This is a genomic window from Actinophytocola sp. (assembly GCF_036555685.1).
Classification (GTDB): Bacteria; Actinomycetota; Actinomycetes; order Mycobacteriales; family Pseudonocardiaceae; genus Actinophytocola.
Genome location: NZ_DATBKY010000206.1, coordinates 1 through 40,381, shown reverse-complemented (window position 1 = coordinate 40,381; position 40,381 = coordinate 1). Strand labels below are relative to the sequence as shown.

Here is a 40,381-nt window from a genome sequence, read left to right as displayed (position 1 = left end):
TTGGACTCGCGGGGTCTGGACGTTGGACTCGCGGGGTCTGGACGTTGGACTCGCGAGGTCAGTCCAGGTCGTCGTGGCGCATCAGGCGGCGGCCGGCCTCGACGATGGAGCCGGACAGCGACGGGTAGACCGAGAACGTGTGCGTCAGGTGCTCGACGGTGAGCTGGTTCTGCACCGCGAGCGCGATCGGCAGGATCAGCTCGCTCGCAGTCGGGGCCACCACGACGCCGCCGATCACCACGCCGGTCGCCGGGCGGCAGAACAGCTTCACGAAGCCGCGGTGCAGGCCCTCCATCTTCGCGCGCGCGTTGGTGGCGAGCGGCAGCATGATCGTGCGGGCGGGCACCTCGCCGGAGTCGATGGCCTGCTGGCTGATGCCGACCGTGGCGATCTCCGGGTGCGTGAACACGTTGGCCGCCACGGTCTTCAGCTTGATCGGCGCGACGCCCTCGCCGAGCGCGTGCCACATCGCGATGCGGCCCTGCATGGCGGCGACCGACGCGAGCATCAGCAGCCCGGTGCAGTCGCCCGCCGCGTAGACGCCCGGCACGCTCGTGCGCGACACCCGGTCCACCGAGACGAACCCGCCCTGGCCGGGGCCGATGCCGACCTTGTCGAGCCCGATGTCGGTCGTGTTGGGCACGGAGCCGACGGTCATCAGCGCGTGGCTGGCCTCGACGGTCTGCCCGCCGCGCAGGTGCACGAGCACGCCCTTGCGGGTGCGCTCGACCCGCTCGGCACGCGCGTGCTTGATCACCTCGGTGCCACGCGCGGCGTAGACGTCCTCGAGCACGGCGGCGGCGTCCGCGTCCTCGTGCGGCAGGACCCGGTCGCGGCTGGAGATCAGCGTGACACGCACGCCCATCTCGGTGTAGGCGGAGACGAACTCCGCACCGGTGACGCCGGACCCGACCACGACGAGGTGCTCGGGCAGCTCGGGCAGGTCGTAGATCTGGCGCCAGTCGAGGATGCGCTCGCCGTCGGGCTCGGCGCCGGGCAGCACGCGCGGAGTGGCGCCGGTGGCGATCAGCACGACGTCGGCGTCGAGCACCTCGGTCTCGCCGGCGTGGCTCGTCGCCGCGATCCGGTGCGCGGCGAGGCCGGTGCGGTCGTCGCAGAACCGGGCGCTGCCGTTGATGACCCGGACGCCCTCGCGCTGTACGCGGTTGCGCACGTCGGCGGACTGCGCGAGCGCGAGCCCTTTCACCCGGCCGTGGACCACCGGCAGGTCGACCGGCGGCAGCCGGCTGCCCGTGCGGATGCCCAGCTCGTCGGCGTTGTGGAAGGCCGAGCGCGCGCCGGCGGAGGCGATGAACGTCTTGGACGGCACGCAGTCGTAGAGCACGCACGCGCCGCCGAGCCCGTCCCGTTCGACGACCGTGACGTCGGCCCCGTGCTGGGCGGCGACGAGCGCGGCCTCATACCCCGCCGGGCCCCCGCCCATGATCACGATCCGGGTCACCCGGAGCTCCCCTCATAGTCCTGAACCCTCGGGGGCAACGGTACGCGGGGCGGTTTGGGCGAACACGCCCAGCGCCATGGCGCAGGCACGTGATCCGAGGTATCGCTACGCTGTCGGTCGTGCCGCTCTACGCCGCGTACGGGTCCAACATGGATCCCGCCCAGATGATGGAGCGAGCCCCGCACTCGCCGATGGCGGGGACCGGCTGGCTCGTCGGCTGGCGGCTGACGTTCGGCGGCGAGGACATAGGCTGGGAGGGTGCCCTCGCGACGATCGTCGAGGAGCCGGGTTCGCAGGTGTTCGTGGTGCTCTACGACGTGACCCCCGAGGACGAGGCACGGCTCGACCGCTGGGAGGGCTCGGAGCTGGGGCTGCACTCGAAGATCCGCCTGCGGGTGCAGACGCTGGAGGGGTCCGTCCTGGCGTGGCTGTACGTGCTGGACGCGTACGAGGGCGGGCTGCCCTCGGCGCGGTACCTGGGCGTCGTCTCCGACGCGGCGGAGTCGGCCGGCGCCCCGGCGGACTACGTGGCCGACCTCCGAATCCGCCCCTGCCACGGCATCGGCCCGTAGTCCCCGACCGGCCGCGCACCCGCCGACCACGTCCGCCCAACGCCTCGCCAACCGCCGCCGACCGAGCCGATGCGTTAGCAAACGCCCGCGCGCAGACCTGCCCGCCATCGCCTGGGGGACCCCTGGTCTCACCCTATCGGCGAGGGCCGACGGAAACGGGCCGGCGAGCATGACCTGTGGACAACTCGCTGCCTGTGGACAACCCACCAACGGCCCTTGATGAACAGCGCCGGCGCGCGGGATAGTGAGCCGCATGGGTGCCCGGCCTGAGTGTCCTTACAGTCCGAGCGGGCGCCATCAACCCGAGGCCAGCGACCCCAGGCGCTGCGCGTTCTGCGGGGCCGCCCTGTGAGCCGCCGCCAAGGGGCCAAGCAGCTCCCGCGCTCCGGGCACGGCGACGCGCTCTGCAAGCACATCAGCGCCGGCAGCTGCACCTGGTGGTGCTCCTACCGCCGCTTCGCCAAGGTCTGCCTCGCCCTCGTCGCCGTCGTCGGCGGGTTCGGGGCGCTCAGCTTCTTCCTCGACAAGACCGGCGGCGTGACCCGGCTCGTCGACGCCGGCATCGCGGTCGGCGGCTACATCGTGTTCGTGTTCGTCCTCATCGCCGTCGCCAACCGGCGCGACGGCGGCGACCACTACTGAGCGAACGAAGAAGCTAGTGTCCCGCCAGCGCGGCCAAGGCGGTGTGCGTCAGCACCCGGACCCCGGACAACAGCGCCCGCTCGTCCAGGTGGAACGTCGGCTGGTGCAGGTCCGGCATCTGGCCGTCACCCGACCACACGCCCAGCCGCGCGAACGAGCCCGGGATGTGCTCCAGGTACCAGCCGAAGTCCTCGCCACCGGACGACTGCTTCGTCGACGTCACCGCCTGCTCGCCCAGCGCCGCCTCGACCCCGGCGCGCAGCACCGCCGTCGACTCCTCGTCGTTCACCACCGGCGGCACGCCCCGGCGGTGCTCGAGCTCGAACCCGACACCGGTCGGCGCCAGCAGCGACTCGACCAGGCCCGCGACGAGCGGCTCCAGGTCGGCCCACACCTCGTGGTCGCCGGTCCGCAGCGTGCCGCGCAGCACGCCGTCCTGCGGCACCGCGTTCGGCGCCTCGCCCGCGTGCACCGCGCCCCACACCAGCACCGTGCCCGAGCGCGGGTCGATCCGCCGGGACAGCAGCGCCGGCAAGCCGGTGATCACGGTGCCCAGCGCGTGCACCAGGTCGGCGGTCAGGTGCGGGCGCGAGGTGTGCCCGCCGGGCGAGGTCAGCCGCAGCTCCAGCAGGTCCGTGGCCGACGTGATCGCGCCGACCCGGGTCCCGACGTTGCCGACCTGCACGCGCGGATCGCAGTGCAGGCCGTAGATCGACTCGACGCCGTCCAGCCCGCCCGCGGCGATCACGTCCAGCGCGCCGCCCGGCATGACCTCCTCGGCCGGCTGGAACACCAGCCGCACGCGGCCGGGCAGCTCGGGCGCGGACGCGAGCGCCAGGCCCGCGGCCGCCAGCATCACGGTGTGCGCGTCGTGGCCGCACGCGTGCGCCGCGCCGGGCACGGTCGAGGCGTACGGGAGGCCGGTGAGCTCGGTCAGCGGCAGCGCGTCCATGTCGGCGCGCAGCGCCACGCAGCGCTCGCCGGTGCCGACGTCACAGATGAGGCCCGTGCCGCTGTCGAAGAGCTTGGGCCGCAGCCCGCCGGCTGACAGCAGGCCGGCGATCAGCTCGGTCGTGGCGAACTCGCGCCGGGAGAGCTCCGGGTGCGCGTGGATGTGCCGGTACCAGGCGAGGACGTCCACCGCGTTGCGCCCGAGCCAGTCGTCGAGCCACGCAGGGCCGCGCCCCGCACCAAGGTCCTCCACACTGGGCATACTGACGCCCTTGTCGGTCAGAAGCACACCGGCCCCGTCGCCTGAGTTCACATCGTCGCGGTCCCGCGACATTCCGGACCGCGAATCGAGCACTGTCACGCGGCAATCCTGCACCATCGGCTGTGGAGGATCGCACGAGGTTAGCTGGTCGACCGGTCAGCCGGTCCGGCTCGTGCGCCGAGCGGTGTATGCGCTTCAGCCTGGCTAAACGATCACAATCGACCAACGACCGTCAGCCCCCGCTGCCTGCGCCCTGCTGCTTCTTCCTGCGCTTGCTGCGGATGCTGCGCCCCCAGATGACGATGCCGACCAGCACGACCGACGCCACGCCCATGACCAGCTTGCGCTTCGATTCCTGCTGGTCGTTCTCGGTCTCCGGCTGGAGCTTGGGACCGGACGGCGCGGTCGCGCCGGGCGAGGAGGGTGCCGGCTTGGTCGTCGTCGGCTGCTGCGCGACGACCTGGTCGTCGGCGGACACGTCGGCGGACACGTCGCTGGACAGATCGCTGAGCACGGCGGGCGTGGCCGGCTCGGCCGAGGCGACCGCGGGGGCGGCCGGCAGTGCCGACAACAGACCCAGCAGGGCGACGATCACGAGCCGGGGAGCGCTCCGCATGCGCTCAACTCTAGTCAGCGCCCGGTGAGTCGGCGAACACCTCCAGTATCCGCTCGGCCGCGAGCGTGGGGGTCAGCTCGCCGTCGGCGACCTCCCGTTCCAGGTCAGGGGCGAGCGCGCGGACCCCGGGGTGCTCCTGCAGCCGGGTGAGCAGCGTGTCGCGGACCATGGTCCACGTCCAGTCGACCTGCTGGCGCCGCCGCTTGTCCGCCAGCTCACCGGACTCCGAGAGCGTGCGGTGGTGGCGCGCCACCTGCTCCCACACCGTGTCCAGGCCCGCGCCGGTGAGCCCGCTGCAGGTCAGCACGGGCGGCGTCCACCGGGTCTCCGCCGTGCGCAGCAGCCGCAGCGCGCCGGCGAGCTCCCGCGCGGCCTTGCGCGCCGGCACCTCGTGCTCGCCGTCCGCCTTGTTCACCGCGATCACGTCGGCGAGCTCGAGCACGCCCTTCTTGATGCCCTGCAGCTGGTCGCCGGTGCGCGCGAGCGTGAGCAGCAGGAAGCAGTCGACCATGTTCGCCACAGCGATCTCCGACTGCCCGACGCCGACGGTCTCCACGAGCACCACGTCGTAGCCGGCCGCCTCCATCAGCACGATCGTCTCCCGGGTCGCCCGGGTGACGCCGCCCAGCGTGCCGGACGTGGGCGACGGGCGGATGAACGCGGCCGGGTCGACCGCGAGGCGCGCCATCCGCGTCTTGTCCCCGAGGATCGAGCCGCCGGTGCGCGACGAGGACGGGTCGACCGCGAGCACCGCGACCCGGTGGCCCGACTCGGTCAGCATCGAGCCGAGCGCGTCGATGAACGTCGACTTGCCCGCGCCCGGCACGCCGGTGATGCCGACCCGGTGCGCCCCGCCCGCGTGCGGCAGCAGCTCGACGAGCAGCTGCTGGGCGAGCGCGCGGTGGTCGGGCCGGCGCGACTCGACGAGCGTGATCGCCTTCGACAGCCTGCCGCGGTCCCCGGCACGGACTCCCTCGGCGTAAGCGGAGACGTCGATCTCGCGGGTCACGTGATGGGGTGCCCGTGCGCCTCGGCGAGCTTGCGGAGCAGGTCGCCCGCCGCTTCGGCGATCACCGTGCCGGGACCGAAGATCGCGGCCGCGCCCGCGGCGTGCAGCTCGTCGTGGTCCGCGGGCGGGATCACGCCGCCGACCACGATCATGATGTCGTCCCGGCCGAGCGCGGCCAGCTCGTCGCGCAGCGCCGGCACGAGCGTGAGGTGCCCGGCCGCGAGCGAGTTGACGCCCACGATGTGCACGTCGGCCTCGACCGCCTGGCGCGCGACCTCGGCCGGCGTCTGGAACAGCGGGCCCACGTCCACGTCGAACCCGAGGTCGGCGAAGGCCGTGGCGATCACCTTCTGGCCGCGGTCGTGTCCGTCCTGGCCCATCTTCGCGACGAGGATGCGCGGCCGGCGTCCCTCGGCGTCGGCGAACGCGTTCACCACCGCGCGCGCGTCGTCCACACTGGACACAGCGCCGACCTCCTCGGAGTAGACGCCGGAGATCGTACGGATCTGCGCGGAGTGGCGGCCCCAGACCTTCCCGAGCGCGTCGGAGATCTCGCCGACCGTGGCCTTCGCGCGGGCCGCGTCGATGGCGAGCGCGAGCAGGTTGTCGCCACCGGCGGAGTCGGCCGCGGCCGCGCGGGACAACGCGGCCAGCGACGAGTCGACCGCGCCCTGGTCGCGCTCCTCCCGCAGCCGGCGCAGCTTCTCCACCTGCTGCGCGCGCACGCCCGCGTTGTCGACCTTGAGCACCTCGATGTGCTCGTCCGCGTCGGCGAGCCGGTACTTGTTGACCCCGATCACCGGCTGGCGGCCGGAGTCGATGCGAGCCTGCGTGCGCGCGGCCGCCTCCTCGATGCGCATCTTCGGGATGCCGGCGTCGATCGCGCGCGCCATGCCGCCCGCGGACTCGATCTCGCCGATGTGCTCCCACGCGCGCCGCGCGAGGTCGTGGGTGAGCCGCTCGACGAACGCGCTGCCGCCCCACGGGTCGATCACCCGCGTGGTGTTGGACTCCTGCTGCAGCAGCAGCTGGGTGTTGCGCGCGATGCGGGCGGAGAAGTCGGTCGGCAGCGCGAGCGCCTCGTCGAGCGCGTTGGTGTGCAGCGACTGCGTGTGCCCCTGGGTCGCGGCCATCGCCTCGACGCACGTGCGGATCACGTTGTTGTAGACGTCCTGGGCGGTCAGCGACCAGCCCGACGTCTGGCAGTGCGTGCGCAGCGACAGCGACTTGTCCGACTTCGGCTCGAACTGCCTGACGAGCTTGGCCCACAGCAGCCGCGCCGCGCGCAGCTTGGCGACCTCCATGAAGAAGTTCATCCCGATGGCCCAGAAGAACGACAGCCGCGGCGCGAACGAGTCCACCGGCAGGCCGGCGTCGATGCCGGCACGGATGTACTCGACGCCGTCCGCGAGCGTGTACGCGAGCTCCAGGTCGGCGGTCGCCCCCGCCTCCTGCATGTGGTAGCCGGAGATCGAGATGGAGTTGAACTTCGGCATGTGCCGCGAGGTGTGCGCGAAGATGTCGGAGATGATCCGCATCGACGGCTGCGGCGGGTAGATGTAGGTGTTGCGGACCATGAACTCCTTGAGGATGTCGTTCTGGATGGTCCCGGCGAGCTTGTCCTGACCCACGCCCTGTTCCTCGGCCGCGACCACGAACAGCGCGAGGATCGGCAGCACCGCGCCGTTCATCGTCATCGACACCGACATCCTGTCCAGCGGGATGCCGTCGAAGAGCCGGCGCATGTCGTAGATCGAGTCGATGGCCACCCCGGCCATGCCGACGTCGCCCGCCACCCGCGGGTGGTCGGAGTCGTAGCCGCGGTGCGTGGCGAGGTCGAAGGCGACCGACAGTCCTTTCTGGCCGGCCGCGATGTTGCGCCGGTAGAAGGCGTTGGACTCCTCGGCGGTGGAGAACCCGGCGTACTGGCGGATCGTCCACGGCTGGTTGACGTACATCGTCGGGTACGGACCGCGCAGGTACGGGACGATGCCCGGGTAGGTGGCGAGGAAGTCGAGCCCGGCGGTGTCCTCGTTGGTGTACAAGGGTTTCAGGACGATGCCCTCGGGGGTCTCCGTGGCGAGCGCGTCGGCCGCCTTGCCGGTGGCCTCCTGCAGCGCGGCGTGCCAGTCGGCGGCCGGCGGGCTCTCGGGCTCGCCCAGCTCGACGTCGGAGAAGTCGGGGATCATGAGCCCTCCAGCTTCGACTCGAACGGCTCCGCGTAGCGCACCCTCGGCAGGCCGCCGCCCGGCACGGGCGGCGCGGGTTTGCGGTTCAGCGGTTTCTCGTCCTCGTTCGGGAACACGGTCACGCCGGTGATCGACTCCTCGCCGGCGGCGAACCGCGCGGTGCGGGCCGTCCGGGTGGCGGCGATCTTCTCGTCCACCAGCCCGCTGTCGAACGCCCGGACGAGCCCGCCCGCGCGCTCGATCTCGGTGAACACCGCCCAGCCGGCGCGCGCGAGCTCGTCGGTGTGCCGCTCGACGTACCAGGAGCCGCCCGCCGGGTCGATCACACCGGCCACTTTGGACTCCTCGACCAGGATCGAGTGGGTGTTGCGGGCGATGCGCCGGGCGAAGGCGTCGGGCAGGCCGATCGCGGAGTCGAACGGCAGCACGGTCACCGCGTCCGCCCCGCCGACACCGGCGGCGAAGCAGGCGACCGTGGTGCGCAGCATGTTCACCCAGGGGTCGCGGCGGGTCATCATCGTCGACGAGGTGACCGCGTGCTGGGGCGCGCTGCGCACGCTCGCCCCGCAGACCTCGGTGACGCGCGCCCACAACCGGCGCGCGGCGCGGAGCTTCGCGATCGTGGCGAACTGGTCGGCGGTGGCGGCGAAGCGGAACTCGAGCCGGCGGGCGGCCTCGTCGACCGCCAGCCCGGCGCCGGTCAGCGCGCGGAGGTAGGCCACGCCGGTGGCGATCGCGCAGCCGAGTTCCTGGCCGTCCGACGAGCCGGCCTCGTGGTAGGGCAGGGCGTCGGCGACGATCGCGCGCAGGTTCGGGTGGCCCTGGGCGCGGCGGGCCACCTCGACCGCGACGTCCAGGTCGGCCGGCTCGCCGGTGCGGGCGCGCAGGCCGAGCGGGTCGGCGCCCAGGTTGCCCCGGACCTCGCTGTCCGCCACGCCCTTGTCGGCGTGCACGGCGAGCAGCGTGTCGGCGGCGGCCACCGCGTCGCGGCCGGCGTCGAGGGTGACCGGGGCGAGGTCGACGTAGACGTCCGCGAGCACGTCGGCGAGCACGTCGCCCGGCAGCCCGCCGGCGCCCACGACGAGCCACAGCGACGTCCCGCCGTGCTCCAGGTCGGCGAGGATCGCGCGGCTCGTGGTCGCCGGGTCCGGGTCGGCGTGACGCTGGCGGACGTCCCATCCGGCGAGCACCCGGCCGTCCGGGGCGCCACCGCGCACGAACGGCGGCAGGCCCGGGAAGCCGGCCTCCGGCGCGGGATCGTCGGCCGTGTAGAGCGGCCGCACGGCGAACCCGTCGTAGGTCTGGCTCGCGAGCGCCGCCTCCACCTCGTCCGGGGCGATGTCGGGGTCCACGCCGGACTTCCGCAACACGCCCCGGACCAGCTCGCGCCACTGGTCCCTGGTGGCCGCCGGGAAATCGGCAGCCAGGCTCAACCGCTCCGCCGAGGTCATACCCCGCAATGCTACGGATGTTGCCGGTCCGCGCCGGGCGGTGTGGTGAATGCCGCAGAATGGGCGCCGTGTCCAGCCCGCCGACCGACAGCCCGGCAGAACTGCCGCCGGACCGGCTCGTCGCCGGCCGGTACCGGCTGCGCCGCCGCCTCGGCCAGGGCTCGATGGGCACCGTGTGGGAGGCCTACGACGAGTTCCTGCGCCGCCCGGTCGCGGTGAAGGAGGTCCTGCTGCCGCCGGGAATTCCGGACGCGGAGGCCGACGAGCTGCGCGAGCGGACGCTGCGGGAGGCCCGCGCGATCGCCGCGCTGTCGCACCCGAACGTGATCACGCTGCACGACGTCGCGCGCGAGAACCGCGAGCCGTTCGTGGTCACCGAGTACATGGCGGCGCACAGCCTGGCCGAGCTGCTGCGTGCGCTCGGCCCGCTGCGCCCCACCGCCTCGGCCGCGATCGCCGACGCGGTCGCCGCCGGGCTCGCCGCCGCGCACCAGGTTGGCATCACGCACCGGGACGTCAAGCCGGGCAACGTCCTCGTCGGCACGACGCCCGCGACCAACGGCACGGTGAAGCTGACCGACTTCGGCATCGCCCGCAATGTCTCCGAGCGCACGATGACCCGTACCGGGATCATGCTGGGCTCCCCCGCGTACATCGCGCCGGAGGTCGCCGCCGGGCGCGAGGTGACGCCGGCCGCCGACCTGTGGGGCCTCGGCGCCACGCTCTACGCGATGCTCGAGGGCAACCCGCCCTACGACCTCGACGGCACCGTGCTGGAGATCGTGAACCTCGTCGTGCACGGCGAGGTGCCCCGGCCGTCGTCGGAGGGCCCGCTGGCGGAGATCGTCCAGGCGCTGCTGGTGAAGGAGCCGGCCGACCGGATGTCGCTCGCGGAGGCGCGCAACCGTTTGCGCCCGCTGCTCCCGCCGCCCGGTTCGCCGCTGCTGACCGGCGAGGACCTGGCCGCGCTGTCCGATCCGGACCAGCAGCCGACGAAGCTCACCCCGAAGCCGAAGCCGACCGCGCCACCCCTGCCGCCCCCGCCCGCGGCCCCCGACGTGCCCCAGCTCGCGCCGGCGCCGGGCCCGCTGCCGTTCGACGCGACGGCCCGCCGCCCGCTGCCCCGGCGGCGGCGCCGCGGCCGGGTCGCCTCCGCGCTGCTGCTGGTGATCGCGGCGGTGCTGTTCTTCGCCGCGGCCGGCGGCGGCTTCGCGCTCGCGCGGGTGGTCGGCGGCGAGCCGCTGCTGCCGCCGGCGCGGACGGCCGGCACCACGCCGTCGGTCCCACCCGAGACGGGCGCGCCGGACCTGGTGACGCAGAAGGGCGACGCGGCGACGGTGAACGGCGTGCAGGGCGGCGGCTACTCGATCGTCGTGCCGCGCGGGTGGGTGCGGTTCGTCGAGGAGCGCGCGACCGGCGATCTCCGCAGCACGCGGATCTACTACGTGTCCGCCGACGGCCGCCAGCTGCTCACCGTCGAGCGGTTCGACGACTACCTCCCAGACCGCACCATCGACGACTACGTGGACTCCCTCGCCGACGACGAGAACCAGACGTACGCGCTGGCGAACCGCACGCAGACGAGGCCGCTGGCCGGCGGCGAGCAGGGCGAGCAGCTGACCTACCGGACGAAGACGAACGCGGCGAACCTGGCGCCCGGCGCCGGCGACCTGAACCGGGTGACGTTCGCGAACGTGCTGTCGCTGGGCCGCGACCTGTGGGTGGTCGCGGTGACCGTGCCGGTCGACCAGGAGGACACCGGGCGCGAACAGCTGTTCGCCCGGATCGCGAAGACGTTCCGGGTCACCGGCTGACCTCCGGCTACAGTCGGCGCCGTGACAGACGACTTCGCCACGCTCGCCGACGACGCCGCGGCCGCGCTGGCCGGCCGCACCGGGGTGGACAAGCACGACGTGGCCGTGGTGCTCGGCTCCGGCTGGCGGCCCGCCGCCGACGAGCTCGGTACCGCGGACGCCGAGATCCCGATGGCCGACCTGCCCGGGTTCGCCGCGCCGACCGTCGCCGGGCACGGCGGCACGATCCGCTCGCTGCGGGTCGGCGACCGGCGGGTGCTGATCCTGCTCGGCCGCACGCACTTCTACGAGGGCCGCGGCGTCGGCTCCGTGGTCCACGGCGTGCGGACGGTCGCCGCCGCCGGCTGCCGCACGATCGTGCTCACCAACGCGGCGGGCTGCCTGCGCGACGGCATCCCGGTCGGCTCGCCGGTGCTGATCAGCGACCACCTCAACCTGACGGCCACCTCGCCGCTTCAGGGTGCGCAGTTCGTCGACCTGACCGACCTGTACTCGCCGCGGCTGCGGGGGCTCGCGAAGGAGATCGACCCGACGCTGGTCGAGGGCGTGTACGCGGGCCTGACCGGGCCGCACTTCGAGACGCCGGCGGAGATCCGGATGCTGCGCACGATGGGCGCGGACCTGGTCGGCATGTCGACGGTCCTGGAGGCGATCGCCGCACGCGCGGCCGGGCTGGAGGTGTTCGGCCTGTCGCTGGTGACGAACCTGGCGGCCGGTGTCACCGGCGAGCCGCTGAACCACGAGGAGGTCCTCGAGGCCGGCCGGGCGGCGGCCGGGCGGATGGGCCGGCTGCTCCAGTCGCTCGTGGCGCGTTCATGAGCCTCTCGTCCACCTTGCGCGACGAGGCCTTCCGGTGGATGGCCGACGATCCGGACCCCGAGACGAAGGCGGAGCTGCAACGCGTCGTCGCGAACGCCATGGGCGGCGTGTCCGGGGCGGCCGACGACCTGGCGGACCGGATGAACGGCACGCTCACGTTCGGTACCGCCGGCCTGCGCGGCCCGGTCCGCGCGGGGTCCAACGGGATGAACCGCGCGGTCGTCATCCGGGCCACGGCCGGGCTCGCGGAGTGGTTGCGGCACAAGGGACACGCGGGCGGGACGGTCGTCGTCGGCCGCGACGCGCGGTACGGCTCGTCGGACTTCGCCGAGGCCGCGGCCGGCGTGCTCACCGCGGCCGGCTTCACGGTGCTGACGATGCCCGGCCCGTTGCCGACGCCGATCACGGCGTTCCTGGTGCGGTCGCTCGGCACGGTGGCGGGCATCCAGATCACGGCGTCGCACAACCCGCCCGCGGACAACGGGTACAAGGTCTACACGGGAGTCGGCGAGCCGGTGGGTTCGCAGATCGTGCCGCCGGACGACCGGCTGATCGAGGCGGCCATCCGCGGCGTGCCGGCGGCGCGGACGGTGCCGCTCGCCGACGGGGCGATGCCGGTGGGCGACGCCTTGGTGGACTCCTATCTCGAACACGTGGCCTCGCTGCCCCGCGGGGTCGCGCGGGAGCTGCGCGTGGTGCTGACCCCGATGCACGGCGTCGGCGGCTCGACGGTGCTGGACGCGTTGCGGCGCGCGGGTTTCCCGGACGTCACGCTGGTCCCGGAGCAGGCGGCGCCGGACCCGGACTTCCCGACGGTCGACTTCCCCAACCCGGAGGAGCCCGGCGCGGCGGACCTGCTGCTGGGCTTCGCCGAGTCGTCGGACGCCGACCTCGCGATCGCGCTGGACCCGGACGCGGACCGCTGCGCGCTGGGCGCCCGCTTCGCCGACGGGTGGCGCATGCTCCGCGGCGACGAGACGGGCGCGCTGCTCGGCGCGCACGTGTTGTCCACTTTGGATCGTGCGGCGCACCCGGACCCGCTGGTGGCGTCGACGATCGTGTCGTCGTCGCTGCTGGGTCACATCGCGGCGGCGCACGGGGCCCGGCACGCGGAGACGCTGACGGGGTTCAAGTGGCTGGTGCGCGCCGGTTCGGGTCTGGTGTTCGCGTACGAGGAGGCGCTGGGCCTGTGCGTCGACCCGGCGTCGGTGGCGGACAAGGACGGCATCTCGGCGTCCGTCCTGGCCTGCGACCTGGCGGCGACGCTGAAGGCCGCGGGCCGGGGCGTGCCCGCCGCGCTGGACGACCTGGCCGTGGCGCACGGCGTGCACCTGACCGACCAGCTGTCGCTGCGCTTCACGGACACGTCGGCGATCACCCCCATGGTGACCGCGCTGCGCTCGTCCCCGCCGGCCTCGCTGGGCGGGGTGGAGGTCACGCAGGACAACCCGGCCCCGGACATCGTCCGCCTGCGCGCGGACGGCCTGCGCGTGGTGATCCGCCCGTCGGGCACGGAGCCGAAGGTGAAGGCGTACCTGGAGGTCGTGGAGCCGGTCGCCGCACCGGAGGCGCTGGAAGCCGCTCGCACCAAGGCGACGGAGCGCATGACCGCCCTGCGCGACGAGGTGGCCACACTCCTCAAGGCCTAGGCTCGCCGCGCGGATCGGCTACGCGCCGCGCGAGTTGCGCCGGGCCAGGTCTACCCGCGATGCTGCGCCGGTGGCCCGGTTGCTGATCGTGCATCACACGCCCTCGCCCAACGTGCAGGCCATGTTCGAGGCCGTGGTGGCCGGGGCGACGACCGACGAGATCGAGGGCGTCGAAGTCGTGCGGCGGCCCGCGCTCGCCGCCACCGTGCCCGATGCGCTCGACGCGGACGGGTACATCCTCGGCACGCCGGCCAACCTCGGGATGATGTCCGGCGCCCTCAAGGTCTTCTTCGACCTCGCCTACTACCCCTGCCTCGACGCCACCCGCGGCCGGCCCTTCGGCCTCTACGTCCACGGCAACAACGACACCACCGGCGCCATCCGTGGCATCGAGTCCGTCACCACCGGGCTGGGCTGGGCCAAGGCCACCGACACGGTCACGGTCACCGGCGAGCCGCGCAAGGACGACCTGCAGCGCTGCTGGGAGCTCGGCGCCACGGTCGCCGCGACGCTGATGGGCTGACCGTGCACAACGCTGCTCCCGCTGTGCAGCCGCGTTCGTGCGCGAAGGTTACCGGCCGGTAGGACGGGTGGGTAATCACGAACCCGAGACGGGATGAGGGATATCCACATGCGCACGAGGACCAAGCTGACAGCGGCGATCGGCGTCGCGCTGACGGCCGTCCTGGCCGGGGGCCTGGTGACCACGATGTCCGCCGCCACCGAGGCGGCGAGCACCGCGGCCGGCGTCAAGCGCGACATCGCGCTGATCCTCGACTACACGGTCAAGAAGTCCTGCCCGGTCTACCCGAACTACCCCAAGGCCGGCGTCAAGGGGAACAACATCAACTGGACGATCTCCACGACCGACATCGTGGGCTGGCGCTACAACGTCAACAGCACCTGGTCGATGATCAGCGACAAGAAGTACCGCAACACCGGACACGTCTGGTGGGGCTTCGTGCACCGCGACTGCATCGGCACCTCGGTCGGCGGCGAGCACTTCCCGACGCCGACCAGCCACTACCCCGCCGGCAAGGCCGCGCCGACCCGGGTGCTGCAGGGCCGCAGCGCGCAGGCGAAGGACCACTACCGATCGGTCGACTTCCGGGTGTCCGCCGGGCACGTCGTCAACGACCACGCCCGCATCGACAGCTTCGGCACGCTGCGCGACGCGGCCAACCGGTTCGTGATCGGCAACGTCTTCCCGAAGTGGCACGTGCACAAGACCAACCAGCAGTCACACGGCTGGGTCAAGGTCTACGTGCCCAACGCGAAGCGCTGGGGCTGGGTGCAGAACACGCACTTCTGACGAGGACGGGCCGCGGCCACGAATTCGGTGGCCGCGGCCCGCTCACGCCCTGCCGAGACGCTGGACGCGGATCGCGAGCCGGCGGGTGCTCACGCGGACGCCTCCTCCATGACCGGGGCCTTCGCGTCCAGGTCGCGCTCGCACTGCTCGTAGTTGGCGATCTTGTAGTTGAGCACGTCCAGGCAGCTGTTCAGCTCGGCGATCCGCTCGAGCACCTCCGCGCGCTGCTCGATCAGGATCTGCTTGCGCCGGGTGGCGCTGGCGTTGCCCTGGTGGCGCAGCCGGGCGTACTCGCGCATCATCCGGATCGGCATGCCGGTCGTGCGCAGCCTGGTCAGGAACTCGAGCCAGGCCAGGTCCTCGTCGGTGTAGGCCCGCCGGCCGCCGGAGTCGCGGGCGGGCGGGTCGATCAGCTGGATGCGTTCGTAGTAACGGAGGGTGTCGATCGACAGCCCACTGCGATGGGCCGCCTCGGCGATCGCATAAGTCACGTCTTCGACGTTAGAAGCTGGAGCGCACTCCAGGTCAAGCCGATAAGGCTAGAGATCGTTCTCCTTGGGGAGCGCCCACGCCTCCAGGCGCTCGGCCATCTCCGGCACCCCGACATTGCCGCGGCCGACCTCGCGGACCAGCTCGAGCGCCTCGTCCTCGTCGGCGTCGATCCACCAGCCGTTCATGTCGCACAAGGTCACCGCGGCCACCCAGCCGAGGCGCCAGTTGCCCTCGGCGAGCGGGCGGGTGGTGACGATGGACTCGAGTAACGCGGATGCCTTGAGCCACAACGTGTCGTAGGCCTGCACGCCCAGGACGGTGGCGCGCGGCCGGTGGGCGGCGGCGTCGAGCAGGCCGAGGTCGCGCACCACGAGGTCGCCGCCGGTGACGGCAGCGGCCAGCACGAGCAGGTCGCTGGCGTCCAGGTACACGATCACCGGGTGATCATGCCATCAGCCACCGACGGTTTTCAGGCGGTTCCGATCCTGTTCAGCAGGCCCTGGTAGCGCGGCAGCACGCGGCTGAGCACCTCGGCCAGCTGTTGTTCCTTCTGCAGCCGTGCCCATCGGTCGGCGAGCGCGAGCCGCATGATCTCCTGCTTCGACCGGCCTTCCGCCGCGGCCAGCTCCGCGAGGCGCGAGTTCTCCTCGTCGGACAGCCTCAGAGTCATCGCCATACGATCCAAGGTACCACCGTGATACCACTCCGGACGAGCGTCAGACTGCCCCGTACTGGCGGTCACCCGCGTCCCCCAATCCCGGGACGATGTACCCGGAGTCGTTGAGTCGCTCGTCCACGCTTGCGGTGACGAGCCGGACCGGCAGCCCGGACTTCTCCAGGTGCCGGATGCCTTCGGGCGCGGCGAGCGCGCAGACGGCGGTCACGTCGGTCGCGCCGCGGTCGGTGAGCAGGCGGATCGTGTACTCCATCGAGCCGCCCGTGGCGAGCATCGGATCGAGCACGAACACGGGCCGCCCGGCGAGGGTGGCGGGCAGCGACTCCATGTACGGCGTCGGCTCGAGGGTCTCCTCGTTGCGCGCGAGGCCGACGAATCCCATCTGCGCGTCGGGGATCAGCTTGTGCGCCTGGTCGGCCATGCCCAGCCCGGCCCGGAGCACGGGGACCAGCAGCGGCGGGTTGGCGAGCCAGAAGCCCTCGGTGCGGGCGACCGGGGTGTGGATGCGCTCGGTGCGCACCGGGGCGTCGCGCATGGCCTCGTAGATGAGCATCACGGTGAGCTCGTGCAGGGCGGCGCGGAACGTGGCGTTGTCCGTGCGGGCGTCCCGCATGACGGTCAGCCGCGCCTTGGCCAGCGGGTGGTCGACGGTGCGCACATCCATGAGGCGACACGGTAACCGACACAATGGGGATGTCACCGGCGTCCGGACCGTGTCCCGCGGACCCGCTCACGCGCGATAGCCTCACCTTCGTGAGTGACCTGCCTGCCGTGCCAGACCCGCGGGAAATGCGGGTGTCCAACGCCGACCGCGAGCGCGTCGCGAAGGTACTGAACGACTCGATGGCCGAGGGCCGGCTGACCGTCAACGAGCTCGAGGAGCGGCTCGACAAGGTCTACGCCGCCAAGACCTTCGGCGACCTGGAGCCACTCACCCGCGACCTGCCAGCCGGCAACCAGGCCCGCGCGGCCGCCTACCCCCAGCCCGCGCCCTCGCGGGTCAACCGCGTCGGCGGCCGCGGCACGTCCGCTACCGCGATCGCGATCATGTCCGGCACCGACCGCAAGGGCGTGTGGACCGTCCCGCCGACCTTCACGACGGTGGCGCTGATGGGCGGCGTGGAGATCGACCTGACCGACGCCCGGTTCGAGGACGCGGAGACGACCATCCAGGCCTTCGCGATGATGGGCGGCATCGACATCTACGTGCCCGAAGACATCACGATCCAGGTCAACGGCACGGGCTTCATGGGGGCCTTCGAGAACCACGCGCAGGACCAGGCCCAGCCCCGCCCCGGCGCGCCGCTGGTGCGGATCACCGGCCTGGCCCTGATGGGCGGCGTGGACGTCAAGCGCCGCAAGCCGCGCAAGCAGAAGAACAAGCCCAAGGAGATCGAGGAGTAGCCCTGGTTCTCCCCGGTCCCTCGGTTTTGTCGGTGCCGCCTGGCATGCTCCGCTCGACAGGACGAACCTGAGGGGAACCGATGGACGCCAACGCCCGCCCGGTCGCCGACGAGCGCGACGGGCTGCTCACCTACCTCGCCCAGCAGCGGCGGGTGCTCAAGGCCGCCGCGTTCGGCCTCACTCCCGAGCAGCTGCGCGCGACGCCGAGCGCCAGCGCGCTGTCGGTCGGCGGCCTGGTCAAGCACGTCGCCTTCACCGAGCGCGGCTGGGCGGACACCATCGCCCGCAAGCCGCGGGCGGCCTCCGTCGAGGACTACGGTGCCGAGTTCGTGCTCACGCCCGAGGACACGCTCGAGTCGCTGATCGCGGCCTACGACGAGGTCGCGGCGCACACCGAGGAGGTCGTCGCGGGCGTCGCGGACCTCGGCGAGCCGGTGCCGGTACCCGACGAGCCGTGGTTCCCCGAGGACATCTCGGAGTGGTCGGTCCGCTGGGTCCTGCTGCACATGATCGAGGAGACCGCACGGCACGCGGGCCATGCCGACATCGTCCGCGAGTCGATCGACGGCGCCACCGCGTTCGAGCTGCTGGCCGCGACCGAGGGGTGGGAACCAACCCCCTGGCTGAAGCCCTGGGAGCCCACCCCTTCCGCTTAGACTCGATCGCATGGCAGCACCCTCACCGGCGAGTACGGGGCTACCCCCCGAGCTCACCGACGCGACCCGCGACGAGACCTCGCTTCGTCGTTTCCTCCATGGCCTCCCCGGCGTCGACCAGGTCGGTGTCGAGCAGCGCGCGGCCGGCCTCGCCACCCGCAGCATCAAGAAGGCGGCGAAGCTGTGGGCCATCGACACCGCCGTCCGCATGGTCGACCTGACCACGCTGGAGGGGGCGGACACGGCGGGCAAGGTCCGCTCGCTGTGCGCCAAGGCGCGCAGACCCGACCCGGAACGCCCCGAGGTGCCGCCGGTCGCCGCCGTCTGCGTGTACCCGGACATGGTCGCCACCGCGGTCGAGGCGCTGCGCGGCAGCGGCATCCACGTGGCCAGCGTCGCCACGGCGTTCCCGAGCGGCCGGTCCAGCATCCAGGTCAAGATCGCGGACACGGAGCTGGCCGTCGCGGACGGGGCGAGCGAGGTCGACATGGTGATCGACCGCGGCGCGTTCCTCTCCGGGCACTACGGCCGGGTGTTCGACGAGATCGTCACCGTCAAGCACGCCTGCGGGAACGCGCACCTCAAGGTCATCCTGGAGACCGGGGAGCTCGCCACGTACGACAACGTGCGCCGTGCGTCGTGGCTCGCGATGCTCGCGGGCGCGGACTTCATCAAGACGTCCACCGGCAAGGTGTCGCCCGCGGCCACCCTGCCGGTCACGCACGTGATGCTGCAGGCCGTCCGCGACTGGCACACCTCGACCGGCACCCGGATCGGCGTGAAGCCCGCCGGCGGCATCCGCACGACCAAGGACGCCATCCGCTACCTCGTCGCCGTGCGCGAGGTGGCCGGGCCGGAATGGCTCACCCCGGAGAAGTTCCGCTTCGGCGCCTCCAGCCTGCTCAACGACCTGCTGATGCAGCGCCGCGCCCAACTCGAGGGCCACTACAGCGGCCCGGACTACGTGACGGTGGACTGATGAAGACAAGTGACTCTCGCGGCCGCCGACCGCACCCAGGGGGAACGGGACGCAACCCAGCCACAAGTACGTGCCGAACAGGTCGGCATCAGCCCGAGGCGACCACAAGGGTTTATTCCGGGGAGGCGGAACAGTGATGTGGGAGTACGCGCCCGCGCCCGAGAACCGGGACATCGCGAACCTCAAGCCCAGCTACCGGATGTACCTCGACGGCGAGTTCGTCGAGGGTGGCGGCGAGCCGCTGAAGACCGTCAACCCGGCCACCGAGGAGGTGCTGGCCGAGGTGTCCACGGCCGCACCCTCCGATGTGGACCGGGCGGTCAAGGCGGCGCGGCGGGCCCACGAGCGGGTGTGGGGCCGCATGCCGGGCGCCGAGCGGGCGAAGTACATCTTCCGGATCGCGCGGATGATCGCCGAGCGGTCCCGCGAGCTCGCCGTGCTGGAGAGCCTGGACAACGGCAAGCCGATCAAGGAGTCCCGCGACGTGGACGTGCCGACCGCGTCCGCCCACTTCTTCTACCACGCGGGCTGGGCGGACAAGCTCGGCTACGCCGGGCTCGGACCGGACCCGCGCCCGCTCGGCGTGGCCGGCCAGGTCATCCCGTGGAACTTCCCGCTGCTGATGGCCGCGTGGAAGCTCGCCCCGGCGCTCGCCTGCGGCAACACGGTCGTGCTCAAGCCGGCGGAGACCACGCCGCTCACCGCGCTCGTGCTGGCCGAGATCATCCAGCAGGCCGAGCTGCCGCCGGGCGTGGTCAACATCCTGCCCGGTGCCGGCGACGTGGGCGCCGAGCTCGTCAACCACCCGGGCGTCGACAAGGTCGCCTTCACCGGCTCGACCGACGTCGGCAAGCTGATCCAGCGCTCGCTCGCCGGGTCGGGCAAGAAGCTGACGCTGGAGCTGGGCGGCAAGGCGGCCAACGTGGTGTTCGACGACGCGCCGCTCGACCAGGCCGTCGAGGGCATCGTCAACGGCATCTTCTTCAACCAGGGCCACGTGTGCTGTGCCGGCTCGCGGCTGCTCGTGCAGGAGTCGGTGGCCGACGAGCTGCTGGACAAGCTGCGCACCCGGGTGTCGACGCTGCGCCTCGGCGACCCGCTGGACAAGAACACCGACGTCGGCGCCATCAACTCCCGCGAGCAGCTCAACAAGATCAACGAGCTGGTGTCCTCGGGCGAGGCGGAGGGCGCCACGCGATGGACGAGCCCGTGCCCGTTGCCGGACAAGGGTTTCTTCTTCGCGCCGACCGTGTTCGCCGACGTCAGCCAGGCCATGCGGATCGCCCGCGAGGAGATCTTCGGCCCGGTGCTGTCGGTGCTCACGTTCCGCACCCCGGACGAGGCCGTGGCCAAGGCGAACAACACCCCGTACGGCCTGTCGGCGGGCATCTGGACTGACAAGGGCAGCAGGATTCTCTGGATGGCCAACAAGCTGCGTGCCGGCGTGGTGTGGGCCAACACGTTCAACCGGTTCGACCCGACCGCGCCGTTCGGCGGCTACCAGGAGTCCGGCTTCGGCCGGGAGGGTGGCCGCACGGGACTGGAGGCCTACCTCGATGTCTGAGCGTCTGTCCGTCGCCAAGACCTACAAGCTGTACATCGGCGGCGCGTTCCCGCGCTCGGAGTCCGGCCGCTCGTACCAGGTCCGCGACTCGAAGAGCGCGTTCCTGGCCAACGCCGCGCAGGCGTCGCGCAAGGACGTGCGCGAGGCGGTCGTGGCCGCCCGCAAGGCGTTCGGCGGCTGGGCCAGGGCCACGGCGTACAACCGCGGCCAGGTGCTGTACCGGGTGGCGGAGCTGCTGGAGGGCCGGCGCGAGCAGTTCGTCACGGAGGTGGCCGCGAGCGAGGGCGTCCCGCTCAAGCGCGCTCAGTCCATCGTGGACGGTGCGATCGACCGGTGGGTCTGGTACGCGGGCTGGACGGACAAGATCGCCACGGTCCTCGGTGCGTCCAATCCGGTGGCCGGCCCGTACTTCTCGTTCTCCGTACCCGAGCCGACGGGTGTGGTCGGCGTGCTGGCCCCGCAGTCGTCGTCGCTGCTGGGCCTGGTGAGCGTGGTGGCCCCGGTGATCGCCACGGGCAACACGGCCGTCGTGGTCGGGAGCCAGGACCGCCCGCTGCCGGCTATCACGCTGTCCGAGGTGCTCGCGACGTCCGACGTCCCGGGCGGCGTGGTCAACATCCTCACCGGCCGCACGGCGGAGCTGGCCCCGTGGCTCGCCTCCCACGCGGACGTCAACGCCCTGGACCTCGCCGGCGCGCCGGAGTCGATGACCGCCGAGCTGGAGAAGTCCGCCGCGAACACGGTGAAGCGGGTGCTGCGCGCCAAGCCGGCCGAGCCGGACTGGGCGGCGGCCCAGGACATCTCCCGGCTGCGCGCGTTCCTGGAGACGAAGACCGTCTGGCATCCGATGGGAGTGTGAAACCACGCACTCGAGCTGCTGTCCGGCCGAGCGTTCCAGGTCCGCCGCGACGAGCGGTTGCGCCGGACGGCTCAGGAAACGACCGTGGAAGGGGTGCGAACGGTGGCGCGAAGTGTGGCTCCGGCCCCGCCGATGAGCTCGCATGGTTCGACCCGTCGTCGCTACGCTCCGACCGGTGATCCATCACGATGTCGCCACCACGTAGAGTGCCGACGTTCTGTGTGCCGATGGATTGCGTGACCAGGAGGTCCAGCAATGTCCCAGGACATCGTCTCGATCGAGCTCGGCCTGCCCCAGGGCGACCTCGTCACGCTGTGGGCACCCCGCTGGCGGGAGGACGGTGAGGAGTGGGAGGCGTTCCTCGGCCACGAGGACGACCTGTACGCCTTCCCCGACGCCGCGCACCTCGCCGCGTTCGTGCGCACGGTGGACGAGCACGACCTGGCCGACCATCCCGCGTGGGACGTGGTGCCCGAGCTGTCCGTGCCCGAGCTGCTGCCCGACGAGTCGCACACCTACGACCTCGTCGGCGTGCCGGAGCTCGCCGCGGAGGACCCGGACCAGTGGACGATCGGCGAGCTCGCCGACATCGTGTCGATCGTCCGCTCGCTCGCCGACGTGTGCGAGCTCGACGAGGTGCACGACGTGCTGAGCTCCGCGGCCGGCTTCGCCGTGCTCGAGCAGGGCACGTTCCCGTTCACCGGCCGCGAGGGCCAGAAGCTGTGGAACGACCTCTCGGAGACCATCTCCGAGCGGTGGGACGAGGTCCTCGACGCCATCGACGACGTGGTGATCGTGCCCGAGGTCGACAAGGCGACCCTCGACCAGACCACGGACGAGCTGGCCGCGTACCAGGCCGAGTCCGAGGAGGCCGAGAACGCGCTCGACAGCGAGGACGCCGAGGACCTGGACGCCGACGCCGACGCCGACGTCGACGCCGCCGAGTCCGAAAAGGACACCGAGGCCGACGACGAGGAGGACGAGGACGCCGAGGACGAGGAGCCGGTCGGCTTCTGGGGTGAGGTCGGCATCGATCCCATCAAGATCATCACGGCCGAGGGCGAGTACTACACGCTGCGCTGCTACCTCGACGACGAGCCGATCTTCCTCGGCACCGACGGCACGATCGTGGTGACGAAGTCGCCGCGCGCGCTCGCCAAGCACATCGCCCAGCACGGCAACGAGGACAACGACCTCGCCGAGGTGTCGACGTGGGCGGACGTCTCGACCAAGGCCACGGACGGCCGCCTGGACATCGAGGTCGAGACCGACAACACCTACGTGCTGAACGGCCTGTCCGACGACATCGCCGAGGGTCCGGACGCGGTCGACCCGGTGCAGCTGGACCTCGCCGTCGAGCTGCTGCGGGACGCGGCGGACTGGGCGGACGACAAGAGCGTCGCCGAGGCCCTCTCGCAGTCGGAGAGCCTCGGTTGGCTCGTGTCGTTCATCCTCTCGCCGGACCCGACCCGCCTAGCGCCCAGCCCGCCGTTCGACGCCGAGCAGTCGGCGTGGACGCGGCTGGTCGAGGCGTTCGAGAACCGGCTGGACCTCAAGTAGTCAGCAGGGCCGCGTAGCCGGGCTTGATGACGTCGTTGATGATCGCGAGGCGCTCGTCGAAGCCGATGAACGCCGACTTCATCGCGTTGATCGTGAACCACCGCAGGTCCGCCCAGCCGTAGCCGAAGGCATCCACGAGCGCGGACATCTCGCTCGAGGGCGTGCAGCCGGACATCAGCCGGTTGTCGGTGTTGACCGTGACGCGGAAGCGCAGCTTCGTGAGCAGCCCGATCGGATGCTCGGCGATCGACGGTGCGGCGCCGGTCTGGATGTTGGACGACGGGCACATCTCCAGCGGGATCCGGCGGTCCCGCACGTAGCTCGCCAACCGTCCCAAGTGGATGGTGCCGTCCTCGTCCACCTTGATGTCGTCGACGATCCGCACGCCGTGGCCGAGGCGCTCGGCACCGCAGTGCTGGATCGCCTCCCAGATCGAGGGCAGGCCGAACGCCTCGCCGGCGTGGATCGTGAAGTGCGCGTTCTGCTGGCGCAGGTACTCGAACGCGTCGAGGTTGCGGGTGGGCGGGAAACCCGCCTCCGGCCCGGCGATGTCGAAGCCGACGACGCCGGTGTCGCGGTGGCGCACCGCGAGCTCGGCGATCTCCAGCGAGCGCGCGTTCTGGCGCATCGCGCACAGCAGCGTGCCGATCCGGATCCGCCTGCCCCGCTCGAGCGCGCGCCGCTCGCCGAGCCGGAAGCCCTCCTGCACGGCCTCGACGATCTCGTCGAGGCTCAAGCCGTGCTCGCAGAACAGTTCCGGCGCGTAGCGCACCTCGGCGTAGACGACGCCGTCCTCGGCGAGGTCCTCGGCGCACTCGGCCGCGACCCGCACGAGCGCGTCGGTGTTCTGCATGACGCCGCACGTGTGCGCGAACGTCTCGAGGTAGCGCACGAGCGAGCCGGAGTCGGCGGCGTTGCGGAACCACTGGTCGAGCTCGGCGGCGTCGCTCGTGGGCAGGTCGCGATAGCCGGCCGCCTCGGCCAGCTCGACGACCGTGGCGGCGCGAAGACCACCATCCAGGTGATCATGAAGGAGAACTTTGGGGGCGGTGCGGACAGCCTCCGGGGTCACCGGAACGGGGTTCGTCGTCGACATGACGCAACGGTACTCAACGGGGGTAGTCATCCAATCGGGTAAGCATGGGGCGACGTAAAGTCATGCCTGGTCCCGGCATTTGTCCTACGACCCTCGACCGATCGGCCCAACTGGGCCTGCCGCGAACTAACGGGTGGTGTATGGACGCGTTCTGGGAGTGGCTAGGCTCCTCCGCGTCGGCCCTGCCCCTCCCCACGACGAAGGTCACCTCCGTGAACGAGAACAACAACTCGACGGTGTCGTTCGACCGGATGCGCAACATGCTCGTGCGCGCGGCCGAGATCCGTGAGAGCGAACAGCAGCAGATCTTCGACACACTGGATGAGATTCACGCCAGGCTGTCGCCACTGGAGTCCATCGGGTCGGTGCGCAAGCGGCTGTCCGAGATGCCGGACCGCACCGAGCTCGGCACGCTGTCCCAGCGCGTCGAGGACGCGATGGCCAAGCTCGAGGCCCAGGACGGCGCCATCGCGGCGCTGACGCGGGCGGTCGAGGGGATCGTGGACAAGCTCGCCACGCCCTTCGCGCAGCTCGACGGGCGGCTGGACGGGGTGGCCGGCCGGTTCGAGGGCGTCGCGGGCCGGATGGACGGGCTCGAGGACAAGCTCGCCTCGATCCACCGCCGCATCGACGAGCTGTCCGCGCACATCGACAAGCACCTCGACAAGCAGGACGGCAAGCTCGACGCGCTGCCCGGCAACGTCCACGGCCCGGTGCGCGAGCGCATCGAGCAGGCGGAGAACGCGCTGCGCGGCCACGTCGACGCGACGAAGGACGCGGTGAGCCAGTCGGTGTCCGACGCGTCGGCGACAGTGCAGGCGAAGCTGACCGAGACCGCGAACGCCTTGCACAACAACATCGACGAGAAGGCCACGGGCGTGCGCGGCGCGGTCGACGAGGCGCGCAAGTCGGTGCAGGACGCCGTCGAGGACACCAAGACGACGGTCGACGGCACGGCGCGCCTGGAGACGCTGGCCGAGCGCCTGGAGCACGTGACGGGCCGCCTTGACGACATGACGAAGCGCCTGGACGCGGTCGAGGACGGCTTCGCCGAGAAGATCGGCTCGATGGGCTCGGCCATCCGGGACAGCCTGACGAAGGTCGAGGGCACGCTCGGCAAGCAGCCGGACAACGACCAGCTGGCGTCCATGGTGCGCAAGAGCAACGAGGAGTCGGAGCGGCGCATCGGCGGCCACCTCGACGAGGCCATGGCCACCTTCGCGGAGCTCATGATGGGCGGTGGCCCCCAGCCGCGGCCGCCGGCCACCCTCCCGCGCCAGACGGCCCGCCGCCGCAACGGCAAGACCCAGAAGCCGCGCACCGAGGAGACCGAGGAAACCTCGAGCTGACTCCGGTTCAACGCAACGGCCCGCCGCCGTCGTGGCGGCCGTTGCGGGCTTTGCGTCGCCACAGCCCGGAAAACCCGGGAGCGCGGCACGTGCTGTGGACAGGCGGGCTCAGCGGTTGCCGTGGATCGTTTCGATGATCAGAGGTGGCCGGTCGGGGACGGAGTCCGCGACGTCCACGGCGCCCTCCAAGGCCGCGAGCGCACCGGCAACCGCGTCCGGGGTGTCCGTCCGCAGCTCGAACAGCGGGTCGCCCGCCGAGACCGGCTCGCCGGGCTTGGCCAGGCACAGCACGCCCGCCGCGGACTGGACCGGGTCCTCCTTGCGTGCCCGGCCCGCGCCCAGCCGCCACGCGGCCACGCCCACCGCCCGCGCGTCCAGCCGCGCCACCACGCCCGAACGCGGCGCGCGGACGGCGGGCTCCAGGTGCCTCGGCGTCGGCAGCGGCGCGAACGGGTCACCGCCCTGGGCGGAGATCATCGCCTGCCAGGTCTCGTACGCCTGCCCCGACGCCAGCACCGCCGCCGGGTCGGCCGAGACACCCGCCAGCGTCAGCATCTCCCGGGCCAGCGCCACGGTCAGCTCGACCACGTCCGCCGGGCCGCCGCCCTGCAGCACGTCGACCGACTCGGCCACCTCGACGGCGTTGCCGACCGCGCGCCCGAGCGGCGTCGACATGTCGGTCAGCAACGCCGTCGTCCGCAGGCCGTGCTCGTCGCCGATCGACACCAGTGCCCGGGCCAGCTCCCGCGCGGCGGCGAGATCGGGCATGAACGCCCCCGAGCCGACCTTCACGTCGAGCACGAGCGCGCCCGCGCCCTCGGCGATCTTCTTCGACATGATCGACGACGCGATCAGCGGCACGCACTCCACTGTCGCCGTCACGTCCCGCAGCGCGTAGAGCTTGCGGTCCGCGGGCGCCAGGCCGGACGTGGGCGCGCACACGACCGCCCCGATCGACGCCAGCTGCGCGCCGATCTCCGCCGACGACAGCGACGCGCGCCAGCCGGGGATCGACTCCAGCTTGTCCAGCGTGCCGCCCGTGTGCCCGAGGCCGCGCCCCGACAGCTGCGGCACCGCCGCACCGCACGCGGCGACCAGTGGGGCCAGCGGCAGCGTGATCTTGTCGCCGACGCCGCCGGTGGAGTGCTTGTCGACCGTCGGGCGGCCGGCGGGCCACGAGAGCCGCTCGCCGGAGTCGATCATCGCCCGGGTCCAGCGCGCGGTCTCCGCCGCGGTCATGCCGCGCAGGAAGATCGCCATGGCGAGCGCCGACATCTGCTCGTCGGCGACCAGCCCGCGCGTGTACGCGTCCACGACCCAGTCGATCTGCTCGTCGGTGAGCACCCCGCCGTCGCGCTTGGTGCGGATGACGTCGACGGCCGAGAACGTACTCACGGGAGGTCGTCCGGGCCGAACGCGTGCGGCAGCACGTCCCGCATCGCCATGGGCCCCGACGGCGTGTCCAGCAGGCAGTCCGCTCCGCCGAGCTCGTAGAGGACCTGCCGGCACCGGCCGCACGGCATCAGCAGCTCGCCGTCGCCGCCGCGGCACGCGACCGCGACGAACCGGCCGCCGCCGGACAGCCGCAGCTGACCCGCCATCGTGCACTCGGCGCACAGGCCGAGCCCGTACGAGGCGTTCTCCACGTTGCAGCCGACGACGGTACGGCCGTCGTCGACGAGGGCGGCCGCACCGACCCGCAGCCCGGAGTACGGGCAGTAGGCCTGTGCGGCCGCCTCGACGGCCTTCTCGCGCAGCTCGTCCCAGTCCACCGCGCTGTCCACAGTGGCCAGGTTAGTCGCCCTCCCCACGCCGGTACGGCATGCCGTCCGCGGCGGGCGGCCGTAGTCGTTGGGCGGCCAGGGCGAGTACGACCAGCGTGATGATGTGCGGCGTGTACGGCAGGAACTCGGTCGGCAGCTCGTCGGTGAAGAAGTACAGCACGTACACCAGGATCGCGCCCGCCGCGGCCAGCCCGGCCCCGGTCCAGCGCCGCCGGAACAGCTGCCAGACGACGATCAGCCCGGCCACGATCACCGCCGAGTACAGCAGCGCGTGCACCGTCTCCGGACCGGACGAGAGCCGCAGGCCGTCCGAGTAGCCGAACAGCGTCGAGCCGGCGAGCGTGCCCACCGGCCGCCAGTTGCCGAAGATCATCGCCGCGAGGCCGATGAAGCCGCGGTTCGCGGTCTGGCCCTCGGAGTAGATCGACGGGCTGGAACCCAGCACGAGCGCAGCGCCGCCGATGCCGGCGAGCGCACCGGACGCGACCACCGCGATGTACTTGTACAGGTAGACGTTCACGCCCAGCGACTCCGACGCCACCGGGTTCTCGCCGCACGAGCGCAGCCGCAGCCCGAACCGGGTCCGCCACAGCACCACATAGGTCGCGACGACCAGCAGGATCGACAGCAGCAGTACCGGCGACACCCGGGTCACCAGGCCACGCACGATCCCGGCCACGTCGGAGATGACCACGCGTTGCTGCGCCTCCAGGTCACCGAGCCAGTCCGACAGCCCCGGCACCGAGTACGTGTCGAACTGCTCCACCGGCGGCGAGTCACGCGGGTTGCTCGACAGCGGCTCGAAGATCAGCGTGGACAGGTACTTCGTGATGCCTGCGCCGAGCAGGTTGATCGCCACACCGGACACGATGTGGTTGACGCCGAACGTCACGGTCGCGACGGCGTGCAGCAGGCCTCCGAGCGCGCCCATCACGGCGCCGACCAGGACCGACATCCACGGCCCGCCGTGCAGGCCGCCGAAGGCCGCGCCCCAGGTGCCGAGGATCATCATGCCCTCGAGGCCGATGTTGATCATCCCGGAGCGTTCCGACCAGATGCCGCCGAGACCACACAGCAGGATCGGCAGCCCGAGGGTCACCGTGTTCTGCATCGTCGACGACGAGGTCAGCGCCGGCTGGCCGGTCAGGTACGAGGTCATCGACAGCACGCCGACCACGGCCACGACGCCGATCATGAACCACGCCCAGGCGGGCAGCGTGCGGCGCTGAACCGGAGGCGGCATCGTCATCGCCGCGCCACCGGGTGTGTTGGGCACGCCCGGCTGGACTTCGACCATGCTCACGACGACACCTCACAGGCTCGCTGCCGCGGCTCGGGGTCGCCCAGCGTCGATGATTCCCTCGCGAGCTCGCTCATTTCGCGGCCTCCGGTGCCGGTTCGGTCGCAGTGATGGTGCCGAGCGCGCGGCCCACCCTGCGTTGCTCGGCCGCCTGGTCGAAGCGTTTGACGACCTCGTAGGCGATGACCACGGACAGCACGATCAGGCCCTGCATGATCGTCGCGATCTCGCGGGGCACGCCGACGTTGTCCAGCGCCGCCTTGGCCTTCTCCAGGAACGCCCACAGCAGCGAGCCGAACGCGATGCCCACCGGGTGGTTGCGGCCCAGCAGCGCGATGCCCAGCGCCGCGAAGCCGTACCCGGCGGTGAAGTTCAGCGTGTACGCGTGGTCACGGCCGAGGATCTCCGGCATGCCGATGAGGCCCGCGATCGCCCCCGACGACAGCAGCGCGATCACGATCATGCGCTTGGCGTTCACGCCACCCGCGGACGCCGCGGTCGGCGACAGCCCGGACGCCCGCAGCTCGAAGCCGAACCGCGTCCGGTTCATCGTCGTGCCGTAGAGCGCCGCGGCGAGGACCGCGAGGAAGACCAGCCCGAAGACCGTGCCGCGGTCGCCGAGCGAGATGCCGGGCACCAGGCCGGACTCGGGGATCGGCTCGGTGGAGACGTTGTTGCCGATCAGGATGCCGAACTGGTCACGCCGGATCAGGAAGGCCGCGAGGCCGAACGCGATCGCGTTCATCATGATCGTGGAGAGCACCTCGTGCACCCCGCGCGTCACCTTGAGGATCGCCGGCAGCAGCGCCCACAGCGCGCCCGCGATCATCGCGACGATGAGGATCACGATCCAGTGCAGCGGGGCGGGCAGCACGATCGCGCTGCCCACGATGGCCGCGACCAGCGCACCGATCCGGTACTGGCCCTCGATCCCGATGTTCAGCAGGTTCATCTGGAACCCGATGGCGGCCGCGATCGAGGCGATCATGTAGATGGCCGTGCTGTTGACGATGTCGACCGCGACCTGGCCCTCGCCGACCTGGCTGATCATCGCGCCGAGGGCGTCGATCGGGTTCGCCCCGGAGAACAGCAGGATGAGCGCGCAGAGCAGGGCCGAGACGACGATCGCGAGCACGGGCGCCAAGAGCGACGACCGCAGCTTGGCGATCACTTCTTGTCTCCTTCCGTAGCGGGCACCGCGGCCTTCTCGGCGTCGGCGCCGGGTTCGTCCCCGTCCGCCGCACCGTGTCCGTCGGCGTCGACCTCCCCGGCGCCGGTCATCGCCGAGCCCAGGTCCTCCGGCGTGACCGTGGCCGGGTCGGCGTCGGCGACGAACCGGCCGCGCAGCATGACCTTGATGGAGTCGGACAGGCCGATCAGCTCGTCGAGGTCGGCGGAGACCAGCAGCACGGCGAGCCCGCGGGCGCGCGCGGAGCGGATGTGGTCCCAGATCGCGGCCTGGGCGCCGACGTCCACGCCGCGGGTCGGGTGCGAGGCGATCAGCAGCACCGGGTCACCGGAGAGCTCGCGGCCGACGACCAGCTTCTGCTGGTTGCCGCCGGACAGCGAACCCGCGGTCACGTCGATGCCGGGCGTGCGGACGTCGAACTGCTCGACGATGCGCTTGGTGTCGCTGCGCGCGCCCGACACGTTGAGCAGGAAGCCGTGTGAGGCGGGGCTTCTGGTCTGGTGGCCGAGGATGCGGTTCGCCCACAGCGGCTGGGTGAGCAGCAGGCCGTAGCGGGTGCGGTCCTCGGGGATGTAGCCGATGCCGGCCTCGCGGCGGGACAGCGTGCCGGCCTTGGTCACGTCGCGGCCGTCGAGCAGCACCTTGCCGGCGGACGCCTTGCGCATGCCCATGATCGTCTCGACGAGCTCGGTCTGGCCGTTGCCCTCGACGCCCGCGATGCCGAGCACCTCGCCGGAGCGGACCACGATGTCGAGCGAGTCCAGCAGCGCGCGGCCGTCCGGGGTGCGCAGGGTCAGGCCGTCGACGCGCAGGATCTCCTTGTCGGTGACCGTCGAGGTGCGCGTCTCGGGGCTCGGCAGCTCGCTGCCGACCATCATCTCGGCGAGCTGGCGGCTGGTCACCGTGCCGGGGTCGACCGTGCCGACCGTGGTGCCGCGGCGGATTACGGTGACGGTGTCCGCGATCGCGCGGACCTCGTCGAGCTTGTGGGAGATGAAGAGGAACGTGTAGCCGTCGTCGCGCATCGTGCGCAGCGTGTCGAACAGCTCGTCGACCTCCTGCGGCACGAGCACCGCGGTCGGCTCGTCCAGGATGACGATCTTCGCGCCACGGTAGAGCACCTTGAGGATCTCGACCCGCTGCCGGTCGGCGACGCCGAGCCGCTCGACCAGGGTGTCCGGATCGACGTCGAGGCCGGTGGCGCCGGCGAGCTCACGGACCCGCGACTTGGCCTTGCGGCCGATGCCGTACATCTGCTCGGCGCCGAGGACGACGTTCTCCAGCACGGTCAGGTTGTCGGCGAGCATGAAGTGCTGGTGCACCATGCCGATCCCGGCTCTGATGGCCTCGGCCGGCGACTTGAAGTGCACCTGCTCGCCGTTCACCGAGATGGTGCCCTCGTCGGGACTCTGCATCCCGTAGAGGATCTTCATCAGGGTGGACTTGCCGGCGCCGTTCTCACCGCAGAGCGCGTGCACCTCCCCGGGGCGCACGGTCAGGTGGACGTCGCTGTTGGCGATCACGCCGGGGAACCGTTTGGTGATGCCGTTCAGCTCGACCGCGGGTCGCACGGCCGTGTCGGTGTCGGTCATCGAAGGAAGCCCTCTCACGGGAAAGACCCGTGGGTGCGCGGCGAACCGCACACCCACGGGTGTCACGCACGTCGATCAGCCGGTCGGCTTGTCGTTGACCTTGATCTTGCCGTCGATGATCTGCTGCTTGTACGACTCGACCCACGACTTCGTCTCGTCGTCGATCTTGCCGCCCGACGTGGAGTAGCCGACGCCGTCCACCTTGAGGTCGAAGACCGGCGGGAGCGACTTGAGGTCGTTCTGCGCGTTCGCGGCGATGAAGTCGTACACCGCGACGTCCACCCGCTTGAGCATGGACGAGATGATGATGTCCTTGTACGCGGCGACGGTCTTCTGGTTGTACTGGTCGGAGTCGACGCCGATCGCCATCACGTTGGCCTCCTTGGCCGCGGCGAACACGCCCTTACCGGACGCGCCCGCGGCGTGGTAGACCACGTCGGCGCCCTGGTCGATCAGGCCCTTCGCGGCGACCTGGCCCTTCGGCGGGTCGGTGAAGCCGGTGAGGTCGCCCGCCTCGGTGATGTACGTCTTGACGATCTTCGCATCCGGCGCGACGGTCTTGACGCCCTGCTCGAAGCCGGCCTCGAACTTCTGGATCAGCGGGATGTTGACGCCGCCGACGAAGCCGATCGTGCACGACTTGCTCTTGAGCGCGGCGATCACGCCGACCAGGAACGAACCCTCGTGCTCGGCGAAGCCGAGGAAGGTGACGTTCTTCGGGGCGCCCTCGGCGAAGCCGTCGACGACCGCGAACTGCTGCTTCGGGTACTGCTTGGCGACCGCCACGGTCGAGGTCGAGTAGGCGAAGCCCACGGCCACGATCGGGTTGTAGCCCTCCTGGGCGAGCTGGCGGAGGCGGGCCTGCTTGGCGTCCTCGCTCTCCTGGTCGGTGGCGGTGAGTTCCTTGGTGTTCTCCTTCTTCACGCCCATCTTCTCGATGGCCTGGTCGAGCCCGGCAGCCGCCGAGTCGTTGAAGGAAGCGTCACCGCGGCCACCGATGTCGAACGCGAGGCCGACCCTGAGCTTGCTGGCGTCGACGTTCGCGCCGGCGTCGGACGAGGTCGCACCGCCCTCAGCCGCCGGCGGCTTGTCGACCGTCTTACAACCCTCGGTTCCGCCAGAGCCGCCCGATGCGTTGTTCGAAGTTCCCGAATCCTTCGCACAGCCGACCACGGACAGCACGCTGGTCAAAGCGATCGCGGCGACCGCGACTCCCCGCTTGAAGCGCAAGGCCTTTCTCCTCCCGGCTTCCGCGCCCGGCACACACCGAACGCAAACTTATTCGCGAGACCGTACTCTGCGGGTCATCCGGCGCTACCGCCACATGGGCTCGCGTAACACAATCGTTTTCGCGTTGCGGCCGGGACGCACGCACGGTGATCGTTCACGTGCGGTCGGATGATTTCTAGGGCCATTCGTCCTAGTCCGGAAGTCTTCCTTCGGACTAGCCCGCCGATCGCCCCAGTTGTTACAAACCCGCCGGGTTGTCCACAGCCCGGTCGCTCACCGCACGCTCGCGCGGTCCTCCACCACGCGGAACGTGATGCCGGCACGCTGGAGCCGGTCGATCAGCCGGTTGCCCATGGCGACCGCGGTCGTCACCTGCCCGGCGACCTTCGGCACGTCGTCGAAGGCCAGGCAGAGGGCCGACTCGGCGAGCATCTTCGCGGTCTCGTCGTAGCCGGGGTCGCCGCCGCTGACCTCGGTCAGCACCTCGCGCCCGCCGCCTTCGGCCACGAACCGGGCACGGAACCACGCCTTCGCGCGCTTCTGCTCGTCCGGCCCGTCGCCCGACTGCATGCGCGCGAGCAGCCAGCGGCGCGCCGGCGGCACCTGGGCGAGCAGCACGGCCGCGCCGACCCCACCGAGGATCGCCGCGGCGGTCGGCAGCCGGCGCACGGCGATGTTGTGCCCGTAGGAGAAGTCGGGGCCGTAGCGGTCCAGCGCGCGGGCGGACCGCAGAACCACCTGCGGGTCGATCACGGGGGCGGGCAGCACCCACGAGCCGTACTCGTGGCGGGGCAGCCCCTTGATGCCGTGGACCTCACGGGTCCCGGGCCGGTCCTCGGCGCGGCGGCGCCGCGCGGCCACCGAGGCCATCACACGCAACCGGGAGAAGGCCGTGATCGCCGAGTGATAGGTGCCCGCGGAGAACCCGGCCGAGGCCGACATGAACGCCTGGACCTTGATCGGCACGTCCTCGGGCAACTGCTGCACGGTGTAGTACGCGCCGAGGTCGGCCGGGATCGAGTCGAACCCGCAGCAGTGCACGAGCCGGGCGCCGGATTGAACGGCCTTCTCGTGGTGGGCGAGGTACATCCGGTCGACGAACTCGGGCTCACCGGTGAGGTCGAGGTAGTCGGTGCCCTCCTCGGCGCACACGGCGACGAGCGGCTCACCGTGGTGGATGTAAGGCCCGACGGTGCTGACGACGGTCCGGCTGCGCACCGCGACCGCGCGCAGGGACGCGGGGTCGTGCACGTCGGCCCGCAAGAGGTCGAGCGACGCGCAGGCCGGGTTGATCGCGGCCAGGCGCGTGCGCAGCGCCTCGAGCTTGGTCATGTTCCGCCCGGCGAGCGCCCACCGGCAGGCGTTCGGCGCGCTGGCCGCCAGGTACTCGGCGGTCAGGCTTCCCGTGAACCCCGTGGCTCCGAAGAGCACGACGTCGAACTCGCGGCCCACCGACATCCCCGACTCCCTCCACGCGGCCATCCCTACCCACGGGTAGCCCGACCATACCGACCGCTCGACGGCCCGCGGATCCCCCCGGCGGGGTCAGCTCCAGAACACGGCCAGGCCCACGTTCACCACGACGAGGCTCACGAGGGTGACGGGAAGCCAGCGCGGCGCGGGGACCCGGCGGATCACGTAGACCAGCGCGAGCCCGCCGATGACGAGCAGCACCAGCAGCTTGATACCGAGCTTGACGTGGTTGTAGTCGGCGTGGGTGAGCGGCGCGAGCAGCTGCAGCGCGAGCCCGGTGACCAGCTGCAGCGCCGCGCCGTGCAGCCAGCCCACGTTCAGCGGCGAGCCGGCCGGCAAGCGCCGCTGCACGAAGAACATCGCGACGAGGATCGCCATCCCCAGCAGGTGGAGGAACACCAGCAGCTGCCGAACGAACTCCACGAAACGGTCTCCTCGAGTCGGTCGGGCCGGATCGGCCCGCGGGTACGACCGTTTCTAGCAGGCCCGCCTACGCGGGCCGGGAGAGGATCTTCTCCCTGGCCTCGGCGTAGCGCTCGCGCAGCCCCGGCGTCGGGTCGGCCGCCACCTTCTCGACCGAGCCCAGGCGCCAGCGTGGTGGGCTGTCCGTGCCCGTCAACGCCCACGCCGCCTGCCGCGCGGCACCGTCCGCCACGTACTCGCCCGGTTCCGGCACCAGTACGGGCCGGCCCAGCACCGCGGGCGCGATCCGGCGCACCGCGGCCGAGCGGGCACCACCGCCGATCAGGAGGACCCGGTCCACCCGGACGCCCTGCGCGACCAGCGCGTCGACCGCGTCGGCCAGGCCGCAGAGCATGCCCTCCACCGCGGCGCGGGCCTGGTGGGCGGGCGTGGCGTTCGCGAGCCGCAGGCCGTGCAGGGCGGCCGTCGCCAGCGGGAGGTTCGGGGTGCGCTCCCCCTCCAGGTAGGGCACGAGCACCAGGCCGTCCGCGCCCGGCGGGGCGGACAGGGCCAGCTCGGCGAAGCGATCATGGTCCACGCCGAGCATGCGGGCGGAGGCGTCGAGCACCCGGGCCGCGTTCAGCGTGCACACCAGCGGCAGGAACCGGCCCGTCGCGTCCGCGAAGCCGGCCACCAGGCCCAGCGGGTCCGCGCTCGGCTTGTCGGCCACCGCGAACGCCGTGCCCGACGTCCCGATCGACACCACCACGTCGCCGGGCTCCGCGCCAACGCCGAGGGCCGCCGCCATGTTGTCCCCGGTCCCCGCGCCGAGCACCGCGCCCTGCCGCGAGCCGGCCGGCTCGCCCCCTACCCGGCCGGCCGTGTCCGACGGACCGAGCACGGCCGGCAGCCCGACCGTCCGGCCCAGACCCAGCTCCAGCAGGTCCATCCGGTAGGACCCCGACCCGGCCGCGAAGTACCCGGTGCCCGACGCGTCGCCGCGGTCCGTGGTCACCGTGGACACGTCGCCGTCACCGCGCAGGCGCCAGGTCAGGTAGTCGTGCGGCAGGCACACCGCGGCCGTCCGGGCGACCGAGTCCGGCTCGTGCTCGGCGAGCCAGCGCAGCTTCGTCACGGTCACCGACGCCACCGGGACCACGCCGACCGCGTCGGCCCACGCGGCCGGGCCGCCGAGCTCGTCGACGAGTGCCGCGGCCGCGCCGGCCGAGCGGGTGTCGTTCCACAACAGAGCCGGCCGCACGACCTCGCCGGCCGCCGACAGGCACACCATGCCGTGCTGCTGGCCGGCGACCGAGACGGCGGCGACATCGCCGATGCCACCGGCCCGCTCGATCGCCGACCGCAGCGCGTCCCACCACGCCGCCGGGTCCACCTCGGTCCCGTCGGGGTGCGTCGCCGAGCCGCTGCGCACCAGCGCCCCCGTCTCCGCGTCACGCACCACGACCTTGCAGGACTGCGTCGACGAGTCGACGCCGGCTACGAGCGGCATGGCCCACACCTCCCCGAACAGCCTAGAACCGAATGTTCCTCAGGTAGCGGTATCCGGTGTCGGCGCACTTCAGGGCGTCGACCGGCTCGTCGTTCTCGACGATGTACTCCTCGACCTCGAGCGGGTACGTCGACCGGAAGATCCGCGGGAAGTCGATCGTGCCCTCGCCGAGGTCGGCGAAGCCGCCGTCCGGCTTGCGGTCCTTGACGTGGAACTGCTTGACCCGCCCCGCGTTCTGGTAGAACACCTCGACCGGGTCCTGCTCCCCGGTGACGACCCAGTACAGGTCCATCTCCAGGTAGACGTTCCGCCTCGACGTGCCGTGGGTGATCACGTCGTACGGCCGCACGCCGTCGATCGGCAGGAACTCCTGGTTGTGGTTGTGGTACCCGAGCGGGATGCCCGCCCGCCGGAACACCTTCCCGGCCGCCTCCAGGCGCGCCGTGAAGTCCGCCCACTCCGCGATCGTCCCGAAGTTCGAGTACGGGTGGACCACGCGGCGGTTGCCGAGCGTCCTCGCGTCCGCGATCGCCTGGTCGAGGTCGATCCCGTCGATGCCGACGTGCGACGACGTCGCCGTGATGTGGTTGCGGTCGAGGATCCGGCGGAACTCCGCGGCGCTGCGGCCGTAGGTGCCCGCCATCTCGACCTTGCGGTACCCGATGTCCGCGAGCGCCGACATGGTGCCCTCGACGTCGGCCTCGAACAGGTTCCGCAGCGTGTAGAGCTGGATGCTGATCTTGTCCTTCGACACGTGCAGCGGGCGGTGCCCGCCACCGGCGCTCGCCGTGCCCGGCAGCGCGCTCATCGCGCCGACCGTGAGCGCCGCACCGGCGGCGCCGCGCAACATCGACCTACGAGAGATGGCCACGACAGATCCCTTCGTGGAGAGGTTCGGGGAGAGGTTCGTCGAGAACGCGGTCGAACCGGCAGGGCGGATCAGTCCTTCGAGGAGAACGCGGCGTCGAACGCCGCGGTCGGCTTGTCGAACAGGTTGGTGCGGATGAAGGTCAGGGCCTCCTCGGCACCACGCAGCCGGTCCATCCCGGCGTCCTCCCACTCGACCGAGATCGGCCCCTCGTAACCGATCGCGTTGAGCGCGCGGAACGACGCCTCCCACGGCACGTCGCCGTGCCCGGTGGACACGAAGTCCCAGCCGCGGCGCGGGTTCGCCCACGCCAGGTGGCTGCCGAGCCGGCCGTTGCGGCCGTCGAACCGCTTCTTCGCGTCCTTGCAGTCGACGTGGTAGATGCGGTCGGCGAAGTCGAGGATGAACCCGACCGGGTCCAGGTCCTGCCACACGAAGTGCGACGGGTCCCAGTTGAGGCCGAAGGCCTCCCGGTTGCCGACCGCCTCCAGCGTGCGCTTCGTGGTCCAGTAGTCGTACGCGATCTCCGACGGGTGCACCTCGTGCGCGAAGCGCACGCCGACCTCGTCGAACACGTCCAGGATCGGGTTCCACCGGGCGGCGAAGTCCGCGTACCCGTCGTCGATGACGTCCTGGCCCACCGGCGGGAACATCGCCACGTACTTCCAGATCTTCGACCCGGTGAAGCCGATGACCGTGTCCACGCCGAGCTTCGCGGCGGCGCGCGCGGTGTCCTTCATCTCCTCGGCGGCCCGCTGGCGCACGCCCTCGGCGTCACCGTCGCCCCAGATGCGTGCGGGCAGGATGTCCTTGTGCCGCTGGTCGATGGGGTCGTCGCAGACCGCCTGGCCCAGCAGGTGGTTGGAGATCGCCCACACCTTGAGCCCGTGCGAGGCGAGCTGGTCGAGCTTGCGCTGGACGTAGTCGTCCTCGTTGACGGCGCGATCCACCTCGAAGTGATCGCCCCAGCAGGCGATCTCCAGCCCGTCGTACCCCCAACCCGCGGCGAGCTTGCACACCTCCTCGAACGGGAGGTCGGCCCACTGGCCGGTGAACAACGTGACGGGTCGACTCATCGTCGAGCTCCTTCCGAGACCGTGACGTCGGGGATTCCTTGCAGTTGCAGTAGCAGGTCGTGGACGTCGGTGGCGGCGAGCGCGCCACCGGGCTCGGCTTGCGGGGCCGAGCACAACAGCACCGGCCCGTCGTCCGCGCTCGCGGGGAGCCGGCCGTGCGAGCCACGCACGCAGGACGGGTCGAGCGGCACCACGCTCATCGCGTAGCGCAGCCCGACCTTCTTGCGCACCAGATTCAGCCCGGCCTTGGCCTTCGCCAGCCGGTCCGCAGGGTCGAAGAAGAGCTCGGCCGGGTCGTAGCCGGGCTTGCGGTGGATCTCCACGCCGCGCGCGAAGTCCGGCGCGCGGGCGTCGTCGAGCCAGTAGTAGTAGGTGAACCAGGCGTCCGGCTCGGCCACCACGACGAGCTCGCCGGCCCGTGGGTGGTCGATGCCGTAGCGGGCCTGCGCGTCGCGGTCGAGTACCTCGTCCACACCGGACAGCGTGGTCAGCATGTCGCGGACCCGCGACACGTCGGCCGGGTCGTGCACGTAGACGTGGGCGACCTGGTGGTCGGCGACCGCGAACGCGCGCGACGTCCACGGGTCGAGGTACTCCATGCCGGCCTGGGTGTGGACCTCCAGCAGCCCCTCGGCCCGCAGCAGCCGGTTGACGTCGACCGGCCGCGACACGGGCGTGATGCCGTACTCCGACAGGGCGACCACGGTCGCGCCCGCGTCGAGCGCGGTGGCGAGCAGCGGCGCGAGCGCGTCGTCGACCTCCCGGGCCGCGCGCACCGCCTCCGGTCCGTCCGGGCCGAACCGCTGCAGGTCGTAGTCCAGGTGCGGCACGTACACGAGCAGCAGGTCCGGGTGGTGCTCGGTGAACACCTTCCGGGACGCGCCGACGATCCACTCGCTGGACCGCAGCGACGCGGTCGGCCCCCAGTACTGGAACAGGGGGAACTCGCCGAGCGCGCCGACGAGCTCGTCGTGCAGGCTCGGCGGGCGCACGTACGCGTCCGGCGACTTGCGGCCGTCCGCGTGGTAGATCGGCCGCGGCGTCACGGTGATGTCGGTGGTCGCGCCCATCGCGTACCACCAGCAGACGGTCGCCGCCGTGTACCCGGGGTCGCGCACGCGGGCGGTCTCCCACACCTTGTCCCCCGCGACGAGCCGGTTGTGCTGGCGCCACAGGAAGATCTCGCCGAGCTCGCGGAAGTACCAGCCGTTGCCGACGATCCCGTGCTCGGCCGGCATCCGGCCGGTGAGGAACGTCGACTGGGCGCTGCAGGTCACCGCCGGCAGCACGGTGCCGAGCTCGGCCTGCCACCCGCGCCGGCCGAGCCCGGACAGGTTCGGCATGTGCGCGAGCAGCTTCGGGGTCAGGCCGACCACGTCGAGCACGACGAGCTGGTTGGTCATCGAGCGACTCCCTCGAACAGATGTGCGGCGGCCCAGCGCAGCTCGGCCGCGATGCCCCGGATGAGCGCCGTGTCCCCGCCGCCCCCGGCGGTCTCCGGCAGCACGCTCCAGGTGTAGGTCTCCACCTCGACGTGCGGCAGCTCGCCGTCCACCCTGGACTCCAGTGCGGCGACCGCGGCACGCAGCACGTCGGTGGTGGCCGACAGCGGCGCGGCCGGCCGGGCGTGCAGCGGCACGTGGAAGTGCACCCGCCAGGCGCGCTGCGCGGGCAGCTCGGTCAGCGCCTGCGGGATGTCGTCGGCGCCGACCACGCCGCCGTCGCCGGTGCGCTCGCGAACCTGGTGCAGGTAGCGCGGCTCGGTGAAGTCGGCCAGCGCGAGCCGGGCCGCCTCGCCGCCGGGCTCGTCGACCTGCAAGGCGGCCGAGGCCTGCACCTTCACCACCGACAGGCCCGCGTCGTGGATGCCGGCCACCGTCACCGCCGGGTCGGCGAAGGAGACCGCGAGGTGGCAGGTGTCCAGGCACAGCCCGACGTAGCGCGGGTCGACCCGGGGCGCGAGCCAGGCCACCGCGTCCGCGACCGAGTCGAGCACGCAACCCGGCTCGGGCTCGACGGCGAGCCGGATGGGCCTGCCGTTCGCGCGCGCCATGCCGTCGAGCACCCCGGTCAGCTCGGCGAGGGCACCGGTGGCCACGGCGTCGTCGGCCTCGTCCCACGGCGTGCGCCAGGCCAGCGGCAGCGTGGAGATGCTGCCGTAGCGCGCGGAGTCGGGCAGCAGGTCGGCGAGCACGATCGCGCAGTCCACCGTGTACTCCAGGCGCCGCGGGTCCGTCCACTGTGGCTGGTACACCGCGTGCTTGACGACCTCGTCGTGGAAGCCGCCGAACGGGAACGCGTTGAGCGTGTACACCTCCAGCCCGCGCGCGTCGAGCTCGGCACGCAGCCTGCGGCGGGCCGCGTCGTCGTCGGCGAGCACCGCCGCGAGCGAGGCCGGCAGCCACAGCCCGAGCCCGAGCACGTCCGTGCCCACGAGCCTGCGCACCGGCTCGGCGTAGCGGTCGAACTGGGCCACCACCCCGTCGAGGTCCTCGGCGGGATGCACGTTGGTGCAGTAGGAAAGGGCCCTCACGCCCCACCACCCCGGAGCACCGAGTTGCCCGCGAACGTCTC

The 40,381-nt window shown here is 71.8% G+C and carries 38 protein-coding genes; 14 read left to right on the top strand and 24 right to left on the bottom strand.

Annotation, left to right across the window (positions count from 1 at the left end; all coding sequences use genetic code 11):
* Positions 1-58 precede the first annotated feature (58 nt).
* A complete protein-coding gene (locus tag VH969_RS19605; protein WP_331976240.1) occupies positions 59-1,462 on the bottom strand; it encodes an NAD(P)H-quinone dehydrogenase in 1,404 nt (467 codons plus the stop codon).
* Positions 1,463-1,581: 119 nt separating this feature from the next.
* On the opposite strand from VH969_RS19605, the gene VH969_RS19600 reads away from it, so the two are divergent.
* On the top strand, positions 1,582-2,034 hold the full coding sequence (locus VH969_RS19600) for a gamma-glutamylcyclotransferase family protein (protein ID WP_331976238.1): 453 nt from the start codon (positions 1,582-1,584) through the stop codon (positions 2,032-2,034).
* Between the two features lie 348 nt (positions 2,035-2,382).
* Positions 2,383-2,676 carry a hypothetical protein gene (locus VH969_RS19595; RefSeq protein ID WP_331976236.1) on the top strand — a complete coding sequence of 98 codons (294 nt, stop codon included), beginning with the start codon at positions 2,383-2,385 and terminating at the stop codon, positions 2,674-2,676.
* A 13-nt stretch (positions 2,677-2,689) separates the two neighbouring features.
* Here VH969_RS19595 and VH969_RS19590 read toward each other — a convergent pair whose 3' ends face one another.
* The 5 genes from VH969_RS19590 to VH969_RS19570 all read right to left on the bottom strand — a co-directional run bounded on the left by VH969_RS19590 (position 2,690) and on the right by VH969_RS19570 (position 9,154).
* Positions 2,690-3,988, bottom strand: a complete 1,299-nt coding sequence (locus tag VH969_RS19590; RefSeq protein WP_414638573.1) for an amidohydrolase — start codon at positions 3,986-3,988, stop codon at positions 2,690-2,692.
* A 133-nt stretch (positions 3,989-4,121) separates the two neighbouring features.
* Positions 4,122-4,505, bottom strand: a complete 384-nt coding sequence (locus tag VH969_RS19585) for a hypothetical protein (protein WP_331976234.1) — start codon at positions 4,503-4,505, stop codon at positions 4,122-4,124.
* Positions 4,506-4,515: 10 nt separating this feature from the next.
* Positions 4,516-5,514, bottom strand: coding sequence for a methylmalonyl Co-A mutase-associated GTPase MeaB (gene meaB, locus VH969_RS19580; protein WP_331976232.1), 999 nt, complete (start codon positions 5,512-5,514; stop codon positions 4,516-4,518).
* The gene (scpA, locus tag VH969_RS19575) at positions 5,511-7,703 is read right to left on the bottom strand and encodes a methylmalonyl-CoA mutase (protein WP_331976230.1); all 2,193 of its coding nucleotides are present in this window, start codon (positions 7,701-7,703) and stop codon (positions 5,511-5,513) included. Before scpA ends, meaB begins: the two co-directional genes overlap by 4 nt.
* On the bottom strand, positions 7,700-9,154 hold the full coding sequence (locus VH969_RS19570; RefSeq protein ID WP_331976228.1) for a methylmalonyl-CoA mutase subunit beta: 1,455 nt from the start codon (positions 9,152-9,154) through the stop codon (positions 7,700-7,702). The genes scpA and VH969_RS19570 overlap by 4 nt, the downstream gene beginning before the upstream one ends.
* A gap of 68 nt (positions 9,155-9,222) precedes the next feature.
* Between VH969_RS19570 and VH969_RS19565 the strand changes: the two genes are divergently transcribed.
* The 5 genes from VH969_RS19565 (at position 9,223) to VH969_RS19545 (ending at position 14,748) form a co-directional block, all read left to right on the top strand.
* A complete protein-coding gene (locus tag VH969_RS19565) occupies positions 9,223-10,968 on the top strand; it encodes a serine/threonine-protein kinase (RefSeq protein ID WP_331976226.1) in 1,746 nt (581 codons plus the stop codon).
* Positions 10,969-10,989: 21 nt separating this feature from the next.
* On the top strand, positions 10,990-11,787 hold the full coding sequence (locus tag VH969_RS19560) for a purine-nucleoside phosphorylase (RefSeq protein ID WP_331976224.1): 798 nt from the start codon (positions 10,990-10,992) through the stop codon (positions 11,785-11,787).
* Positions 11,784-13,436: a phospho-sugar mutase gene (locus tag VH969_RS19555; protein ID WP_331976222.1), complete on the top strand. Its 1,653-nt coding sequence runs from the start codon at positions 11,784-11,786 to the stop codon at positions 13,434-13,436. The genes VH969_RS19560 and VH969_RS19555 overlap by 4 nt, the downstream gene beginning before the upstream one ends.
* Positions 13,437-13,506: 70 nt before the next feature.
* Positions 13,507-13,959, top strand: coding sequence for a flavodoxin family protein (locus VH969_RS19550; protein ID WP_331976220.1), 453 nt, complete (start codon positions 13,507-13,509; stop codon positions 13,957-13,959).
* Between the two features lie 108 nt (positions 13,960-14,067).
* Positions 14,068-14,748 (top strand): hypothetical protein, encoded by a 681-nt coding sequence (locus VH969_RS19545; RefSeq protein ID WP_331976218.1) that lies wholly within the window; start codon positions 14,068-14,070, stop codon positions 14,746-14,748.
* A gap of 89 nt (positions 14,749-14,837) precedes the next feature.
* On the opposite strand, the gene VH969_RS19540 is transcribed toward VH969_RS19545, so the two are convergent.
* From VH969_RS19540 to upp, 4 genes are read right to left on the bottom strand one after another with little or no spacing between them, the layout of a single operon-like run.
* On the bottom strand, positions 14,838-15,239 hold the full coding sequence (locus tag VH969_RS19540) for a MerR family transcriptional regulator (protein ID WP_331976216.1): 402 nt from the start codon (positions 15,237-15,239) through the stop codon (positions 14,838-14,840).
* Positions 15,240-15,287: 48 nt separating this feature from the next.
* Positions 15,288-15,677: a type II toxin-antitoxin system death-on-curing family toxin gene (locus tag VH969_RS19535; protein WP_331976214.1), complete on the bottom strand. Its 390-nt coding sequence runs from the start codon at positions 15,675-15,677 to the stop codon at positions 15,288-15,290.
* Between the two features lie 32 nt (positions 15,678-15,709).
* Positions 15,710-15,916, bottom strand: a complete 207-nt coding sequence (locus VH969_RS19530) for a ribbon-helix-helix protein, CopG family (protein WP_331976212.1) — start codon at positions 15,914-15,916, stop codon at positions 15,710-15,712.
* Between the two features lie 40 nt (positions 15,917-15,956).
* On the bottom strand, positions 15,957-16,580 hold the full coding sequence (gene upp / locus VH969_RS19525) for a uracil phosphoribosyltransferase (protein WP_331976209.1): 624 nt from the start codon (positions 16,578-16,580) through the stop codon (positions 15,957-15,959).
* Between the two features lie 89 nt (positions 16,581-16,669).
* Between upp and VH969_RS19520 the strand changes: the two genes are divergently transcribed.
* The 6 genes from VH969_RS19520 (at position 16,670) to VH969_RS19495 (ending at position 22,938) form a co-directional block, all read left to right on the top strand.
* The gene (locus tag VH969_RS19520; protein ID WP_331976207.1) at positions 16,670-17,320 is read left to right on the top strand and encodes a DUF1707 SHOCT-like domain-containing protein; all 651 of its coding nucleotides are present in this window, start codon (positions 16,670-16,672) and stop codon (positions 17,318-17,320) included.
* Between the two features lie 80 nt (positions 17,321-17,400).
* A complete protein-coding gene (locus tag VH969_RS19515) occupies positions 17,401-17,976 on the top strand; it encodes a DinB family protein (protein WP_331976205.1) in 576 nt (191 codons plus the stop codon).
* Positions 17,977-17,986: 10 nt separating this feature from the next.
* Positions 17,987-18,955 (top strand): deoxyribose-phosphate aldolase, encoded by a 969-nt coding sequence (gene deoC / locus VH969_RS19510; protein WP_331976203.1) that lies wholly within the window; start codon positions 17,987-17,989, stop codon positions 18,953-18,955.
* A gap of 136 nt (positions 18,956-19,091) precedes the next feature.
* Positions 19,092-20,519 carry an aldehyde dehydrogenase family protein gene (locus VH969_RS19505; protein ID WP_331976201.1) on the top strand — a complete coding sequence of 476 codons (1,428 nt, stop codon included), beginning with the start codon at positions 19,092-19,094 and terminating at the stop codon, positions 20,517-20,519.
* On the top strand, positions 20,512-21,378 hold the full coding sequence (locus tag VH969_RS19500; protein WP_331976199.1) for an aldehyde dehydrogenase family protein: 867 nt from the start codon (positions 20,512-20,514) through the stop codon (positions 21,376-21,378). The genes VH969_RS19505 and VH969_RS19500 overlap by 8 nt, the downstream gene beginning before the upstream one ends.
* 255 nt (positions 21,379-21,633) lie before the next feature.
* On the top strand, positions 21,634-22,938 hold the full coding sequence (locus tag VH969_RS19495) for a SatS C-terminal domain-containing protein (protein ID WP_331976197.1): 1,305 nt from the start codon (positions 21,634-21,636) through the stop codon (positions 22,936-22,938).
* Here the strand turns inward: VH969_RS19495 and VH969_RS19490 are convergent.
* Positions 22,931-24,034 (bottom strand): adenosine deaminase, encoded by a 1,104-nt coding sequence (locus VH969_RS19490; protein ID WP_331976195.1) that lies wholly within the window; start codon positions 24,032-24,034, stop codon positions 22,931-22,933. The genes VH969_RS19495 and VH969_RS19490 overlap by 8 nt on opposite strands.
* 251 nt (positions 24,035-24,285) lie before the next feature.
* Between VH969_RS19490 and VH969_RS19485 the strand changes: the two genes are divergently transcribed.
* On the top strand, positions 24,286-25,383 hold the full coding sequence (locus VH969_RS19485) for a PA containing protein (RefSeq protein ID WP_331976248.1): 1,098 nt from the start codon (positions 24,286-24,288) through the stop codon (positions 25,381-25,383).
* A gap of 108 nt (positions 25,384-25,491) precedes the next feature.
* On the opposite strand, the gene VH969_RS19480 is transcribed toward VH969_RS19485, so the two are convergent.
* From VH969_RS19480 to eboE, 13 genes are all read right to left on the bottom strand, one after another.
* Positions 25,492-26,778 carry a thymidine phosphorylase gene (locus tag VH969_RS19480; protein WP_331976193.1) on the bottom strand — a complete coding sequence of 429 codons (1,287 nt, stop codon included), beginning with the start codon at positions 26,776-26,778 and terminating at the stop codon, positions 25,492-25,494.
* On the bottom strand, positions 26,775-27,194 hold the full coding sequence (locus VH969_RS19475; protein WP_331976191.1) for a cytidine deaminase: 420 nt from the start codon (positions 27,192-27,194) through the stop codon (positions 26,775-26,777). The genes VH969_RS19480 and VH969_RS19475 overlap by 4 nt, the downstream gene beginning before the upstream one ends.
* Complete coding sequence (locus VH969_RS19470; protein WP_414638575.1) at positions 27,178-28,464, bottom strand: ABC transporter permease; 1,287 nt, start codon at positions 28,462-28,464, stop codon at positions 27,178-27,180. The genes VH969_RS19475 and VH969_RS19470 overlap by 17 nt, the downstream gene beginning before the upstream one ends.
* 76 nt (positions 28,465-28,540) lie before the next feature.
* Positions 28,541-29,635 (bottom strand): ABC transporter permease, encoded by a 1,095-nt coding sequence (locus VH969_RS19465; protein ID WP_331976244.1) that lies wholly within the window; start codon positions 29,633-29,635, stop codon positions 28,541-28,543.
* Positions 29,635-31,248 carry an ABC transporter ATP-binding protein gene (locus tag VH969_RS19460; protein ID WP_331976189.1) on the bottom strand — a complete coding sequence of 538 codons (1,614 nt, stop codon included), beginning with the start codon at positions 31,246-31,248 and terminating at the stop codon, positions 29,635-29,637. The genes VH969_RS19465 and VH969_RS19460 overlap by 1 nt, the downstream gene beginning before the upstream one ends.
* A gap of 75 nt (positions 31,249-31,323) precedes the next feature.
* Positions 31,324-32,478: a BMP family lipoprotein gene (locus VH969_RS19455; RefSeq protein WP_331976187.1), complete on the bottom strand. Its 1,155-nt coding sequence runs from the start codon at positions 32,476-32,478 to the stop codon at positions 31,324-31,326.
* A 273-nt stretch (positions 32,479-32,751) separates the two neighbouring features.
* Positions 32,752-33,936 carry a saccharopine dehydrogenase family protein gene (locus VH969_RS19450; RefSeq protein WP_331976185.1) on the bottom strand — a complete coding sequence of 395 codons (1,185 nt, stop codon included), beginning with the start codon at positions 33,934-33,936 and terminating at the stop codon, positions 32,752-32,754.
* A gap of 87 nt (positions 33,937-34,023) precedes the next feature.
* Positions 34,024-34,374, bottom strand: coding sequence for a hypothetical protein (locus VH969_RS19445; protein WP_331976183.1), 351 nt, complete (start codon positions 34,372-34,374; stop codon positions 34,024-34,026).
* Positions 34,375-34,441: 67 nt separating this feature from the next.
* The gene (gene xylB / locus VH969_RS19440; protein WP_331976181.1) at positions 34,442-35,863 is read right to left on the bottom strand and encodes a xylulokinase; all 1,422 of its coding nucleotides are present in this window, start codon (positions 35,861-35,863) and stop codon (positions 34,442-34,444) included.
* A 22-nt stretch (positions 35,864-35,885) separates the two neighbouring features.
* Positions 35,886-36,713, bottom strand: coding sequence for a sugar phosphate isomerase/epimerase family protein (locus VH969_RS19435; RefSeq protein ID WP_331976242.1), 828 nt, complete (start codon positions 36,711-36,713; stop codon positions 35,886-35,888).
* 89 nt (positions 36,714-36,802) lie between these two features.
* Positions 36,803-37,807, bottom strand: coding sequence for a sugar phosphate isomerase/epimerase family protein (locus VH969_RS19430; RefSeq protein ID WP_331976179.1), 1,005 nt, complete (start codon positions 37,805-37,807; stop codon positions 36,803-36,805).
* A complete protein-coding gene (locus VH969_RS19425) occupies positions 37,804-39,210 on the bottom strand; it encodes an alkaline phosphatase family protein (protein ID WP_331976177.1) in 1,407 nt (468 codons plus the stop codon). Before VH969_RS19425 ends, VH969_RS19430 begins: the two co-directional genes overlap by 4 nt.
* Entirely contained in the window at positions 39,207-40,340 is a 1,134-nt protein-coding gene (gene eboE, locus VH969_RS19420) for a metabolite traffic protein EboE (protein WP_331976175.1), read from the bottom strand. The genes VH969_RS19425 and eboE overlap by 4 nt, the downstream gene beginning before the upstream one ends.
* Positions 40,341-40,381 lie beyond the last annotated feature (41 nt).

What these genes read in the sequence shown, in the direction of transcription:
- VH969_RS19585 (WP_331976234.1), bottom strand. Translation starts at nt 4,505, where the DNA reads ATGCGGAGCGCTCCCCGGCTCGTGATCGTCGCCCTGCTGGGTCTGTTG.
- scpA (WP_331976230.1), bottom strand. Translation starts at nt 7,703, where the DNA reads ATGATCCCCGACTTCTCCGACGTCGAGCTGGGCGAGCCCGAGAGCCCG.
- VH969_RS19570 (WP_331976228.1), bottom strand. Translation starts at nt 9,154, where the DNA reads ATGACCTCGGCGGAGCGGTTGAGCCTGGCTGCCGATTTCCCGGCGGCC.
- VH969_RS19555 (WP_331976222.1), top strand. Translation starts at nt 11,784, where the DNA reads ATGAGCCTCTCGTCCACCTTGCGCGACGAGGCCTTCCGGTGGATGGCC.
- VH969_RS19545 (WP_331976218.1), top strand. Translation starts at nt 14,068, where the DNA reads ATGCGCACGAGGACCAAGCTGACAGCGGCGATCGGCGTCGCGCTGACG.
- VH969_RS19530 (WP_331976212.1), bottom strand. Translation starts at nt 15,916, where the DNA reads ATGGCGATGACTCTGAGGCTGTCCGACGAGGAGAACTCGCGCCTCGCG.
- upp (WP_331976209.1), bottom strand. Translation starts at nt 16,580, where the DNA reads ATGGATGTGCGCACCGTCGACCACCCGCTGGCCAAGGCGCGGCTGACC.
- VH969_RS19515 (WP_331976205.1), top strand. Translation starts at nt 17,401, where the DNA reads ATGGACGCCAACGCCCGCCCGGTCGCCGACGAGCGCGACGGGCTGCTC.
- deoC (WP_331976203.1), top strand. Translation starts at nt 17,987, where the DNA reads ATGGCAGCACCCTCACCGGCGAGTACGGGGCTACCCCCCGAGCTCACC.
- VH969_RS19505 (WP_331976201.1), top strand. Translation starts at nt 19,092, where the DNA reads ATGTGGGAGTACGCGCCCGCGCCCGAGAACCGGGACATCGCGAACCTC.
- VH969_RS19500 (WP_331976199.1), top strand. Translation starts at nt 20,512, where the DNA reads ATGTCTGAGCGTCTGTCCGTCGCCAAGACCTACAAGCTGTACATCGGC.
- VH969_RS19495 (WP_331976197.1), top strand. Translation starts at nt 21,634, where the DNA reads ATGTCCCAGGACATCGTCTCGATCGAGCTCGGCCTGCCCCAGGGCGAC.
- VH969_RS19490 (WP_331976195.1), bottom strand. Translation starts at nt 24,034, where the DNA reads ATGTCGACGACGAACCCCGTTCCGGTGACCCCGGAGGCTGTCCGCACC.
- VH969_RS19485 (WP_331976248.1), top strand. Translation starts at nt 24,286, where the DNA reads ATGCGCAACATGCTCGTGCGCGCGGCCGAGATCCGTGAGAGCGAACAG.
- VH969_RS19470 (WP_414638575.1), bottom strand. Translation starts at nt 28,464, where the DNA reads ATGGTCGAAGTCCAGCCGGGCGTGCCCAACACACCCGGTGGCGCGGCG.
- VH969_RS19460 (WP_331976189.1), bottom strand. Translation starts at nt 31,248, where the DNA reads ATGACCGACACCGACACGGCCGTGCGACCCGCGGTCGAGCTGAACGGC.
- VH969_RS19450 (WP_331976185.1), bottom strand. Translation starts at nt 33,936, where the DNA reads ATGTCGGTGGGCCGCGAGTTCGACGTCGTGCTCTTCGGAGCCACGGGG.
- xylB (WP_331976181.1), bottom strand. Translation starts at nt 35,863, where the DNA reads ATGCCGCTCGTAGCCGGCGTCGACTCGTCGACGCAGTCCTGCAAGGTC.
- VH969_RS19435 (WP_331976242.1), bottom strand. Translation starts at nt 36,713, where the DNA reads ATGTTGCGCGGCGCCGCCGGTGCGGCGCTCACGGTCGGCGCGATGAGC.
- VH969_RS19430 (WP_331976179.1), bottom strand. Translation starts at nt 37,807, where the DNA reads ATGAGTCGACCCGTCACGTTGTTCACCGGCCAGTGGGCCGACCTCCCG.
- VH969_RS19425 (WP_331976177.1), bottom strand. Translation starts at nt 39,210, where the DNA reads ATGACCAACCAGCTCGTCGTGCTCGACGTGGTCGGCCTGACCCCGAAG.